The sequence below is a fragment of the Sphingorhabdus sp. Alg239-R122 genome (genome assembly GCF_900537065.1).
Taxonomy (GTDB): domain Bacteria; phylum Pseudomonadota; class Alphaproteobacteria; order Sphingomonadales; family Sphingomonadaceae; genus Alg239-R122.
Genome location: NZ_UNRC01000008.1, coordinates 1 through 55160 on the forward strand (window position 1 = coordinate 1; position 55160 = coordinate 55160).

The following is a 55160-nucleotide window of genomic DNA, read 5'->3' on the forward strand; positions in this document are numbered from 1 at the left end:
ACATGCTTCGGCACAATAGGCGTTCACTGTGGTAGCGCACAAACCGATCAGAACGGAATAATTATGTGTGTCGTGACATTCGGCTGAACGAACATTCACCGATGCAAAGGCGCGTAGTCCTGTACGGACCAGGTGCGTATGTACCGCGGCCGTTGCCAGGATCATCGCCATGCCGATCCGGTCATCGCTTATGTTTTCGTCCGTCAGGAATATTTCGGTTTTACCTTCGCGCACGGCAGTTTCCGCTTCACTGCGCACGCGGGCAATGGCTTCACGTAGCTGTTCAGGGCCGCCGTCGGCAGGGAAAGTGCAATCAATTTCGGCCTCTATGCCTTTGAATGCGGTTTTCAGGCGGAACCAGTCATTGGATGTGGTGACGGGGGTATCAAGCACCAGCACATTCTCATTCTGACCATCCTTGTCGAGGATATTGGCCAGATTTGAAAATCGTGTCTTCAGGCTCATGACGTGGCGTTCGCGCAAGGAGTCAATTGGCGGATTGGTCACCTGGCTGAAATTCTGGCGGAAAAACTGGCTCACCGTGCGCGGCTTGCCGCTTATGACAGCGAGCGGTGTGTCGTCCCCCATGGAACCGATGGCTTCCTTTGCATCTTCCACCATAGGCGCAAGGATCATTTCCATGTCTTCAATAGTAAAGCCGGCGGCGACCTGCCTGCGGCTAAGTTCGGCCTTGTTCCAGATCGGTGTCTTGCTACCCCTAACCTTGGGCAGGTCATCTATGCCGCGAAAGCCGCTGACCAGTTCTTCATAGGGCTGCTCGGCAGCAATCCGGTCTTTGACCGCACGGTCGTGGAACAGCTTGCCATCTTCCAGATCGACAGCGATCATTTGTCCCGGACCCAATCTGCCTTTCTCGGTGATGCTGCTTTCAGGCACAACCACCATGCCGCTTTCCGATCCGATAACCATCAGATTATCGGACGTGACCGTATAGCGCAGCGGACGCAGCGCATTGCGGTCCACCCCGGCCACGGCCCAGCGGCCATCGGTCATCGCGAGCGCGGCGGGACCATCCCATGGTTCCATGACGCTGGCCATATATTGATACATGGCAGAATGTGATTTGGGGATATCGTCTACATGCTGCCATGCCTCGGGGATCAGCATGATTTTTGCGGTTGGTGCTTCGCGGCCCGAACGGCAGATTGTTTCGAACACAGCGTCCAGTGCCGCAGTATCAGAAGCGCCAGCCGGGATAACCGGCTTGATGTCCTCACTATGTTCGCCAAAAGCGAGGCTGGCCATTTTTATCTCATGGCTTTTCATCCAGTTCTTATTGCCGCGGATAGTATTGATCTCGCCATTATGGGCGAGCGTGCGGAAGGGTTGGGCCAGCCACCATTGGGGGAAGGTATTGGTAGAATAACGCTGGTGAAAAATTGCCATGCGGCTTTCAAAGCGTGGATCCACCAGATCGGGATAAAAGACCGACAGGCTTTCGGCAAGGAACAAGCCTTTGTAGACTATCGATTTGCACGACAGGCTGCAGATATAAAAATCATTCACTTGCGCTGCGATAATGCGTTTTTCAATGCGTTTGCGGACCAAATAGAGCTTCTTTTCAAACTCCTGTGCACTCTGTTGTTCAGGCACAGGTCCGGCAATCATGATCTGTTCAATCTCAGGACGCGTGCGCTGTGCCTTGTCGCCAATCACTGTGACATCAACCGGAACCTGCCGCCAGCCATAGATGGTATAGCCTGCGTGAATCAGCTCGGCCTCGACAATGGTACGGCAGCTTTCCTGTGCATTCAGGTCCGTACGCGGCAGGAAAACCATGCCCACAGCAAGTTGCCCTGGCAGTACCTTGTGTCCGCTATCGGCAATTGCATCGTCAAAAAAGCGCGCCGGAAGGTCAACATGGATGCCAGCGCCGTCACCCGTCTTGCCATCGGCATCGACTGCGCCGCGGTGCCATACGGCTTTCAGCGCATCAATGGCGGCCTCAACCACACGGCGGGAGGCAATGCCGTCGGTTGCGGCAATCATGCCGACGCCGCAGGCATCACCTTCATATTCGGGGCGATACATGCCGTCTTTGGCCAGACGCGCATGTTCGGATGTGGGATGGTAAAACTCTGTCATAATATCTCAGTATAATCTGATGGTTTCGCTCGGTTCAGGCCGTGTCACGCTGCGTCATCCACCCTTTCATCATCATCCTGTTCCGGCTCGGGCGGCGGTGGCAGGTGGGCCGTTGCCTCCTCCACTTTCTGCATGATCTGCGGCATGGCGGACATCATTTCGGGAACAAATGCCTGCATGCTTTCCATGAATTTGGGGTCGGTGTAGATCAGCATGGATTGTGCGGCATAGGATTTGCCGGTGGGCGTTGTAAAAAACGCATTCAGGTCATTGAGTTCCGCCAGACTGAACCGCTCCGCATAGATAGCCGTCATGTTTGCGCGGACAGTTGGTTCGACTTTTTCCATGAGAGGTATCATCTCCCGGGTCATCACTTCGGACGTGACCTTCATGCGTTCACGAAAATGCGGGTCCGCCTGCTCGATTACCTCACCAAGCGTTTCGTCGCTTTCTTCCACTTCCTTGCCACTTCCCTTGACAATATCAGAGGCGCGCATGTCAAACATGCTTTCAAACATGGCGTCCATCATCTGGTTCATCGTGCCTTCCATCATCTTGCGATAGGTGCCAAGTGGCCAGATGCTGTCAACAACCCGTTGTGCAGCGGCGAGGTGAACTGAGTCGGCTTCGCTATGTGTACGCCTAGTGCCATCATTTTGTGCCATAGCTGGTACGGGAACACCGCAAAGCGCCACTGCCGTTGCTGTGATAAATAGGGTCTTCCTGATCATGCTGCTTTCCTTTCCGATTTTGCCTTTGCGCGCATAAATGCGTGCATATGTTGTGCAACGTCGCGGCCATCGCGTATCGCCCATACGACAAGCGATGCGCCGCGTACGATATCACCGGCGGCGAATACGCCATCCAGATTGGTCATCATCGATTTATGATCCACACGCAATGTCCCCCAGCGGGTGACGCTGAGGTCAGGCGTGTCAAACAATGTGGGTAACTCTTCCGGATCAAAGCCCAGTGCCTTGATAACCATGTCCGCCTTAATTGAATATTCGCTGCCCGGTTCGATTTCAGGGGCGCGGCGGCCACTTGTATCGGGCCCCCCCAACCGCATCTTGCTGACCTTGACGCCGGTGACTCCTTCCGTTCCTTCAATGGCGACAGGTGCGGACAGCCAGGCAAATTCAACGCCTTCTTCTTCGGCGTTGCTAACTTCGCGCTGTGATCCAGGCATATTTTCGCGGTCGCGGCGGTACAGGCATTTGACCGACTTTGCACCTTGGCGCACTGCCGTGCGAACACAGTCCATCGCCGTGTCGCCGCCGCCTATCACCACTACGTCCTTGTCTTTTGCGTCAAGCGTACCGCTGTCAAATTCGGGGACATCATCGCCAAAGCCCTTGCGATTTGATGCCGTAAGATAATCAAGTGCGGCAAGCACGCCTTCTGCGCCGATACCCGGCACCCTGATATCGCGGGCCTTATACACGCCTGTCGCAATCAGGATGCTGTCATGTTTGGCGCGCAAATCATCCATGCTGGATGTGCCGCCCACCTCAAAGCAGGTGTGGAAATGGATGCCTGCATCAATAAGGCGCTGTACACGCCGCTCGACAACATGTTTTTCCAGCTTGAAACCGGGAATGCCATAGGTGAGCAGCCCGCCTGCCCGGTCATGCCTATCGTAAACATGCACTTCATATCCTGCGACACGGAGATATTCCGCAGTCGTAAGTCCAGCCGGACCAGCCCCGATAATGCCTACGGATTGTCCGCGATCTGCGCTCACTTCGATGGGTTCAACCCAGCCGTTTTCCCATGCCGTGTCGGTGATATATTTTTCGACCGAGCCGATTGTGACTGCACCATGACCGGAAAATTCGATCACGCAATTGCCTTCGCAGAGCCGATCCTGCGGACATATACGCCCGCAGATTTCAGGCATGGTTGATGTTGCATTCGACATTTCATAAGCGTCACGAAGTCGCCCTTCTGCTGTCAGGCGGAGCCAGTCCGGGATATGGTTATGCAAAGGGCAATGTGTAGAGCAATAAGGTACACCGCACTGTGAGCAGCGCGCAGACTGGTCAGCAGCAGTTTCGGCGGCGTAACGGTCGGCAATTTCCTGAAAATCCTCAGCGCGTTTTTCGGCAGCACGCTTATCCGGATAACTTTGCTGCTGCCGCACGAATTGCAGCATATCCTTTTTTGCAGGCTGTTTTTGCGCAGAAGCGGGGGGTGTATTTTTTTTCTGTGGCATATTCTGCGGCATATGACAGCGCATGGAATGAGTCACGCAGAAAATAGATAATATGGCAGTATTACTTACCTAAAAATTGTAGATTTTTGTGAAATGTAGTAAAATAATATTTTTTTGTTATTAAATTATATCCGATTCGGACTTATTTATTTCGAGCTGCTTTTAATTATACGCACCATAACTCCAATCTGGACATTTGCACGAACACACGGCATTGCGAGAGTTTGGAACATTGATCCATTCCATCAGTTCTTATGTGCGAGAAAGCGGACGCAATGACATTTATCCATATGCTGCTGATTGCCATAGTGCAGGGGATTACCGAGTTCCTGCCTATATCTTCTTCCGGACATCTTATCCTGCTGCCTATATTCATGGATATGGAAGATCAGGGGCCAATGATTGATGTGGCCGTGCATGTGGGTTCACTACTCGCTATCATGGCTTATTTTTTCAAAGACGTCTGGGGCTTGGCTAGAGGCGGGTTTGCGAGTGTGGGTATCGGAAAGGCACCTGCAGAGCGCAGGCTTTTCTGGTGGATTGTGCTGGGCACAATTCCTGCTGCCCTGTTCGGCCTGGCTATTAAATTGGGTTATCTGAATGGTGTTGCAAGCGATGTGTTTGGCCTGTCTTTGCCAGATGGCAATCTGATGGAAGGGCTGCGCTTTACCGACCTGATTGCCGTCAACCTGATAGCTTATGGTATTTTGCTGGGTATTGCGGACCGGTTCGGGCGGTCGGACCGCAGCTATGAGGATATGCAGCTTAAAGATGGTATCATTGTCGGTATGGCTCAGGCACTGGCGCTCATTCCGGGAACCAGCCGCTCAGGCGTAACCATGACCGCTGCACGCTTTCTGGGTTTTGGCCGTGTCGAGGCGGCGCGCTTTTCGTTCCTGCTGTCAATTCCTGCAGTTGCGGGTGCAGGAGTACTGATCGTTCCTGACCTGCTGGATGCAGGCGGAGAGTTGCTGAAAGAAGCGATTATAACCGGCACGCTCACATTTGTGGCGGCATTTGCGACGATGGCGTTCCTGATGCGTTTCCTGCAGAAAGCATCGATGACAGTGTTCGTGGTCTACCGGATATTGATGGGTGCGGCGCTGCTGTATTTCTTTTGATATTCGTGAAAGCGCAGGCAGATATTCGACTGTCAGGTAGTTATCCGTCCTTCAGGCCGACACCGATATTAGCGCGCGGCTGTTCCATTTCCGCTGATGCCACCGGATATGCGCAATAGTCCGCTGCATAATAGGCGCTTGGACGGTGATTGCCGGACAGGCCGACACCACCAAATGGCGCGGCGGAAGATGCGCCGTTTGTCGGTTTGTTCCAATTGACAATGCCCGCACGGATATTGGCCCAGAACTGATTATATTCCTGCGGCGTGCCGCCAACCAGCGAGGCTGAAAGACCAAAGCGTGTGTTATTTGCTTCGGCAATGGCCTCTTCGAGAGATGTGACGCGAATGACCTGTAGCAGGGGGCCGAACAATTCGATATCGGGCCGCTCCTTGATATCCGTCACATCAATAATACCAGGTGACAGGAAGGGCAGGCTGTCATCACGGCGCACCATGTGCTTGATGGCCTTGCCGCCATTGCTGAGCAGGTAGAGAAAGCTGTCGGTCAAGCCATCGGCGGCTTCATTATCTATCACCGGTCCCATAAATGGCGCGGGATCAGCAAAAGGTTCATCGACAATCAGGCGGTCAGCAAGTTTTTTGGTCTCAGCAATGACTGCATCATACATGTCCTCATGAACAATCAGACGTCCGGCGGCCGAGCAGCGCTGCCCGGCAGTAGTGAATGCGGATTGGATAACCAGCGTCGCCGCGTCCTGTACCTTGGGCGTGTTCATCACGACCATCGGATTATTACCACCCATTTCAAGCGCAATCAGCTTGTCTGGCCGTGATGCGAGTGCGCGGTTAATGGCAATGCCCGTGGTAGCGGAACCGGTGAATAGTATGCCGTCTACATCTTCATGTGCGACCAACCCTTTGCCTTCATCCGCTGCGCCTATCAGAAGCCGTACCACATCTTCAGGCACACCTGCTTTGTGCAGGCATTGTACCATGATTTCTGCTGTGGCGGGTGTTTTTTCCGATGGTTTGAAAACGACTGTATTGCCCGCAATCAGGGCGGGGACGATGTGGCCATTGGGCAGGTGCGCAGGGAAGTTATAGGGGCCAAGCACTGCCATCACGCCATGTGGTTTGTGCCTCAGCGCCATCGAACCGCCCAGCGCGGCATCAAGTTTCCGGTTGGGTGTGCGCTCACCATAGGCATTGATGGATATTTCTACCTTATTGATCACGGCCTCAACTTCCGTGCGGGCTTCCCATAGGGGTTTACCCGTTTCACGCGCTATGGTCGTCGCAAGTTCATCGCTTGCTGTGCGTATTTCGTTGGCATAGCGGCGGACCAGTTCGCAGCGGTTGGCGAGGGGGCGTGCTGCCCATGCTGTCCATGCCGAGCGGGCACGGGCCACCTCTTCGTCAACATTGCCGACTTCGTGTCGCCAGAATTCCTTGCCGGTAGCGGGTTCAGTTGAGATAAGTTCGGACAAATGCAGGTCCTTATATATGCAATATGATTTGAATTGCGGCGCAAATTAGAGCGGACGGCGCGCGATAACAAGGGTTTGTTATCCACTATCCGGTTTGGCATGCAAATGTTACAAATTGAGAGGTTTTTAATTGCTGCGTAAAGCTGCACCCATTGTGCGAACATCGCGAATTTTTTGCTGCAAAAGGTTCCAGTCATTGTCATCTGCAATGGCATCCCAAATGGTTTCCACCTCATCGATCAGCATGGATTGTGGTTCACTGCCCTGCCAATAGCCATGGCCGCGTGAACGCGACGACGTATATGTTTTCATGTGCTGCGCAAAGTCTGTTCCAGCTTTGCTGGTGGATATCTGTTCGGATGTATCTCCGCCCATCCAGTCAAAGAAAAAACGGTCAATGCCAATATCATCCTGCCGCATCATTGCTTCCGCGGCGGCAATCATGCTCCGGTCGGGTTCCAGCCCTTTTGACTGGACGCCCAGCCGCCAGCAGAAATGCTCTGCAAGCGCTTCCTGATAGAGCGGTGCAAACTGCTCAAGCGCTTCGATCAGCGGTTCTGCCGGGCATATCAGGCGCAGTGCGACGGCTAGTTGGCCAAGGTTCCAGTGGATGGCTTCAGGCTGACGGCCAAAGCTATATAGCCCCTGCTGGTCAAAATAGGCTGCGGTAAAACCGGCATCCCATTTGGGGGTGAAACGCCATGGCCCGTAATCGAAACTTTCACCCGTAATGTTCATATTGTCAGTATTGAGTACACCATGCACGAATCCTGCGACCATATAGCTGGCAGCAAGCTTTGCCATCTGCTCAGCCGCGCGGTGCAATAGCAAAGCTGCGTCATGCTCTGCGCTTTCGCCGCCATAGAAATTGTTGAGGCTATAACGAACAAGCTGCCGCATCAATTGTTCGTTTTCCTCAAACGCAATGCGCTGAAATGTCCCGAAGCGGATATGACTGTGGCTGAGCCGAACCATGACTGCTGAACGCGTGGGAGAAGGTTCATCATTGCGCTCCAGGCTTTCTCCCGTTTCGATCAACGAGAACGTCTTGCTGGTTTCCACGCCCAGCGCTTCCAGCATTTCGGTCGCAAGTATTTCGCGCACACCGCCTTTTAGCGTTAGCCGTCCGTCACCCATGCGGCTCCATGGCGTTGTGCCAGAGCCTTTGGTGCCAAGATCCATCAACCTGTCTTTATGGTCGCGCATCTGTGCAAACAGGAAGCCGCGTCCATCACCTATTTCCGGATTATAGTGCCGGAATTGATGGCCATGATAGCGCAGCGCCAATGGTTGCTGCAAATTACCCGGCAATGGCGCAAACCGGCCAAAATGATCCAGCCATCCGCTGCCATCCAGATGTTCCAGCCCGACAGCACGCGCCCAGCGGTCGTTACGATACCGCAATATTGTCTTCGGAAAGTCAGCAGGTTTGACCGGATCGCCTATGTCAGGCCTCAATTCCAGTATGCTGCGTACCGGACGGTAGGAAGAATCTTGCGGTTGGAGGTTCATACGGGCATTAGTGGCGATGAAGCGATACCAATGCAATGATGAAGACATGATATGACAGCATATACAGATGGTTTCTGGTGGTCGAATGACGGGTTGCGGTTGCATTACCGGGACTATGCCGTCGCACCTGAAAATCAGGATAGGCCGCCCATCATCTGCATCCCCGGTTTAACGCGTAACGCGAGGGATTTTGAAGCATTGGCAGAGCGGTTTGCGGGGGCATGGCGTGTGATATGTGTTGACCTGCGCGGGCGCGGTGAGAGCGCGTATGCCAAGGACCCGATGAGTTATGTCCCGCTTACGTATGTACAGGATATGGAAGCGTTGCTGCGCGATCTGAAACTACGGCAGTTTGTGGGTTTCGGAACGTCACTCGGCGGTATCATAACCATGCTTTTGGCTTCCACCCGGCCTGGCCGTGTCATCGGTGCACTGCTGAATGATGTGGGGCCGGAGCTTGATCCTGAAGGATTGTCACGCATTCGCGAATATGTAGGGCAGGGGCGCAGTTATCCGACATGGATGCATGCCGCGCGTGAACTGGCTGATACGCAGCAGGGTATTTATCCTGATTTCACGGTTACAGACTGGCTGGATTTTGCAAAAAGACTCATGAAGCTGACACCGGGTGGGCGCATAATTTTCGACTATGACATGAAAATTGCCGAACCTTTCCTGATTCCCGGCGGCGAAGCTGGTGTTGACCTATGGCCAGCCTTTGGCGCGCTCAAAAAAGTACCGGCGCTTGTGGTGCGTGGTGGCGAATCGGATATATTAAGCGCGTACGCGGCGGAGAAGATGGTGGGAAGCCTGGATCGCGGAAAATTTGCCGAGGTGCCTGCCATTGGTCATGCCCCGAACCTTGATGAACCAATTGTTTTATCAGCCATAGATGAATTGCTGGAAGATATTCGGCAAAACCTTTAACGAACCGCTTTCATATTGCATTCAGTTTGGAAACAGCAGATTGCGAGGCTATGAAACCGGTAACGGAAATTTAGCAATGGAAAAGCCCGCGCTGGCGCGTTAAAGAGCGCATAAGCATATACGCAAATCAATATTTTACATAGTAAGGGAGGCAGGCTTTGGCCCTTGGACCTCAGAATCCGGCAAGCCCCGGAGACGATAAGAATAAAGAAAAAAAAGATACCGAAAATGATGTCTTCATGCGCGAAGTCGATGATGCGCTGCGTGAAGACCAATTGGCAAATTTCTGGGAAAAATATGGCCGCTGGCTGATAGGGCTGGTGGTATTGGGCCTTGCTGCCTTTGCCGGGTGGCTGATTTACCAGAATCAGCAGGAAGAAGCGGCCGGAACTACTGGCGAAGAATATATGACTGCCATTGATGCCATTACCAAGCGGCAGAATTTGGACGGAGCCAGCGAGGTGCTGAAACCACTCGAAGAGTCCAATAGTGAGGGATATCGCGCGGCATCGAAAATGCTGCAAGCCGGAATCATGCTGGAAAAGGATCAGGTCAAGGAAGCCACGAGAGCCTATGGCAATATCGCGTCTGATGAAAATCTGCCTCAGATATATCGTGATGCGGCCCTTATCCGTCAAACAGCAGCCGAGTTTGATGCATTGAAGCCGGAGACAGTGGTTGCGCGGCTCAAACCTCTGGCCGTCCCGGGCAATGCCTGGTTTGGCAGTGCCGGTGAAATGACTGCGATTGCATATATCAAGATGGAAAAACCGGATATGGCTGGTCCACTTTTTGAACAGCTGGCAAAAGATAAGAATGTACCCGAATCCATACGTGATCGTGCGAAGCAGATGGCCGGGCAATTCGGAATTGACGTTATTGATGATGAAGAAGCTGAGGCTGTAGCGAAAGCTGCAGGCGTATCGGTTACAAGAGGCGCTGATGCGCCCGCAGCCGCTCCGGCAAGCGAAGGAACAAGTGAATGAATATTCTGCCTGAACGTATAAAGGGTCGCTATCTGGCCAAATCTGCGCTTATTGTTGCGGCAACAGCCATGCTAGCATCATGCGGCATTATTGGCGGTGATGATGGCCCGAAGACAACTCCCACAGTGGGTAAGCGCATTCCGGTTCTGTCGCGTGTTGAAAGTGGCGCAGAGGTTGATCCCAGCCTTGCCGGTACAAATGTTATTTATCCTGCCCCTGTCGCAAATTCCGGCTGGACACAGCCGGGCGGCAATGCAGCCAAAGCCATGGGACATGTGTCACTAGGTGCCAATCTGAGTCAGGCTTGGAGTGCCAGCGTGGCCGGTAGTACAAAACGTGTCCGCTTGGCCGCAGCACCTGTTGCAGAAGCGGGCCGGGTATATCTTATCGACACATCGGCAGTTGTCCACGCATATGATGCGGGCAACGGCGGCAAGGTTTGGTCAACAGGGCTCCGGGTAGAAGGTGATGGTCAGGAATCCGTTTTTGGCGGCGGTGTCAGTATTGATGGTGCACGCGTATTTGCGACCAACGGTGTAGGCGAAGTTGCTGCGCTCAACAGCACTGATGGTTCTATAATCTGGAAAGTAAAGCCAGCTGGCCCACTGCGCGGTGCGCCAACATTGGCGTTCAACAGCGTTCTGGTGATGACGCAGGACAATCAACTCTATTCGCTTAATGCTGCAGATGGTTCTGTGCAGTGGAACAAAGCGGGTAGCCTAGGCCAGGCGGGTGTGTTTGGCGTGGCTGCTCCAGCCGCGGGGCAGGGAACTATTCTTGCTGGCTATTCATCGGGCGAACTGAACGCCTATCGTTATGAAAACGGACGCGACGTCTGGGGCGATGCCCTGTCGCGCACCAGTATTTCCACATCGGTTGCAACGCTATCCGATATTGATGCCGACCCTATTATTAACCAAGGGCGTGTTTATGCCCTGGGGCAGGGTGGGCGCATGGCCGCTTATGAACTGATAACCGGCCAGCGTATCTGGGAACTTAACATTGCAGGCATCTCTACGCCGGCGATTTCGGGTGAATGGATTTTTACGCTGACCGATGATGGTCGCATGCTATGCATTGCGCGCTCGACCGGCAAAGTGCGTTGGATCGCGAAACTGCCGAAGTTCCGTAATGAGGAGAAAAAGAAAGACCCCATTCTCTGGACTGGTCCTGTGCTGGCTGGCGGCCGCCTGATTGTCGCGAGTACGCAAGGCGGTGTAGTGTCGATATCAACGGGTGAGGGTTCTATCTCCACGCTTTTCAATTTGGGCGAGTCTGTTTCGCTTCCCCCGATGGTAGCGGATAACACGCTTTACATACTTGATGATAGCGGACGCCTTACCGCCTTTCGCTAAATAGATTTCCATATTTGGTTGCCGCGCGTCAGCATCGCTGCTGGCGCGCGGTCTGTTTTTAGGATATTGCCCCGCACATGTTACCTGAAATCGTCATTATCGGACGTCCCAATGTGGGCAAATCCACTCTGTTCAACCGGTTGGTGGGTAAGAAAATCGCGCTGGTTGATGATCAACCAGGCGTAACGCGTGATCGCCGTATAGGTGATGCCGATTTGCTCGACCTCAAGTTTCAGATTGTCGATACGGCGGGTTATGAGGATGAAGATGCCCAGTCCCTGCCCGGACGGATGCGGATGCAGACAGAAGAAGCCATCAAAGGAGCAAGAGCGGCGCTTTTCCTGATTGACGCCCGTGCCGGTATTACACCGCTTGATAGTGAGATTGCACGCTGGCTGCGTAGCAGTGATACGCCAGTCATTCTGGTCGCGAACAAGGCGGAGGGCCGTGCTGCAGAAGCAGGGTTGTTGGAAAGTTACCAGCTTGGCTTGGGGGACCCTGTGGGTTTGAGCGCCGAACATGGCGAAGGTCTATCGGACCTGTTCCAGGCGCTGCGCCCGCATATTGAGGATGAGGACGGAAATGCGCATGATCAGGCGGAAGAGCTATTACTTGATGAATTTGGTGATCCGATAGGGCCACTCAAACTGGCAATTGTCGGACGGCCCAATGCTGGTAAATCAACCCTGATCAACAAGATATTGGGCGAAAATCGTCTAATCACAGGGCCTGAAGCGGGGATTACCCGTGACAGCATTTCGATCGATTGGCAGTGGCAGGACCAGGATGGCACACTTCATGACGTGCGCCTGATTGATACTGCGGGCATGCGCAAGAAAGCGCGTGTGCAGGAAAAGCTGGAAAAACTGTCCGTTGCCGATGCCCGGCGGGCCATTGATTTTGCCGAAGTCGTCGTCCTGCTGCTCGATGCCACCAAAGGCCTGGAATTGCAGGACCTTAAAATCGCTGACCAGGTTCTGCAGGAAGGCCGCGCACTTATCATCGCAGTCAATAAATGGGATGTCGCCGAAGACGCGAGCTATCTGTTCAACGGTATACGTGCGGCGCTTGATGAAGGCCTGGCACAGGTAAAAGGCGTGCCATTGCTTACTGTATCGGCGATGACCGGCAAGGGTGTCGACACCATGATCGCAAGTGCGCTTGATGTGCGCAAAGCATGGTCACGCCGCGTACCAACGGGTATTTTGAACCGTTGGTTTGAACGCGCGGTTGAGGATAATCCGCCTCCTGCTCCGGGCGGCAGGCGCATAAAGCTACGCTATATTACCCAGGCCAAGACGCGTCCGCCGGGCTTTGCAATTTTCGGCACACGGCTTGATAAACTACCCGAAAGCTATCGCCGTTACCTGATTAACGGGATTCGGCGAGACCTGGGCTTCGGTGCGGTTCCGGTGCGACTCAACCTGCGCACTTCGCGCAATCCTTTCGACGACAAAGGCACATAAATCATTGTCATATCTGGGCAATAATGCCGGTGAATGCGATCCTGCGCGCATTTGCACATTATCCAACCTATCAACCTTGTTTTTACTAATAGGCCCTATCGTGCATCATGTCGGGCATTATGATAGTGGAGAATTCAAGGTGAACGAGACTATGACGCCTATTGTGAACTGGACGACTTTTTCGGAAGTGCGCACTGCTCTGGGTGCGGATTTTGTACGTATACTGGGCTATTTCCGCGAGGACGGGACCAAATCGGTTGCGGCGATTGAAGAGGCAATGCGAGCCAAGGCGGCCGCGCAACTTGTCCTGCCCGCGCATACATTGAAAGGCGAATCTGCACAGTTCGGCGCTGAAAGACTGTCCGAACTTGCGGAAAAAATTGAAGTTGTCGCGCGTAAATGTGTCGAACTCCGTCAGGAACCCGACGAGCTTTTGCAGCAGGTGGTCGGACTACGTGATCTTTTCGAGGATTCACTGGGTCAGCTCGAAAAAGAGACCAATCCACTGGTTGAACGCCGCGCTACGGACAGGAATCCAGCTATGGTCGCCAATCACGGTTTTGGTAGAATATAGACCCGGCCGTTAGCCTTCTGCCGGAGCAGATTGCAACTGAACATAATTTTCCAGTCCCATGCGCTCGATCATCTCAAACTGCTGTTCCAGCGTATCGACATGATCTTCTTCGCTGGCCAGAATTTCTGCAAACAGATCGCGGCTGACATAGTCGCGCACACTTTCCGCATATTCGACAGCGTCTTTGAGGAGGGGAACCGCCTCATTCTCAAGCGCGAGGTCGGCCTTTAGTATCTCCTCAACCGTTTCGCCGACTTTCAGTCGCCCGACCAGCTGAAAATTTGGCAGGCCTTCCAGAAACAAGATGCGGTCCGCCAGTTTGTCGGCATGCTTCATCTCGTCGATGGATTCTTCATATTCAAACTTGGCCAGTTTGGAGATGCCCCAGTTATCGAGCATTTTATAATGCAGGAAATACTGGTTAATCGCGGTCAACTCGTTCTTGAGCGCCTCGTTAAGGAATTCGATGACTTTTGGATCACCCTTCATGGCTATATTCTCCCGCTGGCAAAATAATCACCACGGATATAGCCGGAAGATGAAGGTTAGGATAGCGCAAAGTGCAAAAAAATTCAGCTTTTCTGCGGGTTTGCGAGACTGCTATTGCTACGCGGTCGCAGCTTCGGAATTGATAATGGTTTGCGCAAACGACAGGCACTGGCCACATTTGGGCTTGCGGCCGAGCTTGGCATAGATATCGCTGGGCTTGCCACTGCCATCACGTGCTGCATCACGCAGTTCTTTTTCCCGGATAGCGTTGCAGACACATACAACCATTGCGAATCATTCTCCTTAAAAGAATAGATAGCGCTAATGAGAATATCTCGCAATAGCAAAGTGTAAATTATTCTCGCGTGGATTGTTTGTGACGAGTTAGGCCTTCGCTTCTATCCGCATTGGTTGAAAACTGCCCCGCGCTAGCGAGCGCCAGAGCCATTCCAGCGGCCCATAGCGAAAGTTTTCCAACCAGGGCTTCGACCAGAGCAGCATTAGCGCCCACATGCCAACGACGAACAGGTAGAGTTCCCAACGCCCTACTGAGCCATATAGCCCCAGGCCCCATCCGTAGAAGATAAAGGTCATGACAATGCTGGTGCCCAGATAATTTGTGAAGGCTGCGCGCCCTGCTGCTGCTACGCGGCGCATTAATGCGCTACGGGCATATTTCTTAACCAGTAACATGAAAAATGCGGCATATCCGATAGTCATCAGTAGCCGGGGAGGCATCGACCATGCGATACTTGCATTCAGGGCAATAACTGAATCAAAACCGTTAATGTAAATAAAATACCCGAGCGCCGCATAAATCAGCCCGCCCAGAACCAGACTCCATAATGCCCATTTGCGGTAAAGCGCCTGTTCCGCCTGACCTAGCAGAAAACCGTTTTTCAGACAGGCCATTCCGATCATCATCAAGGGCAGGGTTTCGAAAATGAGCATTAGCGGATTAACCAATGGCACATACCAATCTTCGGCAAATTTCTTTGATACTATATCCATGTAACTGCCGGTATGGAGAGCCACTTCTTTTGCTGTAGCGGCAGGAGACCATTCTGCAATCATATTATTATATTCTGTCACTACAGCCTGCGGGGCATCTGGAGCAGAGGCTGCCATCTGCAGGAATATCATTGTGCCGATGCCGAGTGACAAGAGTACAAACCCCACCATATAAATGCCGATAGCCCATTTGATGAGCTTTCCAGATTGCATATTGCGGAACAGGAAAGCGATGGAGCCGATCAACGCGTATAGGAAGAGAATGTCACCCCACCATATAAAGAAGAAATGGAAGAGGCCAAATAAAGCGAGCCAGAACATACGGCCGTAATGCGTTTTTGCCGGACTGCGGCCTTTTGCCTCTGCGCTGGCGATGATGAGCATCATACTGGCACCGAATAACAAAGAGAACAGCCCACGCATTTTGCCATCCACCAGTATGAAACTTGTAATCCATGCGATCAGATCCGGTGCATCTGTGCCGCCGTATATGGCGGGGCTCATATAGGCCATTTCTGGCATGGCAAATGCTACGATGTTCATCGCCAATATACCCATCACGGCAAAGCCGCGCAGGGCATCAAGCTCCAGAAATCTCTGATTTGCAGGTGCAGTTGTGGCCATTAATCCCTCCCCTGTATTAGGCGGATATTACAGCCATGAACTGATCTGGTCCAGAGGTTTCTTGACTGTCGCATGCACCGGGACGGTGGCCGTTTTCGACGGCTTGCCGACCACCAGGATCATGGCGGCTTTTTCATTGGCCGGACGCTCACATACTTCATTCAGGAATTTCATTGGATTGGGTGTGTGAGTCAGCGTGGCAAGGCCCGCATCATGCAGCGCGGTAATCAACATGCCAGTGGCAATACCGACGCTTTCATTCACATAATAATTCTGTTTCATTTCACCCGGATACATACCGCCCTTGCGTTGCCCGAAAATGACGATCAGATATGGCGCGGTTTCCAGGTAGGGTTTGTCATCATCGGTGCCAAGGGGCGCGAGCGCTTCCAGCCATTCCTTACCCGCTTTGCCTTCATAAAAGGCCTTTTCTTCGGATTCGGCTGCGTCGCGGATCGCCTTTTTCTTTTCCGCACTTTCGACAATCGCAAAATGCCATGGCTGATGGTTGGCGCCATTGGGCGCGGTACCCGCGGCCAGCAATGCCGTTTCAATCACTTCGCGTGGGACAGGTGTGTCGGCAAAATCACGGCATGTGCGGCGTTTTTTGATAGCATCATAAAATGCATGTGCGCGGGCAATACGCTCTTCGTCCGAATAATCGGGAAGCTCAGTATAGGGGATTGTATCATGCGGTTTCATATCAAGTTGTCCATTTCATACTTCCAGCACGCAGAAATTCCTTAGCTTCGCATAGCTTCGCATAGCTTCGCACCAAGGAGGCCGTGTTTTGTGCGGATTTGACATCTTTCCTGTTGGAAAAGCGTAGTTTGTTAAAATCCAGCGAGAATGCATAGCGACAGACATCGCCGTAGGACAGTATTTTTTGACTTGAAATATCTGCATAACCTTCTTATTAACACTATTGTAAGTAATGATGCTTCAACCAAGAATTGCATCAATCGCCCCGAATTTATTCCTGCATATAAGGCCAAGAGTAACATGACCGACCTTCCCCTGATCCACCCCGACCGTCCCGGCGCACGGCTACGCCCTGTCAAGGCGTTCCAGCATTTCCGCAAGCTGGTGGCGGACAAGGAAGATACGGAGCAGGTGTTCCATGTCACCAATTACTTGCGCGGCAAACGTTATGTGAAGGAAGCGGGGGCGTTCCTGAAAACACCGCTGGCCAAGCGCCTGCGCGAAAGCGGGGAGTATTTGCCCAACCTGCTGGATGACCATGATGTGCTGCGCAAAATGCCGGCGGGTTCGCTGGCGCATGCCTATGCCGACTTCATGGAGCGTGAGGGACTGAGCGCAGCTGGCCTCGTCGCTGAACAGAAAAGTTTTGCGGCGAAGGTGACGCAATATGATGACCAGCTTGAATGGTATAACAACCGCATGCGCGACACGCATGACATGTTCCATATCATCACCGGCTATGGCCGTGACCCACTGGGTGAACTGGCGCTGCTCGCCTTTTCCTATGCGCAGAACAAGAGCCTGGGTTTCCTGTTCATCGCATGGCTGGGCGCGTTTGAGGAGCGCAGGGTAGCGCCGAAAGATACGCCGATTTTCAGGGCGATCCGCGAAGGGCAGCGCCATGGCAAGCTGGCTCAGAAAATCGGGCATCAGGATATTGTGGAGCTGTTGCCTCTGCCGCTGGAAGACGTGCGGGCAAAGCTTGGCATCAACAGTCCGGATACCTATCAGGCAATTCTCAAGAGCTATGACGAGGCAGGCCTGGATGCCAATCATCTGTTGGGTGAGGCACTTGCGGCCTAGCTTCCTGCACTAGCGCAGCTCTTTGCGGATCACGAGTTTCAGGCCGGACCAGATCGCGTCCACCGCGCATACCTTGATATCGACAAAGCCCATGGGCAGGCAGATTGCACGGATTGTGTCTTCAGTAATGTCGGTTGGGACTTTTGATGCCTTTTTCGGCCAGCTGACCCAGACCTGCCCGGCGGGATCGATAAGGGTGCGCAGGGCCGTAAGGTGCGCTTCCAGAATGCTACGTTCTTTTACGAAAATATGCGCGGCATTCATGCCTTGTGTCGGCGCGTTCTCTTCCAGCAGCGTTAGGCCATAACCGTCAATTTCGGCCCGCACGCTCTGCGGCATATCCGCAAACCACACCCGCATGCCTTCTTTCAAGGTCAGCTTCTTCGCAAGCGGCGTGGCGGAATATCCGGTAGGCATTACCAATCCTCCCTGCGGCGTAGCCGTGGGGAGGGGGACCATCCGCAGGATGGTGGAGGGGCTTTATAACTTCGTTTCAGCATACCGCACAATTCTATCTGCCACTTCCTCAGGATTATCCAGAACATCTTTTGCTGCAATACGGATTGTCTCGATATTCTGTTCTGTAAGAAATGCATCCCGGCTTGCATCATATTCCGGCTGCCTGCCCATATCGTGCACAATACCGTCAATCTCGATAGCAAGCTTGGCAGAAGGACAATAGAAATCGAGAATATATGGGCCGACAGGGTGTTGCCGACGGAATTTTATGCCCATGGGTTTTGTGCGCAGGATTTGCCATAGCAGCACCTCAGGCAACGTCATTTCGCGGCGGAGCCTGCGGGCTTTGCGCACAGTTCTGCCTGTTGTCGATTTTGCCATTTGCCCCTCCACCATTTTGCTGTCGCAAAACGGTTCCCCTCCCCACGGCCTTGCCGCAGGGAGGATTTGGTATTTGATCCTCCCTGTTGCAAAGCAATGGGGAGGTGGCCCGCGCAGCGGGTCGGAGGGGTCTCTTAGTCCCCCATCCAGTCCTTAAAGAAACTCTTATGTGCAGCGCGGAGGTCGGTGAGTGATACATCTGCTACGCTGCTGCCGCCAACCGTACCGAGTAGCACCGCATTCTCGATGCTTTCATCCTTATCCGTTACAATCGCGTAACGCCCCTGATCTTCACCAAAGGCAGCGGCTGTCGAAAGTGCCACATCCAGCTTGCATCCCATATTGCCTGCCAGCGCCATTTCAGTGAGCGCAACAAGCAGCCCGCCGTCGCTGACATCATGCACTGCCTTGACCTTGTCTGATGCTATAAGCGCGCGGACTGCATTCCCATTTTTCAGCTCGGTTGCCAGGTCAATGGCGGGGGCAGCGCCGTCCTTGCGGTCATGGCATTCACGTAGCCAGACCGTCTGATCCAGACAGGAATCTTCACCACCTAGCAGCCAGATTTTGTCGCCTTCATCCTTAAACCCGATCGTCATCATTTTATCGATGTCTTCAATCAACCCAATCCCGCCAATTGCGGGTGTCGGCAGGATTGCTTTGCTTGATCCGTCATCGGCCTTGGTCTCATTGTACAGGCTCACATTGCCGCTGACGATCGGCATGTCGAGCGCTTTGCACGCCTCTGCCATGCCCTCAATCGAGTGTACAAATTGGCCCATGATATGCGGTTTTTGCGGGTTGCCGAAATTCATGCAGTCAGTGGTGGCCAATGGTTTTGCGCCCACTGCGGTCAGGTTGCGGTAACATTCGGCAATGGCCTGTTTGCCGCCTTCATACGGATCGGCATAGACATAGCGCGGGGTGCAGTCGGTGGAGATGGCAAGACCCTTGTTTGTGCCGTGCACGCGCACAACCGCCGCGTCGCCGCCTGATTTCTGTGCAGTGTCGCCCATCACCTGGCTGTCATATTGTTCCCAGATCCATTTGCGGCTGGCTAGCGCGGGGCTGGCCATCAGCTTGAGCAGGTCTGCACCGATATCGGTGCTTTCGGGAATGTCGCCCAGCGGCTTGATATCTACATGCGCCTTATACTCCTCGCGCGATAGATGCGGACGGTCATAAAGCGGTGCGTCGCTGGCAAGTGGGCCGAGCGGGATATCGCACACCGTCTCACCGCCAAAAGTGAGCACCATACGCTTGGTGTCGGTGACTTTGCCAATGACCGCGAAATCGAGTTCCCATTTTGTGAAAATCGCTTCGGCCATTTCCTCACGCCCGGGTTTGAGCACCATCAGCATGCGTTCCTGGCTCTCGCTCAGCATCATTTCGTACGGCGTCATACCTTCTTCGCGGCACGGCACCTTGTCCATGTCGAGCACGATGCCGACTTCACCATTGGTTGCCATTTCGACGCTGGAGCTGGTCAGGCCGGCCGCACCCATGTCCTGGATCGCGACAATTGCGTCTGACGCCATTAGTTCCAGGCACGCCTCAATCAGCAGTTTTTCTGTAAATGGATCGCCGACCTGCACGGTCGGGCGCTTTTCCTCAATCTCGTCGTCAAAATCGGCGCTGGCCATGGTAGCGCCGTGGATACCATCGCGGCCGGTTTTGCTGCCGACATAGACAATCGGGTTGCCGACGCCGCTGGCTGCGGAATAGAAAATCTTGCCCTGATCTGCGATGCCGACGGTCATCGCATTGACGATGATATTGCCATCATAGGCCTCGTCAAAATTGGTTTCGCCGCCCACAGTTGGCACGCCGACACAATTGCCATAGCCGCCAATACCCGCGACCACGCCCTTGACCAAATGCTTCATCTTGGGGTGCTCAGGCCGCCCGAAACGCAGCGCGTTCATATTCGCCACAGGCCGCGCGCCCATGGTGAATACATCGCGGAGGATACCGCCCACGCCGGTCGCCGCGCCCTGATAGGGTTCGATATAGCTAGGGTGGTTGTGGCTTTCCATCTTGAAGATCGCCGCCAGCTTTGTTCCATCCGGTCCGTCACCAATATCGACGACGCCCGCATTTTCGCCGGGCCCGCAAATCACCTGCGGTCCTGTTGTGGGTAGTTTTTTCAGGTGCAGGCGCGAAGATTTGTAACTGCAATGCTCCGACCACATGACCGAAAATATGCCGAGTTCGACCAGATTGGGCGTACGGCCCATCGCAGCCAGTATCCGTTCATATTCCTCTGGCGACAGGCCGTGCTGTTCGACGACTTCGGGGGTTATCTGATCGGGTGATTCTAAGGTCTGGGCTGTCATGCCCGATGCTTTAGCGAAGCCGCCACAATTGGGCTAGAGGGCAATTGCCACAAAGCGCTGAATCTATCTCGAACTTGACAGAAGCTGCAAATATAGTTTTAATATGCAACTTAATTTGCATGGAGGTTGGACATGGCGGCAGGTGACAATAGCGCGCGTGACAGGGGTGCGCGTGACAGGGCGATCCTGGTAATGGGCGCGGGCGATGCGATCGGCAGCGCGATCATGCGGGCCTTTGCCGCCAAGGGTTATATTGTGTGCGGCGCAAGGCGGGACGGTGAAAAACTGGCCCCCATTCTGGAACAGATCCAGGGTGCAGGCGGAAATGCCCATGGGTTCGGCTGTGACGCGCGCGATGAAGAGCAGGTTGCTGACCTGTTTGCAAAGATTGAGCTTGATATCGCGCCGCTGGACGCCGTCATATTCAACGTGGGGGCCAATGTGCCGATGAAAGTGGCCGACACCGATGCCCGCAAATTTCGCAAGATATGGGAAATGGCCTGTTATGCCGGTTTCCTGACCGGCCGCGAGGCGGCGAAATACATGGTGCCGCGCGGGGCGGGGTCGATCCTGTTCACTGGAGCCACGGCAAGCGTTCGGGGCAGTGCGGGCTTTGGCGCCTTTGCCAGCGCCAAGCACGGCCTGCGCGCCTGGGCACAGAGCATGGCGCGCGAGCTGGGACCGCAAAACATCCATGTCGCTCATGTGGTGATTGATGCAGCGGTCGATACGGCATGGATATCCGAAATGCTGCCCGACTATGAAGCGCGCAAGGCAGAGGATGCAGTAGTAGGCCCTGATGCGCTGGCGGCAAACTATGTCATGCTGCATGAACAACCACGCAGCGCATGGACGCATGAAATTGACGTGCGTCCATGGAAGGAGACATGGTGAGGCAGGAGTTTTCCATATGACAAAGACTATCGAGTTCCTGTTCGATTTTGGCAGCCCGACTTCCTACCTGGCCTATAAGCGGTTGCTGCAACTCGCTGATACATATGACGCGCGGATCAGCTATGTGCCGATCCTGCTAGGCGGGGTGTTCAAGGCGACAGGCAATAGCAGCCCGGTCATGGTGCCCGCCAAGGGCGCCTATATGCTGAAACATGACATGCCGCGCTTTGCGAGGCGTTACGGTGTGGAAATGAACGGCAACCCGTTCTTCCCGATCAATACGTTGGCATTGATGCGCGGTGCCGTTGCGGCCCAGGACATGGGGTGCTTTGATGCGTATGCCGCCGCCGTGTTTGATGCGATCTGGGCAGGCCAGAAAAACATGGGCGATCCCGTCGTGGCTGGCGAAATCATTGCCGCGGCGGGGATAGATGCGCAGCGATTGCTGGATCTGGCGCAAAGCACGGATATGAAGTCAAAATTGATTGAGAATACCGAAGTCGCCGTGAAACGCGGCGTATTTGGTGCACCCACAATGTCTATCGGCGACGAATTTTTCTTTGGCCAGGACCGGCTGGACTTTGTCGAGGAAATCCTGGCCGCAGGCTAGGCCGCTGCCGCAGATACTTTCATTGTAACCCATGTGCCAATCGCCGCCGCCGTTCCGGTGGCAAAAGTGCCCCAGATAATGTCAAGCACGGTGATTTTTGTGCTCCATGTCTTCAGCGTCGCATAATTGGTAAGATCATAGGTCGCGTAACAGAAAAAGCCCAGCAGTCCGCCATAGATCAGCGCTGTCACCCATTCACCCGATCGAAAAGCAGGATGCACAGCAAAAATCACGATGCCCGCGATATAAAGGACATAGAATATTGCGGCGGGAATAATACGAAACTGGTCGGCAAGCAGGTCGCCGAGTATCGGCCGGTAAAGATTGGGACCCATTTTGCTGAGCCAGATTGAATCAAGAATGCCAAATGCGATGGCAACGGCGAAATAGGCAATGAGATATTTGGTCACATTATTCCCCTGTTTCTGTGTACCCTGCTTTTGCCCGTCCATGCCGCCAAAAGGGCAAGAACCGCAAATGCAGCCAGCGCAGTGACTGCCATGTCTGCGCCAAACTGGACAGGCGGCTCTGCAAACCAGTTGAACAGCTGCACAGCCAGCAAGGCGGTAATGAGCAAACGTAGCCGCCACCGGCCTGTTCCACGTTTTTGTCCGGTCAGTTTGATATAATAGAAAATGGCACCACCAATCAACGCCAGTTCAAGCGGAATTGCAATCCGTGGACAGTCCCAAAGGCCCAGACCAATTTTGTCACCGCCGCCTGCGAGAGTCAGGTCGGGAATATGCACCAGCAGATCGATAAACCAGTGGCTGAGTACGATAAGCCCGGCCCATATTGATGCTGTTTTATGCCGGGTTGCCAGATAGACAAGCACCGCAAAAACTGCGCCCCAAAGCAAAGTGCCAAGCAGACTGTGCGTATAAGGCATATGATACAGGTCCATGGAGTTCATGGCGCTGATACCAGGGGTAATGCGCATTTTCTCTATGCCAAGCAGGGTGAAGGCGAAAAAACCGAAATCGACCAGCTGGGCTGCCACGAAAAATGTGCCTAGACCCGGCGCATTGGTCTTCGAAGTATTCCTGACATGTGCAGCAGCGATAAATGCAGGTGCGAAATGACCAATAAACATGGGGCGACTCCTTCCCGAACTCTGCTAGTTTAGTGGCAGTTACAGAAATAGCGAGAGGTCATGAGACCATCTGTTTCAGCCATAATTTCATGTCTTGCGCCTTGACCATGGGCCTGCGTGTCGCCATTGCTAATGTCATGAGCGACACACCAGAACAACAGACACCCGGGAACCTTGCATCGCTGAGTTTTGAGGATGCGCTGAAGCAGCTTGAAGATATCGTCCGCAAACTTGAAAGCGGAGATGTTCCGCTGGATAGCTCCATCGACCTGTATGCGCGAGGCGATGCGCTGCGTGCGCATTGCCAAAAACGGTTGGAGGCAGCACAGGCACGGATTGAAAAAATAGCTGCTGGTAGCGATGGGAAAGCTACCGGAACGCAACCTTTCGATACTGAATAATCATGCGCATCGCTGAAACGGATATGACCCTTTTGCAATCGGCCTTTGCTGATGTTGCCAAAGAGGTCGACCTATGTTTTGCGAGTGCACTTGCTACGCCTGATGACCCACGCAAGCGGCTGTTCGAAGCGATGCGACATGCCGCCATTGGTGGCGGAAAGCGGGTCCGGCCATTATTGCTGACAGGGGTTGCGGACATGCACGGGGTTGATCGCGCGGTTTCAGTACGTGTGGCAACAGCGATTGAGGCTATTCATGTCTATTCTTTGATCCATGATGATTTGCCATGCATGGATGATGATGATCTGCGCCGCGGCAAACCGACGGTACACATTGCCTATAGCGAGGCCATTGCCGTGCTGGCAGGGGACTCGCTGCATGCGCTTGCTTTTGAAATATTGGCTGATCCGAAAACACATGGTGACGCCTATGTTCGCTCCGAACTGATCGCGGCGCTGGCACAGGCAAGCGGTCCACACGGGATGGCTGGCGGGCAGATGATGGACCTGGAAGCGGAACACAGCAGGTTTGACCTGCCTACCGTGACGCGGTTGCAGCAGCTTAAGACCGGGGCGTTGATTGCCTCTGCTGTTGAAATGGGTGCAATATTGGCGCGAATTGCTCCAGAAGGACGCATGGCGCTGCGTGGTTATGCCCGCGATATTGGCCTGGCTTTTCAGATTGCCGACGATCTTCTTGATGTTGAAGGCGATGAGGAATTGGCCGGTAAACAGCTGCACAAAGATGCTGATGCGGGCAAAGAAACGTTCCTGTCGCTAATGGGCGTTGAAAAGGCACGGCAGCAGGCACACATGCTGGTGGAGCAATCGATTGGCCATCTTTCTGGCTATGGTGAAGAAGCTGATTTGCTGCGCGCGCTTGCCCGTTACATTGTGGAACGCGACCGTTGAAGAGTGCTGTGCCGATGGCTGTTTTGACATTGGCATTCAGCCTTGCCGCGTGCGGCGAAGATCCCACTGAAGCGCATATGTTCGAAGTCACCGGTATTGACCGGACTGAAAAAATTTGCGCAACTAGCAAAGTTGAATTCACATCGCGCGATTCCGGCGGCGGAATATTTGCAGGTTACATCCATTTCCGGCTAAAAGCCCCTGATGAATGCCTGATACGTGCATTTTCTGCCATTGCTACGCGTGATGGGCTTGATTGTGATGGGGGCTGGCCAAAAATGAATTGTAACCATGAAAACGGTATAGAGGGTGTGTTTATCGAGAGGATATCCCCCGGACATGCCAAATTATCGAAATGGACGACACGATGAGAATAGGCGTTTATCCCGGAACCTTTGACCCCATAACCCTGGGGCATATGGATATCATTCGGCGCGGTGCAAAGCTGGTGGATCAGTTGATTATTGGTGTCACCACCAATCCCAGCAAATCGCCCATGTTCAGCGATGATGAACGTATCGACATGGTGAAACGTGAAGTCGCGGGCCTTGCAGGTGATATCAAGGTCGTGGGGTTCAATTCGTTGCTCATGGATTTTGCCGAGCGTGAGGGCGCGAACATGATCGTGCGCGGGCTGCGCGCGGTTGCCGATTTTGAATATGAGTATCAAATGGCGGGTATGAACCAGCAGCTCAATGACCGGATTGAAACAGTGTTTTTGATGGCGGATGTCTGTCTGCAACCGATTGCCTCCCGGCTTGTAAAGGAAATCGCACTCTATGGCGGAGATATACACAAATTCGTGACCGATGATGTACGCGCAGAGGTTAATGATCGCGTAAATAAACTGGGCATGAAGGGCGATTAGCAAGAGTTATGCCCGCTATGTGGCTGTTATGCCGGTTCATGTCCGCGACAGGATGGCGGCATTAGATATGCAGGTATGATTTTCCCGAGCTTGGCTTTGCAGGTTTGGAATATTGAAATGCCTGTTGCATTTTGATCGCACCGCGCAGATAAGCGCGGCACAATATTTGGAGTTGAGATACATGTTTTTTCGGTCGATTTTCAAATCACTGGCAGTTTTTGCGATGCTACCCTTCGCGCTGTCCGCGGCCCATGCACAGGATACCGATGCACCTGCAGCGCCTGCAACCGCAGCTGAAGTCGATCCGCTTGAAAACATGCTTTATCTTGACCTTTCCACCGGTGGCCGTGTCACAATAAAGCTGGTGCCGGAATGGGCCCCCACGCATGTTGAACGCATCAAGACACTTGTGCGGCAGGGTTTTTACGATGGTATTGTTTTCCACCGCGTGATCGAAGGTTTCATGGCGCAGACAGGTGATCCGACGGGCACCGGGCAGGGTGGGTCAAACCTGCCCGACCTGGAAGCGGAGTTTAATAGAGTCCCGCACCTGCGCGGCAGTGTTTCCATGGCACGTACTAATGAACCAAACAGTGCCAATAGCCAGTTTTTCATTGTTTTCTATCCGCGTTTTTCATTAGACAATAATTACACCAATTTTGGCCGTGTAACGTCTGGCATGCAATATGTGGATACGATTGTGCGTGGCGAACCGCCCGCAAACCCGACCCGCATTCTTCAGGCATCGATTGCCGTTGATAATAAACCATTGCCCAATTTCAATGCGCCTGTCCCACAGCCTGAGGATAATGTCAGCATTGATGAACTGAATGCACCGCTGCAGACACAGTAACTATTATCCGGCGATAATCTTACATTCCGTCTTTCGCCGGCGTCAGTGCCGCGCTAAGCCGCTTGCGTCATGAGAACAGACCTTTTCGATTTTGACCTGCCGCAGGAAAATATAGCTCTGCGCCCTGTTAGTCCGCGTGATGCGGCAAAAATGCTGTGCGTTCACGGCAGCGGGGGAATGACTGACAGAACAGTACTCGATCTGCCTGATATACTCGAACCTGGCGATGTACTGGTGTTCAACGATACACGCGTTATTCCTGCGCAACTTACCGGCAGGCGCGGCAACGCCACCATAGGCGCGACCCTGCACAAGCGCATAGATCTACGCCGTTGGCAGGCATTTGTGCGGAATGCAAAACGCCTGAAAATTGGCGACACTGTCGACTTTGGCGAAAGCGTAGAGGCCATAGCTGAAGAACGACTGGCCGATGGCAGTTTTATTTTCGCCTTTGCCGGTGAGGAGCCCGTGGAACTATTATTGGAGCGCGCAGGTACGATGCCGCTCCCGCCCTATATTGCCAGCAAGCGTGATGTCGATGAAAAGGATGCAGACGATTACCAGACGCGGTTCGCGCGTGAGAAAGGCGCCGTAGCAGCCCCAACTGCCGCGCTCCATTTCACCGATCACCTCATGGCGCGGCTTGATGCGCAGGGCATAGGCCATGAAATGCTGACGTTGCATGTGGGCGCAGGAACGTTCATGCCAATCAAAGCCGATGATACAGACGCGCATCAGATGCACAGCGAATGGGGCAGGATTGAAGCGGATGTCGCACAGCGGCTCAATGCGGTGCGTACCAACGGCAAGCGAGTGATTGCGGTTGGTACGACCGTGTTGCGCCTGCTGGAAAGCGCTACGTCAGCTGATGGCATTATCCAGGCTTATGAAGGTGATACCGATATCTTTATCACACCTGGTTATAGTTTTCGCGCCGTGGATGGCCTGATGACCAACTTTCATCTGCCCAAGTCGACATTATTCATGCTGGTTAGTGCGCTTATGACGCGCGAAGTGATGCTGGATGCTTATGCCCATGCGATCGAGGGCGGGTATCGCTTTTACAGTTACGGAGATAGTAGTTTGCTGCTCCCCGCAACCGCCAAGTTTTGAATATAGGCTGGCAATCATTCGCTGTATATTTATTTATATTGCAAATAGATTATGTAATTAAATTTCAATTTCTTAAAATATAATAAAATATTTGATTCGACTCAACATGTAAATCGGCGTATTAGCGTGTATATCAGGGTCGTCATTATTAAAAGCGGAGGGCTGGTTGCCGGCAATATCCGCCACTGTTTTTTACAAACTAAGGGGCAGATTATGACTAGATATTTTAAATCAATACTGTGTGCCATGGCGTTATTTACACTGGCACTGCCGCATGGGGCCTATGCGCAGGCCGGGCAGATGTTCATGATAACTGAAGTGGAGCTTGAGCCAGCGAAAAGTGCCGAAACAGTCGAACACTGGAAAGGCATGATGAAAATAGCGAAAGAACAGGGTTACGCCTATCCGATATGGGCTTCAAGTTCGGCCAATCGTATTACTCAGGTTAGCCCGCTGGAGAATTTTTCTGACCTGGATAAAATGTTTGCAGCACGCGGCGAGGTATATAATGGCGGCGGCGATGCATTTAAAAACCACCTGCGCGGCTACATGTCGGGCATTGCCAACCTACGCTCATTCATGGTGCGACATAATGCAGATGCATCACACATGATTGATGGCATGACAGAAAATTTTGGCGCTATGGCGATTTCCGAGTTCAAGGTTGCCGTAGGCAAAGTCGATGAAATGGAAAACGTGCTAAAGGACTATAAAGCCTTGTTTGCGAAATCCGGCTTTAGCCATGGTTACAATGTGTATCAAGGCGCGCTGGGTGTCGATGGCGGTACTTTCTACATTATCAATTATGGGAAAGACCGCCTAGAACTTGCACAGCAGGAAGCGGCAGAGAACAAGCTATTTGAGGGAAACGCAGCCATGGGCGAACTATTCGGAAAATATCTTGCTATTGCCACTCCTGAATATTTTGCCACTGAATATACAAGATCACGTCCGGACCTGACCTATAGTCCTGAATGAAATTGTTTTCATTGCTCAAACCCCGCCCATGGCGGCGGGGTTTCTGCTATGCGGTGACGGCAGGAAGGTGCTCACATATCATCATCCGGGAGGTTTTCGCCTGTCATTTCAAGTGTGCCTCCCAATGGATCGCAAGCGCCTGTATCCACTGCTTTCCAGGCATTACTCTGATAATCAATGCGCGACGTCCCGGCACAATTAACTGTGCCGGGACCATTGGCACAGTCATTTTGGCCTGCCAGGGCAATACCATAGCATTTTTCACGCGCGGGCATTTCGACCATAGCCTCTTCTCCACTGTTCTCGCCGCAGGCGGCTAGAGCGGCACCCGTCAAAAGTGCGGCGGCAAGTGAAGGACGGGAGATGGAAGGATGCATGCTCAACCCATTCTCATAATTTAAGGGCTGTGGCCATAAAAAAGGCGGCCGTGCAAGGCCGCCTTTTATACGATTATCTATTAATGACTTAGGCTGGTAGACCTTGGTCATTATTGTCCTGTTCGGTAAGCGTACCGCCCATTTCGCCACATGACTCTTCACCGCCATCAACATATTTCCAGGCATTGCCCTGATAGTCGACTGTCGATGTGCCTGCGCATGTTGTGCCAGGACCAGCTGCACAGTCATTTTTACCGGCCAGGGACACGCCATAGCATTTTACCTTGTCACCGGCGTCTGCAGATGCGGTTTCCACGCCTTCCGTTGCGCCTGTTTCTGCTGTTTCTGCTGGTGCTTCGGCACCCGAACATGCAGCCAGCGAAGCTGCAGCAATCATAGAAGCAGCGATACCGCCCATTTTTGAAGTTTTCATATCTTAATCTCCGTCACATTTGACCTATATGGCCCGGTTGGTGGTTCCCTGCCGCCGTGTGCATTGTGTGACATATCGCAGGAGCGCGGTCAACACGAGGTTCCTCACACTCCCCGCGCTTATACGATTGTATCGGCCATATAATGCCGCTAAAGCGCGTGACCATATGACCGACACAACTCCGCGATTCCAGTTCGACATCCACGCGCGCGATGGCAAGGCACGCACGGGTGTGCTGCGTATGCAGCGCGGCGACATCCGTACACCAGCCTTCATGCCGGTCGGGACTGCGGCCACGGTCAAGGCCATGAAGACACCCGATGTGCGTGCTAGCGGTGCGGATATCATATTAGGCAACACCTATCACCTGATGCTGCGCCCGGGTGCGGAACGTATGGCACGTCTAGGCGGGTTGCATGATTTTATGAATTGGGGCCGGCCGATACTGACCGACAGCGGCGGTTATCAGGTGATGAGCCTGTCAGGCCTTACCAAAATGTCAGAAGATGGCGTTGAATTTAAAAGTCACCTGGATGGTTCGCGCCATATGCTGACACCCGAACGCTCTATGGAGATACAAAGACTGCTCGGCAGCGATATTGTGATGGCGTTTGATGAATGCACACCCAACGGGGCCAGTCATGACGAGGCGGCGGCATCCATGGAACGGTCAATGCGCTGGGCGCAGCGTTCGCGTGACGGGTTTGACCGCGGTGAAGAACATGCACCACGTGCGGCGTTGTTCGGTATCCAGCAGGGGTCACTTGATGAAAGACTGAGACAGGTATCGGCGGATGCGCTGGCCGATATCGGGTTTGACGGATATGCGATTGGGGGTCTCGCTGTCGGGGAAGGGCAGGAAGCCATGTTCGGCGTGCTTGATTACGCACCAAGTCAGCTTCCCGATGATCGGCCCCGCTACCTGATGGGTGTCGGTAAGCCAGATGATCTGGTGGGTGCGGTAGAGCGCGGTGTGGACATGTTTGATTGCGTGCTGCCATCGCGCTCGGGACGCAATGGGCAGGCATTTACGTGGGGCGGGCCACTGAATATCCGCAACGCGAAATTCGCCGAGGATCAGGAGCCTTTGGATAGCAAATGCGCCTGTCCGGTGTGTTGCACCTATTCTCGCGCCTATCTGCACCATCTGGTCCGTTCGAAAGAAATGCTGGGGGCTATGCTGATGACCGAGCATAATATCTGGTTCTACCAACAACTGATGGCAACCATGCGCGAGGCTATACGCAAAAGTGATTTTGCAGGGTTCGCCCGTGATTTCCGTAGTGGTTACGGCTGCTAAAGGCTATCTTGTGTGATCCATGGGCGCTGTTTTGCCTACATGACGGGAATATCAATCTCCATGGTACCGGCTTCTTCATCGCGGACCAGTTCAGATCGTAGTTGACGCGACAGGCCCATGATAACGCGGTCGATTCCGTCTGCCATCAGGGCGTCAAATTCGGGATTTTGCTTGAGAGCCCGCGATGTAATAGTCAAAGTCGCCTTGCCGTTATCATCCGCAGCGCCAAGGCCGATATGGATTTCCTGACAACTGCGCGAAATTTGCAGCAATTCCAGTATTTCGGTGAGAAGGAACGCTACAGGCATGGCGGTGTCCTGCGATACACTGGCATTTTCAACCGACACCTGAGCATTACGGGTAAAATCACAGCTATCATCGGCAGTCCGAAAGCTGTTCAGTATCTCGTTGATAAGCGAGCGCAGGTCTATGCCTCTATTCTGTTCCCCATCCGCATGATGGTTGCGGTGCACGACTGACAGGGCTTCTACGCGGCGCTGGATCGAAGCATAGGCGTGCGCGGCGGTGGGTGTTTCGGCCGTGCGGGCATGCAGGCTTATCAGGCTGGCAACGATCTGCAGGTTATTCTTGACGCGGTGATGAACCTCCCGGGTAAGGGCGACCTGCTGTTTCAGACTGCGATCAATTTCCTGTTTGTCGTCGGCAACGCTTCGGGTCAGGTTTAGGAAAACATTGTCGAGGTCCTGTATTTCGGCGGCATCGAGCGGCTGTCGCTGCAGCGGTTTCAGTTCATCGCCGATTGAATAACGTGTCATTTTTCGCCGGAGCTGCGACATGGGGCGCATGACCATACGGTTCACCACCCACCAACCGATCAAGGCGGCGGCAATCATCATAACAAAGGGAATGGCGAGATTCAGGAACTCCGGCGGAGTGGCTTTTGGCCGCGCAATATTCAAGCCTAGGTTCAACCCTGCAACACCATTTTCGGCAGAGATTGCTCCATCAAGATTGCGTTTCAGTTTCTCAGGCAAGGTGGTGAGATGCAGCTGTTCTTTTTCATCTGACAGAATGAGTTCCGACATGGGAAGCTGGTCTACTGGGTCAGCGATTTTCAGGAGATTTTCCGGAGGATAATAGGCAATAATACGGGTAAATGTATTACGCCCCGGCTGCTGCACCAACAGGCCATTATTGTCGGGAAGCAGCATGGTATCCACCGAAAACGCAGTTGTCATGATCTGCCGAAAGCCAGGCGTGATTGATCCAAGCTCACATATCGGTCCGCTATCATTGCCTATACCTGCATAGATAAGAGCGCCGGTCGGGCCGCTTAGTCCCGTAAAACGGCGCTGGGCAAGAGGACATATCAGCGTAGCGTCTTCACCAAGGGCAATACGGTCTGCATAAGACATGATGACCGACATGTCATTGGATATGGAACTGTTCAGCCGATCTGCACTTTCCTCAATCGTATCCGCAATCAGGCGTGTGCGATCATCAGCTGCATTTTCAGATACCTGTTGCGCTGCGTAGGTGGCCAGCAATGCAAGTGGTAACAGCGCCACGATCAAGATCGCTAGCAGACGATAGCTGGTGGAATGTGCAAGGCGCCGTAAAAGACCATATTCTAGCTGGGTATTATCATGCGGATCAGCCATGCGGATTTGCAGATCCTTTCCAACTTGGACGTTCTGTTCAGTTCAACTTGTCGAGAAGGTCCTGAAAATCATCAGGAACCGCTTCGTCGAGTGTATTTTGGTAAAATGTTTTGAGTGCGTCACCAATGACTTCAGATTTGTCACAGTCACCAGACGGCTTCGCGCAGGTGCTTTCGTCGCCGCTAACCTGGCGCGGTGCTTTCTTCGACTGGCCATTTTTATTGTCGAATTTATGGCTCAAAACAAATCTCTCAAAACTTCGTACCGATCCCTGCTGCTATAATCCTTTGTGGGAACTAGGCAGACTAGATAGCATTGAAGTTGTTAAAAACAACATATGTTAACAAACGGTCCATATTTGGGAATGTTCCCTGCTATCTTTATTTTATGGTGTATCACTCAGGTCATTGACATTTAGCCGGGTGATGCCAATCCTTTATAAAATCAATATGGCAGAGGAAAACGCTATGTCGCTTGGACAATCACTTGCACCACATCTACCCTATCTGCGGCGCTACAGCCGCGCTTTGGCAGGAGATCAAGGGACTGGAGACGCTTATGTACGCTCCGCATTGGAAGCTATTATTGCTGCGCCTGAGGAGTTTCCCGAGGATGTTGATGCAAAGCTCGGCCTGTACCGGACTTTCCAGGCGATCTGGCAATCCACACATGATGTACAGGAAAATGGCAGCGAGGCTGATGGCGACGAGATTGCCGATCAGCGCCTGAGCAAAATCCCGTCACTGTCCCGTCAGGCATTGTTGCTGACATCAATGGAAGGGTTTTCAAATACGGACACTGCATATCTCATGGATATGAGCGAGAATGATGTGGCGATGCATATCGACAATGCCATTGCGGAAATTGACAACCAGATTCGCGCGCGCGTCCTGATTATCGAGGATGAGCCGATCATCGCCATGGATATCGAGACTATTGTGCGCGATCTGGGACATGATGTAACGGGCATTGCCGTTACCCGCGATGAAGCCGTGGAGCAGGCAAAGGCTGATAAGCCTGGACTGATCCTGGCCGATATTCAGCTTGCTGATGACAGTAGCGGTATTGATGCGGTTTCTGATATCCTTGCGGGTTATGACGTGCCGGTTATCTTTATCACGGCTTTTCCGGAAAGGCTGCTTACCGGGGAGCGCCCTGAACCTGCATTTCTGATTACCAAACCGTTCCATCGTAACACGGTGCGTGCGGCGATCTCACAGGCACTGTTCTTCCACGAAGCAGAATAACATACTGTGCCTGAGTTGGCGTTCAGTGCACTGGTAGCGGGTAAGTAGAATCAAAAAAGGCGGCTCCGATCGGGCCGCCTTTTTCGTATCTGCATGTTTTGAAACCTGTTAGCGTGAATAGAATTCGACGACCAGATTGGGTTCCATTTTCACCGGATAAGGAACTTCGTCCAGCGTAGGTACGCGGGTGAAAGTCACTTTGTCGGTACCATCGGGAGCAACATATTCAGGGATGTCGCGCTCTGCGAGGCTTTGCGCTTCGATAACCAAAGCCATTTCCTGTGCTTTTTCGCCTAGTGACACGACGTCACCTGGTTTGATGCGGCGTGATGCAATGTTACATTTCACACCGTTCACACGGATGTGGCCGTGGCTGACAATCTGACGTGCAGCAAAAATTGTCGGTGCAAATTTAGCACGGTACACAACCATGTCCAGACGCTGTTCCAGAATGCCGATCAGGTTCATACCTGTATCGCCTTTCATTTTCGCAGCTTCTGCATAAGCACGACGGAACTGTTTTTCCGTCACATCGCCATAATAGCCTTTAAGCTTCTGTTTGGCACGCAGCTGGATACCAAAGTCGCTAAGCTTGCTCTTGCGGCGCTGGCCATGCTGACCGGGACCATATTCGCGGCGGTTCACAGGTGACTTTGGACGGCCCCAGATGTTTTCGCCCATACGGCGGTCGAGTTTATATTTGGATGACTTACGTTTTGACACGTTACATGTCCTTTCAATTTGCTGTTCTTTATAATCCCGGATTCGCACCGCTGAACCTTAGTTATCCAGCGCGGCTACCACTTCACCGGGATGTGGAGCCAATTTACGAAGTGCGGCCTATGACGTTTACTAAGGCCAGAGTCAACCATATTTGTGAGAATATTGCCATTTTCCAGGATATTTCGGAAATGCTCGACTTGCATGGTTTTGCTGATTAATAGGCGCAATATGAGCAAGACACCGAAATCACCCGAAACCTGTCAAACAATGTCTGAAGTCCGCACAGGTGTAGATAGCGTTGACCGCGACCTTATCACCCTTCTCGGCACACGTTTCGGTTATATGGAGGCCGCAGCGCGTATCAAGCAGGACCGTGATACGGTTCGCGATGAAAAGCGTAAGGCCGCAGTTATTGAAAATGCAAAAAAAACTGCATGGGCCGCGGGTGTACCGATTGGTTTTATCGATGAGTTCTGGGACAAACTTGTCGAGACATCCATAGCCTATGAGCTTGAGAAATGGGATGCACTGCGCAAATAGGCAGCCTATTTCCTGAAATCTTCGCGTTTTTCGAAGGCCGCTAATACGCCGCGCAATGTTTTGACTTGGCCGCTATTCCAGCCCGGTTGTGTAAGCAATGTCCGCAGGTTGCGTTTAGTGGCTGGAACCCGGTCTTCAGGGAAAAAATATCCTCGTGCTTCCAGCAACGCGTATAAATGCGCAATCATTGCATCAAGCTCTGCTTGCGGTGCGGGCAATCCGGCATCAGATTCGGTTGGACTGGCAAGTCCGTCAGCCTGTTTCGACCATTCATAGGCGCATAAAATTACGGCCTGCGCCAAGTTGAGCGATCCGAATTCGGGATTGATAGGCACGGTGATAATTTTGCGTGCCAAGGCCACATCATCGGTTTCCAGTCCCGAACGTTCCGGCCCGAACAATATGGCGGTCCGGCCTTGCACTGCAACTGTTTCCTGTGCGGCGATAGCAGGGGTCACTACAGGTTTGGTTACACCGCGTTTGCGCACGGTTGTGGCATAGACATGGGCGCAATCTGCAACGGCATCTGCGGTGGTTTCAAAAACCTTCGCTTTTTCCAGAACGATATCTGCACCGGATGCGGAGGGGCCGGCATCCGGGTTGGGCCAGCCATCACGCGGGCTGACCAACCGCATTTCTGTGAGGCCAAAATTGAGCATTGCGCGTGCTGCTTTACCAATATTTTCGCCCAGCTGCGGACGCACCAGCACGATGATTGGCGCACGTGTATCTGTCACTTGCCGCCCATGTCTTTCACGTTGCTGGCAAATTCCTCAAAATCACGCGCTTCGTTGAAGTCGCGGTAAACAGATGCAAAACGGATATAAGCAACACTGTCGAGTTGGCGCAGCCCTTCCATCACCATTTCACCCAGTTTTTGCGCCTGTATCTCGCTTTCGCCGCTGGTTTCTATCTGGCGCTGGATACCAGAGACAAGACGGTCGATACGTTCCTGTTCAATATCGCGTTTCTGACAGGCGATCTGCACTGATTTTTCAAGCTTTGCACGGTCGAACGGTTCGCGGCGATTTTCGCTTTTGACAACGGTCAGGTCACGCAGCTGAATACGCTCAAAGGTGGTAAAGCGTGCGCCACAACCCTCGCACTGGCGACGACGGCGTATGGCGGTGCTGTCTTCGGTTGGACGGCTGTCTTTTACCTGACTGTTATCATCGGCGCAAAAAGGACAACGCATCTATCAGGCACCTTCTGAATATATTGGAAAACGGTCACACAAAACTTCTACACGCTTTCTAACATCCGCTTCAACTGCCGGATCGCCATTTTCGCCTTTATCGCGCAAACCTTCCAGTACATCGGCAATCATGTCACCGATCTGTTGGAATTCTGCGGGACCGAAACCACGCGTAGTGCCGGCGGGTGAACCGATCCGGATGCCGCTGGTTTTCATGGGCGGTAGCGGATCGAACGGGATCCCGTTCTTGTTGCAGGTGATACCCGCGCGTTCGAGCGCTTCATCCGCATCCTTGCCGGTCACACCCAGCGGGCGGAGGTCGACCAGTGCGAGGTGCGTATCAGTACCTCCTGCCACCAGGTCCGCGCCGCGTTCTTTCAGGCGGGCAGCGAGCACTTTGGCATTCTCAACGACAGCGGCGCTATAGGCCTTGAACTCGGGCTGTAGGGCCTCACCAAAGGCCACAGCCTTGGCAGCGATAACATGCATAAGCGGACCGCCCTGCAAACCCGGAAAAACAGCAGAGTTGAATTTCTTGCCGAGTGCATCGTCCTGCGTCAGGATCATGCCGCCGCGCGGCCCGCGCAATGTCTTGTGCGTAGTGGTGGTTACAACGTGCGCATGCGGGAAGGGTGAGGGATGATGGCCACTCGCCACCAGTCCGGCGAAATGCGCCATATCAACCTGAAAATACGCGCCGACCTTATCGGCAATTTCACGGAAACGCTTGAAATCAATAACACGCGGATAGGCTGAGCCGCCTGCGATAATCAGCGCTGGTTTATGTTCGAGCGCTAGTCGTTCGACTTCTTCATAATCGATCAGGTGATCTTCTTCACGCACGCCATATTGTACTGCGTTGAACCATTTGCCCGAAAGCGCGGGCTTTGCGCCGTGTGTAAGGTGACCGCCTGCGTCAAGCGACATGCCAAGGATCGTGTCACCCGGTTTAATGAGAGCAAGCAGCACTGCCCCGTTGGCCTGCGCGCCAGAATGCGGCTGCACATTGGCATAGGAGCAGTCAAATAATTGTTTTGCGCGCGCTATGGCCAGGCTTTCGACATCGTCCGAGGGCGCGCAACCCTGATAATAGCGGCGTCCAGGATAACCTTCAGCATATTTGTTCGTGAAGACGCTGCCTTGTGCTTCAAGCACGGCTTTAGAGACGATATTTTCCGATGCGATGAGTTCGATTTGTTTCTGCTCACGCTTCAGTTCTTTGCTGATGGCAGCTGCAATGGCAGGGTCAGTTTTGGCGACGCCTTCGTTAAAAAAGCCGGAAGAGCGGATATTGTCATGTGATGAGACTGTACTGGTCATGGCGGGGTTCCTTACAGGCAAGGCTTGGAGAGTTTGTCGACACGCCGCTGGTGGCGGTCGCCTGCGAATTGGGTAGTAAGAAAGGCGTTGATGCAATCTTTGGCCGTTTCGATGCCAACAAGCCGTGCACCCATGGCGATGACATTGGCATCATTATGTTCGCGCGACAGGCGGGCGGAAAGATTGTCCGAGACAAGCGCTGCGCGGCAGGCGGGATTGCGGTTTACTGCAATGGAGATACCGATGCCAGAGCCGCATAAGGCGACACCTTTTGCGGCACTGCCATTCGCAATCGCCTCGGCCAGTTTATAGCCATAATCGGGATAGTCGACACTTGTGGTATCACCGGGACCAAGGTCGGTGACCTCATGCCCCTGTTCGCGCAGCCATGCGGCAAGTTCCGCTTTCATCGTGGTGGCGGCATGGTCGGAGGCGATGGCGATGCGCATGATATGGCTCCTTTACGCTTTGCAATGGTCAGAATCGGGCAGCCTGGCAAGTTGCAATTGGGATATCTAGGGGAGGGCGGCGGGATGCGCTACCATAGATTGCGCTTTTTTGTGGAAAATGGAGGCAGACATTAATGGTTTGTTGGTAAATGGGGGCTAGCACGTGAAGAATGGAGAAAGCTGTCATCATATTGCGCGCAGACCGCCTCAACGCGATTGCGGCCATTCGCCTGTCACTGTGCATGCTGTGCGCGGGCGCTTTGATATTTGCACCGTCGCTCTAAGTACCGGTTGTTAGTGCTTTAGCCTGCCAGCTTTTTTTCAATTCCATTCCATAGACTGCGATAGGCAAGACTGGCCGGGTCACTTTCTTCAAATTCCATGACAGGTTTTTTGTAAAAGCTCATTTTTTGCAGTGCGCTGGACATAGGGATCACTGGCCATTTCGGGCTCCGTTCCAGAGCGCCGCGGTGTTGATCACGCGAGGTATCGGCGATGGAATGCACAGGCAGCAAAGGAGGATGACGTCCCGTTTGCGCGCCCAGGTAGTCCTGCACCTCAGATAATATCTGCTCGGAGCGCGGTGAAGGAATAATCGGTACAATAATGACTTGTGCGCTACGCAATATTTGTGTGCCCATTTCCGTCAGAGCTGGCGGGCAATCGAGAATGATATGCGCATAGGATTCTTCCAGCGCATCCACCAGTTTATGAAGCCGTTTTTTCCGGTTCATGTCGAACTTGATCTGGTCCAGATTATCGAGCGATGCGTCCGTTGCCAGCAGGTCAAGCCCCCTGACCGTTGATGTGCGCACAAGTTTGGCGGGATCAATGCGCTTGGCACTGAATGAAGCGCTGGCTTCTTCTTTTACAGTCAGGCCCGCACCAATTATTTCGTTGGCTGCTTCCTGTGGGTCCAGATCCCATAAAAGCGTTCTGCGTTCGGAAATCTGCGCGCTGCACCAGCCAAGGTTAACGGCCATTGCCGTTTTGCCGGTACCGCTTTTCACATTATATACTGCAATTATTGCCATATGCGTCTTTAAGCAGCGTTACATTTGATTTGCAACTGGGCTTTGAGAGAGCTCAATTCGCGCTCTGCATATTATTGCCTGCAGTCACAGCAAGACCATTATCCGAGAGCCATTTACCTACATCAACCGCTGTGCGCGCGCCATCTTCTTCCATAGGGATATGCCCCAGATCATCATAGATAATCGCAGTGCTGTCTTGAATATGCGTATCAAACCATTTTGCGGCCGGTACAGGGATAAGCGTGTCCTTTGCACCCCACATGACAAGGGCCGGCACCTTGATGTCAGCCATTTGCTCGGGCTTTGCCGCTATCCTCGCCACATCACTGCGATCACCTATGGCTTCGCGGTTACCCGGATATTTGATCAGGTTCCAGTAACGGTCGATCTGTGCATTGGTGATTCTGGACGGGTCACCCACAGATGTTTCCAGGCTGGCCTTAATGATTGAGCGGGGGGTGAAGACTTTCATTAGCGGGCGCATGGCCCGGCTATTGGCTAGCCTGAACCCGATTGGCAGTTTTTTGGGTTGTGCATCCGGCGCGCCAGATGCATCGACCAGAATCAGTCCACGTACATTATCTGGATAGGCCAGCGTATGGTTCCACGCGACCCAGCCGCCCATGCTGTTGCCCGCAATAACGTATGTATCAATATCCAGATATTGCATGACGGCCGCTGCTGTATCGCTATATCCTTTTGCAGTATAATCCTTGCTGACATGCGGTCCGGTCAGGCCATGGCCGGGCTGGTCATAACGAATGATACGATAATCGCGTGACAGGTTTTCAGTCCATTCCTGCCAAGTATGCAGGGAAGAGCTTGACCCGTGGAGCAATAATATGGCGGGCGCGTTTTTGGGCCCTTCATCGCGCAGGTGGATATTCTGCCCGCTGGGCAGTTTGACATATTGCGATGGCTGCTGCCCATATTCGGCGCGCAACTCCTCAGGGTCGCGGTCTGGCGCATAGCCCCAGATCGCAAGGCTGATAACAGCCACGGCAAGGGCTATGAGTAGCCATTTGATGAATGTGCGCATGGGGTTAAGCCTTTATCATCAACATCAAAGCAGCGTGTGAACTGTTTCCTGCGGGCGGCAAAGCGCGACGCCCTTTTCGGTTTCCACCAGCGGGCGGTTGATCAGGATGGGCTCTTTTGCCATGGCATCCAGTATCTGGTCATCAGTTGCATTGTCCGCTGTCAGGCCCAGTTCTTCGGCAGGAGAGCCACGCACACGCAATCCTTCTTTCGGTGAAATACCTGCATCGCTGTACAGCTGTGCCAGTTTATCGCGCGTCGGCGGGTTTTTGAGATATTCGATCACCTCAACTTCGACGCCGTCGGTTTCTTTCAATATCGCCAGTGTTTTGCGGGAAGTGCCGCATTTCGGGTTGTGCCATATGGTTGCTTTCATGTCGGTCTGATCCTTTGTGTGTAGGCCTTTGATGAGACAAGGTCGGTAAGATGCATCATCATAATATTGTGTGGCAAAAATGCACTTAAAAAAGTTTTTGCAAATAATTCGCAGTTAGGGTGTTGCTTATAAGAATGATTATCATTAGTGCGGGCTATAGAAAGTGAGAATCGTTCTCAACAGCTCATTATTATTCGTAGCATAAAGGCCCACTGGGTATCTTGAAAATAGATCTGGAGCATCAATGTCACCCCGTCTCAAATTAACTGCAACCGTCCTTTTCTCAAGCGTTTCCGCTGTTATCGCCTGTTCGCCTGCCATGGCGGCTGATGCCGCATCGGCAAACGCTGCCTATGCTGCAGCATATGAGCCGCACGAACCGATTATCGTGACCGGGCGCAATGAAGATTATGTGACTGTCGAATCGACTAGCGGAACCAAGACAAACACGCCGCTGGTCGACGTGCCGCAAAGCATTTCTGTTGTTTCGCGCGAGCAGCTTGATGATCAGGTGCTGCGCGACATTGGCGATGTACTGCGTTACACGCCGGGTGCATCGATCGGTCAGGGTGAAGGACACCGTGACCAGTTTACCATTCGCGGTCAGAATACGACGGCTGATTTCTATATCGATGGCCTGCGCGATGACGTGCAATATTTCCGTCCGCTCTATAACCTTGAACGTATCGAGATTCTCAAAGGTTCGAATGCCCTGATCTTTGGACGCGGCGGCGGCGGCGGTGTTATCAACCGTGTGACCAAAGCACCATCATCTGAAGCTACATTTGGCAGTGCTGAAGTTGGTATCGATACGTTCGGGTCCTATTCCCTCACGGGTGACGTGAACCTGGCTATTGGCGATGCGGCGGGCTTCCGTCTCAACGGCTTTTACGAGGACATCAGCAACCACCGCGATTTCTTTGGCGGTGAACGCTTCGCAGTTAATCCGAGCGTTGCCGCAAATCTGGGCGAGAGCACCCGCGTGCAACTGTCCTATGAATATGTCGATGATGACCGAGTGGTGGATCGCGGCGTTCCGGCAAATGGCGGCGTTCCGCTGACCGGCGCACGCGACACTTTCTTTGGCGCGCCCGGCACCAACGTCACCACGCTACAGGCGCATATCCTGCGCGGCAAGTTCGAACATGATTTTTCAGACAATCTCAGCTTTAACTCCACTGTCCAATATGCAGACTATGACAAGCTGTATCAGAATATCTATCCCGCTGGATTTGACGCCAGTGCCAATACGGTAAAGCTGGATGGTTATCGTGACACAACGCAGCGTGAAAATTTTGTCATGCAAGGCAACCTGATCTGGGACGCGGCTACCGGTCCGCTGACGCATAAATTGCTGCTTGGCTATGAATATGGCCAGCAGGACAGCGCGAATGCGCGGCGTGACGTGTTTTTTACCGATTCGCAGGATGATCAGATTACGATCGGATTTACGGATCCGCTCAATATTCCTGAATTCGGCTTCCCTGCCATTACGCGCGACCGTGCGTCCGATGTCGAGTTCCTGTCATTTTATCTGCAGGACCAGGTTGATATTGGGGACCACTTCAAAATTGTTGGCGGTGTGCGTTATGACCGTTTTGAAATTGATGTTGTTGATGCAAAGGCGATCAGTGATGGAAAAGAAGGCAATTTCTCCCGCACGGACAGCAAATGGTCACCGCGTATCGGCCTGATCTACAAGCCGCAGGACAATGTGTCGCTTTACGCAAGCTACAGCCAGTCTTTCCTGCCACGTTCGGGCGACCAGTTCCTTTCGCTCAGCCCAAGCTCTGTGGCACTGGCGCCTGAGAAATTCGAAAATTACGAAGTCGGTGCGAAATGGGATATCCGTCCGGATCTCGCCTTTACCGCTGCCATCTTCCAGCTTGACCGCGACAGTGATGTTGTGGTTGATCCCAGCAATCCCGAAGACAGCATTATTATCGGCACGCGCACAAAGGGTTTTGAAGCGCAGCTTGCCGGTACGCTATTGCCAAACTGGCATGTGAGTGCGGGATACAGCTATCTAGATGCAAATCAGCGCGGTAATTTCGACAATGCCGGACAGCCGGACAATGCGCGGCTCAGTCAGGTGCCGGAGCATATGTTCTCGCTGTGGAATCGCTATGATGTAACGGAGCGCTTGGGCCTGGGCCTGGGTGTTACGCATCAGTCCTCGCAGTTTGCTTCGCTGAGCAACAATGTAAAGCTGCCAAGCTATACCCGCGTCGATGTGGCGGCCTATTTTGATGTTAGTGAAAACCTGCAACTACAGGTGAATGTCGAAAACCTGCTGGATGAAAGCTACTTCCCGGCTGCGCACAACGACAATAACATCTCGACAGGCGAGCCGATCAATGCACGCTTTACCGTTCGTGCCAAATTCTGAGGTTTGGAAAATATGACTTGATGCGCCGTTCCTGTGTGAGCTGGGACGGTGTCTTTAGTCAGGCGCGTCGTCGGTAACGGCTTCAGGTGCAACCAATGCTGGTACAGCCTTGGCCGCATCCTCAGGGGTGATCCCTGGCGGCGGGGCGGCAGAGATCCGGTCACGCCCGCGCATGGAACGGCCTGCGCGCTTGATGGCTTCGTGCACACGCGGATAAGTGCCGCAGCGGCATATATTTTTTATCGCGGCATCAATATCGGCATCGCTGGGGTTGCTATTTTTGCGCAGCAGTACCGCTGATGCCATGATCAGGCCGGAAGTGCAGTACCCGCACTGTACCGCTTGTTCGGCGACGAAAGCCTGTTGCACCGGGTGGCTGCGGTCACGCGACAACGCTTCAATTGTTGTTACGAACCGGCCTTCGACCTCCGCCAATGTGACAAGGCATGACCGGATTGCTTCACCGTCAATGTCGACAATGCACGCGCCGCAGTCACCATTACCGCAACCGAATTTTGTACCTGTCAGGTTGGAAGCATCACGCAGCGCCCAAAGCAGCGGTGTACCCGCATCCATCCGGTATTCGACCGGGCGTTCATTGACAGTGAGTTTCGGCATGTGTTTTCTTAGTTTAGCTCACTCTCGTTTGCGGGTTGGTACCGACTGATCGTCGTGAGGTGATCAAGCGAAATCTATTTCTCAATCCCGCCAGCTGGTATCGATTTTATCTATTTTGCGAACCATGGCGGCAAAATCAGGCGCGCCCGGGCCGCCGGGCAGCTCGGTCTGGTTGATATCGCGCTGGTGCACGTCAATCACATCCTGCGGGACGATGATGGGTTTGCCCATGGACAAAGTGGCGAGCTGAATTTCGCAGGCTCGCTGCAGCGCCCAATAGGTAATGAAAGCTTCCGGCAGGGTCCGGCCCATGACGACAGGACCATGGTTTTTAAGCATCAGGACGCGCTTGTCGCCGATATTCCGGATAAGCCGCTCACCTTCTTCGCTACGCACCGTGACGCCTTCAAAATCGTGATAGGCGACCTGGCCGATAAAGTTGCAGGCATAGAAATTAGTCGGCAGCAGACCCTCCTCCGTACTGCATACCGCCATGGTTTCAGTGGTATGGGTGTGGATGATGCAATGCATGTCGGGGAGCTGTTTGTGGAACACGCTGTGCTGGGTGAAGCCGGCTTTGTTGACCGGATACATCGAACCGTCGAGTTTTTCGCCCTCGCTGTTTATTTTGACGAGATTGGAAGCGCAGACTTCGGAGAAGTGCAGGCCATACGGATTAATCAAAAACGCATCTTCCTCACCGGGAATTTTGAGCGTGATGTGGTTATAGATCATTTCAGTCCACCCCATCATATCGAACACACGGTAGCATGATGCGAGCAGCTTGCGCGCTTCACGTTCTTCGGTGGTCATCTCATTATGGGTTTTGATTGCAGTGGCCATTGTGCGACTCTCCATGATCTAGGCTCTAATTTACAATGCATATCGCATAAACTAACGGGACATGGCAATCATGCAATCCGAACCATGGTATCTGCCCAGACGGTGTCTGGAGAACGTCATTTTCCAGAGGAAAAAGCTTGATTATGCAGCGACTCACTGCTAATCGCGCCACAGATTGTCCGTAGATATGTCTGCGGCAAACCCTTGTTTATTGTAGTTATACGGTCCGTTTGCAGCCATATGCAGTCAGCGGATAGACGGTATTTTGACTGGAGTTTTAAGTAGTTATGCAAATCATGGTTCGCGATAATAATGTTGATCAGGCGCTTCGTGCGCTGAAGAAAAAATTGCAGCGCGAAGGCGTTTACCGCGAGATGAAACTGCGTCGTCACTACGAAAAGCCGTCTGAAAAACGCGCACGTGAAAAAGCCGCCGCTGTACGGCGCGCCCGCAAGATGGACCGCAAGCGCGAAGAGCGCGACGGCAGATAAAAATTAGAACCAAAATGCCCGGCAGCGGATTCGCTTGCCGGGTTTTTTGTGTCTGGCATTTGCGTGGGTGTGGCTTTATGCATGACCCATATATAAAGATACCTGCTTACCAGATAAGGGAATATCCATGTCCGTAACCCGCGTCCCAATCCAACCCATCAAAAAAGGCTCCATGCTGAAACTATGGCTGGGCATATTCATTGCGGTGGTTGCAGCTGCGGCACTTGCATGGGCTAGTCTGCGTACATTACCCGCCGTTGAAACCACGGCAAGCGGATTGCAAATTACAACATTGGAGGCAGGCGAAGGGCCTTCACCAGTAGATGGTGACGTGACGCTGGTAAGCTATGAAGGCCGCTTGTCAGATAACACGGTTTTTGATGCCGCCGAACAGCAGGCCATGCCGGTCAGCGGTGTGGTTCCGGGGTTTTCCGAAGGCCTGAAAAAAATGCAAAAAGGCGGTAAATACCGCCTGAAAATTCCGTCTGAGCTCGGCTATGGCGCAACTTCACCTCCGGGGTCTCCCATTCCTGCGAATGCGGACCTGACATTTGATGTCGAATTGCTCGATTTCAAATCTGAAGCTGAAATTCGGGCGATGCAGGAGCAAATGCAGCAATTGCAACAGCAGCAAGGCGGACCGCCGCAAGGTGCACCGCCGCGTCCTGGCAACTAAGTTAAATCGCGGCTTTTCATAAAAGCGAGACCGGTTGAGAGCAGTTGAGGTTATTCAGCCGCTTCCATCTCCAATGATCCAGTCGGAATTTTCTCCGTGCGAAGGCTTTGCCACGCCCGCTCACCGCGCAACGCGTTCCACCATGTCAAAGGATTGAAGGTTGCGGTTCCATCCAATGAGAATGTCGTAAACTCGGCGCGGCCGCCTATATTTTCCAGAGGTATGGGGCCATCCAGCCCGCCGCGTTCGCTTACCTCGCGACTGTCCGCGCTATTGTCGCGATTATCTCCCATGACAAAAACATGGCCTTCGGGAATTTCTATCTCAGCAAAATTGTCGAGTGGCTGTTCTTCCACATCGGTAATGTCATAACTTGCGCCATTTGGCAGTGTTTCGCGAAGGATTGGTAGAACACAGATTTCACGGCCATTGGAATTTTGGGTTTTCAGGCGCGGGAAGCTCAGGTCGTCACATGGCGAATTCAGATCGACATTGACTTCCATTTCCGGCTGCACTTCCTGAGGTACAGTTTCTCCGTTCAGGATGATCTGGCCATTTTGGACTGCAATCGTGTCACCGGGCAGGCCGACGACGCGTTTGATATAGTCAATCTTGCTATCCTTGGGTGTGATGATGACGATATCGCCATATTCGGGGGTGCTGCCAAATAGCCGCCCGGCAAAGGGTGGCAGTACATGGAAAGAAGCCGATGACCAGTTATAACCATATGGATATTTACTGACAATCAACCGGTCGCCAACATGCAGGTTCGGCATCATCGACATGGAAGGTATGTAAAATGGCTTGGCGATCAGGCTATGGAAAGCGACCACGCCCAGCAGCAGGAAAAATAGCCCGCGCAGCTCGGCCCACCAATTAACAGGCTCTTTTTTCTTTCCGGCTTTGGCGGCGATATCTGTCATATTTATGTGATCTTTTCCGGGATTGCTTCGATAATGACGAGTGCCTGTGCCCATGGATGATCGTCGGTGAGCGTAAGGTGAATATGCACCTCATGGCCATCTGGCACCAGGGAGTCCAGCCGCTTTTTTGCGCCGCCTGTCAATTTGAGTGTGGGCGCACCAGAGGGGGCATTGATCACGCCAATGTCGCGCATGAAGACACCGGCTCTGAAGCCAGTTCCAACAGCCTTTGAAAATGCTTCCTTGGCGGCAAAGCGCTTCGCATAGGTTCCCGCCTTGGTATAAGGCCGCCGCGCAGCTTTCGCGCGTTCGGTGTCTGTGAAAACGCGGTTTTCAAACCGTTCACCGAAACGGTCGAGCGAGTTTTGTATGCGTTCAATATTGCACAGATCAGATCCAAGGCCGATTATCATCGCGCTTCATCCATCAGTTCACGCATACGCATGATACTGCCTTCCAGACCGCAGAATATCGCTTCGCCGATTAGGAAATGGCCGATATTGAGTTCTGCCAGCTGCGGTATCGCGGCAACGGGCACAACATTATCGAATGTCAGGCCATGGCCTGCATGTGGTTCAATACCGTTTTTGACCGCCAGTGCAGCCGCATCGGCAATGCGCTTCAGTTCCGTTGTGCGCTCTTCGCCTTCGGCATGAGCATAATGGCCGGTGTGGAACTCGACCACAGGTGCGCCTAAGTGAATCGCTGCTTCGACCTGCCGCGCGTCGGGTTCAATGAACAGGCTGACGCGGATGTTTGCGTTTTTAAGCTGTCCAACAAAATCGCTCAGGCGGTTATGCTGTCCTGCTGCATCAAGCCCGCCTTCGGTAGTGCGTTCTTCACGCTTTTCCGGCACAATACAGGCTGCATGCGGCTTGTGCCGTAGCGCGATGCCGAGCATTTCATCTGTCGCTGCCATTTCGAGATTGAGCGGGATGTGCAACTGTTCCATCAGCGCGGCAATATCCTCGTCGCGAATATGCCGCCTGTCTTCGCGCAAATGTGCGGTGATACCGTCTGCACCTGCGTCAGCGGCAATCAACGCCGCCTTGACGGGGTCGGGATGCTCACCGCCACGTGCATTGCGGATGGTGGCCACGTGGTCAATATTAACGCCCAGGCGAAGATGGCCCGTCATACGACTTTCCGGCTGCCGGGTTTTTCGGCGGAAATGGCGGCAAGTTCTGCAGGCAACTCGCCTTCTTGGTAACTGGGTACATTTAGTGTGATGAGTGGAAAGAATGGTATGTCAAAAGCGGCTGTTCCCGAAGAGCGATCCACCAGCGCGCCGGCGGCAATGACTTCTCCGCCTGCCTCACCAATTGCCGTGATGGCTTCGCGCGATGAAAGCCCGGTTGTAACGACATCTTCCATCATCAGCACTTTTTGCCCCCGTTTGAGGGCAAAGCCGCGGCGCAGCTCGAAAGTGCCCTCGGGCCGCTCCAGAAAAACAGCTTCGGTGCCCAGCGCACGGCCCATTTCATGGCCGATAATCACACCGCCCATGGCGGGGGAAACAACAATGTCAATCTGGTCACGAATTTCGGTCGGTATTTTTTCGACAAGCGCATTGGCCAGCCTTGCGGCACGTGCGGGATCCATCAATACCCGTGCGCACTGAAGATATTTGGCGCTATGTAGCCCTGATGACAAAATGAAATGCCCCTCAAGTAGCGCGTGGCAATTTCTAAACTCGGCCAATACATCTTCATCCTGCATCAAAACTGTCCTTTACGTAGCGTCAACTGCGGAAATTGCATGTATCACAACTCCGGTGGTGAAAAATATCACTAGATAAGCTTGAGACCTGCGGCAACCCCGCGTATAAGCCGCCCATTAATTTATGGATTCAAGCATAGTGTCCGCATGGGGAACCTCTGGGCGGGCTGGGGAAAGTAGAACACACATGACTTTCATGAATATGGTGAAATCACTGTCTGTTGCGGCTTTGCTGGCGATGACGCCGCATGCTGCAATAGCACAGGAGGCTGCAACAACAGACGTTCAGGCAGAAGCGCAGGCCACAACCGCTGATAATGCTGCGGCAGCAACTGAAGCTGCCACCGAAACTTCAGAATCTGGGGCTGTCGGCAGCTACGTTCCAATGAAACCGACCGAAGGCAAAGGCATGCCTGTTGATGGCGGCATTGATTTCCAAGATCAGTATTCGAAAATTGGGCAGCAGGCATATGCGATGCACAATTATATATTGATGCCGATTATTGTAGTGATTTCGTTATTTGTGCTGGGGCTCCTGCTCTGGGTCATGGCGCGTTACCGCGCGAAAGCGAATCCGGAAGCGTCCAAGACGACGCATAACACTTTTATCGAAGTGGTCTGGACGCTGGTTCCGGTGCTGATCCTGATAGGTATCGCTATCCCGTCGATCAGCCTGCTCGCAAAACAGTTCGAGCCTGCACCGGAAGATGCGCTCACTATCAAAGTGACCGGATATCAGTGGTATTGGGGCTATACCTATCCCGACAATGGCGGGTTTGAGGTTATCTCCAACATGCTGCCTGCAGAAGAGGCCAGGGCGCGGGGGGAAACGCCGCAGCTTGCTGTCGATAATCGTATGGTTGTGCCTGCGGGTGTGCCGATCAAGGTTATCGTGACCGCAGCCGATGTGATCCACAGCTTTGCAGTGCCATCACTTTGGTACAAAATGGATGCGATCCCCGGAAGGCTGAACGAAAAAGTGATGCAGATTGATGAGCCTGGTGTCTACTATGGTCAGTGTTCAGAACTCTGCGGCGCACGGCACGGCTTTATGCCAATAGCGGTCGAGGCGCTGCCGATGGATGAGTATAATGCATGGGTTCAGGCGCAGGGTGGCAACATCAAAGGCGAGGGCGAAGATGAAGCAGAAGCATCTGAAGCTATTGAAGATGAGACTGCTGATGCTGAAACAGCAAATGCATCAGGCGAAGAAAATACAGAAAATGCGGAAGCGGGCAGCGAAGCTGCTGCGGCTCCGGCGAATTAAGGGCGTTAGATCATGACAACAATTGCAGCGACTCCGGATGAAGTTCATGCAGATGCGGAAGAGCATCACGATCACGTGCCACCGTTTTTCCAGCGCTGGTTCATGTCAACCAACCATAAGGATATCGGTACACTTTACCTGATATTTGCTGTTGTGGCGGGTATCATCGGTGGTGCCATTTCCGGCCTGATGCGGATGGAGCTGGCAGAGCCCGGCATCCAGTATCTTCAAGGCTGGGCATCGATGATGCAGGGCAGCGCAGCGACTGAGGATCAAGGACTTCACCTGTGGAACGTGCTGATTACAGCGCACGGCCTTATCATGGTTTTCTTCATGGTGATGCCGGCGATGATTGGCGGCTTTGGTAACTGGTTCGTGCCGATTATGATTGGCGCGCCGGATATGGCCTTCCCGCGTATGAACAATATCAGCTTCTGGTTGCTTATCCCTGCTTTCATTCTGTTATTGGGTTCGACATTTGTGCCCGGCGGCACAGGGTTGGGTGCAGGCACAGGTTGGACCGTATATGCACCGTTATCGACCACCGGCTCGCAAGGGCCTGCGGTGGATATGGCGATTCTCTCGCTTCACTTGGCGGGTGCTTCGTCTATTCTTGGCGCGATCAACTTTATCACTACGATTTTCAACATGCGCGCACCTGGCATGACCATCAATAAAATGCCATTGTTCGTATGGTCGGTGCTGGTGACGGCATTCCTGCTGCTTCTGGCGCTGCCGGTACTGGCGGCGGCTATCACGATGTTGCTGACTGACCGTAATTTCCAGACAGCTTTCTTTGATGCTGCTGGCGGCGGTGACCCTGTGTTGTATCAACACCTGTTCTGGTTCTTCGGTCACCCTGAAGTGTACATCATGATTCTGCCCGGCTTCGGTATGGTCAGTCATATTATCGCGACATTCAGTAAAAAGCCGGTCTTCGGCTATCTGGGCATGGCTTATGCCATGGTTGCGATTGGCGTTGTCGGTTTTATCGTTTGGGCGCACCATATGTTCACTGTGGGCCTTTCGGTTAACCTGAAAATGTATTTCACGGCGGCCACTATGGTCATTGCGGTCCCGACGGGCATCAAGATTTTTAGCTGGATTGCCACCATGTGGGGCGGCTCATTGAGCTTTAAGACACCTATGATGTGGGCCATCGGCTTTATCTTCATGTTTACAGTTGGCGGCGTAACGGGCGTTGTGCTTGCCAATGGCGGCATTGATGATGCGATGCACGATACATATTATGTGGTTGCGCACTTCCACTATGTGCTGTCATTGGGCGCGGTCTTCTCAATGTTTGCGGGCTTCTATTACTGGTTCCCGAAAATGAGCGGGCGGATGTATAATGAACTGCTCGGCCATGTGCATTTTTGGATATTCTTTATCGGCGTGAACGTTCTGTTCTTCCCCATGCATTTCCTGGGTGTGCAGGGCATGCCGCGCCGTTACGCGGATTATCCGGAGCAGTTTGCTTACTGGAACGAAATTGCATCCTATGGCTATGCCATCATGGGCATCGGCATGTTGGTATTCTTTGCCAACATTGGCTACTCGCTGTTTGCGGGTCGCCGCGCAGAAGGCAATTACTGGGGTGAGGGTGCAACTACGCTGGAATGGACATTGTCCAGCCCGCCACCTTTCCACCAGTTCGAAACCCTGCCGCAAATTAAATAATTTAGGGCAGGATATCAGGGAAATGGACACTGTACCGGCTTTTTCGGTGCAGTGTTTTCCCAAAGGGACAGGATAAACCTGTCAGTTAGATTATGGACGTAAAAACCATCACGCAGGCCGCGCAACATACAGGTCAATTGGCATCGCCCGATTATGTCGCGGCGGACTGGCGCGATTTTTATGCGCTGACCAAGCCGCGTGTCATGTCTCTGGTGATTTTTACCGCCCTGTGCGGCCTTTTGGCTGCGCCGGGTGATATCCATCCGGTGATCGGATTTACAGCGATATTGTGCATTGCCCTTGGTGCGGGTGGTTCTGCCGCACTGAACCAGTGGTATGAAGCGGATATTGACGCGGGTATGAAGCGTACGTCGCAGCGGCCATTGCCAGCGGGCCGTATGCAGCGACAGTCAGCTTTGCATTTCGGCATTGGCCTATCGGCGCTTTCGGTGTTCATCATGGGTGTGGCGGTCAACTGGCTAAGCGCCGCGATCCTTGCATTCTCGATCTTCTTTTATGCGGTGGTCTATACCATGTGGCTCAAGCCCAATACGCCGCAGAATATTGTGATTGGCGGTGCTGCGGGTGCTTTCCCACCCGTTATCGGCTGGGCGGCGGTCATGAATGAGGTGACATTGTTGCCGATATTGCTGTTTGCATTGATCTTTATCTGGACGCCGCCACATTTCTGGGCACTCGCGCTGTTTATGAAATCCGATTATGCGAAGGTCGGTATTCCGATGATGCCGGTTGTTGCGGGTGAAAGGGCGACGCGCCGCCAGATATTCTGGTATTCGCTGGTTTTGCTAGCTGTAGCAGCTGCTCCGTTCTTTCTGGGCCTTACAGGTTGGGTTTACGGATTGCCCGCCATCGCCCTGTCGCTGGTTTTCCTGATGCTTGCTGCGAAAGTCGGTTTACGGCAGGAAAGTGACCCGGCTCAGATGAAACCGGAAAAACAGCTTTTCGCTTTCTCGATTTTATACCTGTTCGTAATTTTCACCGTACTAGTCGCGGATCGGCTAGTGGCCGCAGGAGTATTGGCATGACCGACGAACCGCAGCAGCCCGATTATAATGACCCTGAAACGCTTAAAAAGTTGCGTGCACGGCAGAGTTCGCGTGCGAAAGTCATGGGCCTGGGCCTTGTTGCGCTGGTTATCCTGTTTTACCTTATCACTGTTGTGAAAATCGGGATGACATAATGACTGAGGCGACCGGCACATCTCAGATACAGTCACGCAATACCCGCGTAGGCCTAATCGCTGCTGCAATTGGCCTGGCGATGTTGGCGCTCGGCTATGCGGCCGTGCCGCTTTATGAGATTTTCTGCCGCGTGACCGGTTATGGGGGCACCACACAAGTGGCGAATGCCGCACAGGCAGAAACAGTGCAGGTGGCATCCTCTACCATGTCAGTACGTTTCGATTCCAATGTATCCAGCGCGCTGCCCTGGGATTTTGAGCCCGAAACGGTGACTGATAAAGTCAGCATAGGCGCGCGCGATATGGCGATCTTTATTGCCAAAAACCGCAGCGATAAACCAATTACTGGTACGGCGACATTCAATGTAACGCCGGTCTCGGCAGGCAAGTATTTCAACAAGGTTCAGTGCTTTTGCTTTACTGAGCAGACATTGCAGCCGGGGCAGATGGCCCGCATGCCGGTGCTCTATTATGTGGATCCTGCGATATTGGAAGATCCCGATACGCAGGATATCAAGGAAATTACACTCAGCTATACCTTTTATCCGGTGGACCCGGACAAAAAGGGAAGCTAAAGACAGACAATAATCTGAAGGACTGTGGGGAATAAAACATGGCCGGAACCAAAAATCACGATTATCATATTTTGCCGCCAAGCATCTGGCCGTTTATCGGTTCGTTTTCCGTGCTGGTCATGGCGATGGGCGGTATCCGCTGGATGCATGAAATGGCATTTGGCGGCTGGATTTTCTTTGCCGGTCTCGCAGGGGTTCTGTTCACGTTCTATAGCTGGTGGTCTGATGTGATCAACGAAGCGCATTCTGGCGATCATACACCTGTCGTACAATTGCACCTGCGCTATGGCATGATCCTGTTTATTGCCTCTGAAGTCATGTTTTTTGTAGGCTGGTTCTGGGCCTATTTCGACTTTTCGCTTTTCCCTGTTCCGCTGGAACTGGCGGGCGAAGGCAAGGAACTAATCGCTACGAACATGACTGGGCAGGAAGGCGCGTCGTCGCTCCTGCAATGGCCGCCCAAGGGCTTGGAAGTGCTCAACGCATTTGAACTTCCGCTTCTTAATACTCTGATCCTGCTGTGTTCGGGCACGACGGTGACATGGGCGCATCACTCGCTCATCAATGGCAATCGCGATGGCCTGATAAAGGGACTGTGGCTGACCATCATCCTCGGTATCATCTTCTCCGCCGTACAGGCTTATGAATACAGCGTTGCGCCATTCCCGTTTGCCGGCATCAATTACAGCTCGGCATTCTACATGGCGACCGGCTTTCACGGCTTCCACGTTCTGGTCGGCACGATCTTCCTGATTGTCTGCCTAGTCCGCGCCTATAAGGGGCACTTCACCCCGAAACAGCATTTCGGTTTTGAAGCGGCGGCATGGTATTGGCATTTCGTTGATGTCGTGTGGCTGTTCCTCTTCGCTGCCATCTATGTATGGGGCGGCTGGGGCGCGCCGGTACATTAACTTGCCGGACGATATACCACCATCACCAAGGGGGCAGCCGGATACTCTCCAGGCTGCCCTTTTTGGTCTCTGCCCTGAATGCGGGCAGAAAACACTGTTTCGCAGCTTTACCGGCTTTGCTGATACATGCCGTGCCTGCGGCCTTGACTATCACGGTTACAACGTGGGTGATGGACCTGCAGCGTTTCTGACACTGATTATCGGCGCGGTGATATGCGCGTTGGCGCTCACGCTGGAAGTAACTGCCAATCCGCCATTTTGGGTGCATGCCCTACTATGGACACCGCTAACAGCTGCGGCTGTATTCGGCGCGTTGCGCGTTTCAAAAGGCGCATTGCTGGTGCTGGAGCATAAGAATCAGGCACATGAGGGGCAGCTTGCTGATAATGGCGAGGATGAACCCGAATGAAACGCATTCCGGTATTCGCGACTCTTGTCGTTATGGCAGCGGTGGCGATAATGATCTATTTGGGTATCTGGCAATTACAGCGAGCACAGTGGAAAAATGATCTGCTCGTCGAATATGCCGCCGCCGAAGGCAAATCAGTGGTGAAATGGCCCGTGCGCCCGGACCCTGAAAATCTACCGCTTTTCAGGCGGTCCAGTCTTGACTGCGGACAGGTTACTGGGTGGCGTAGCAGCAGCGGACGCAGCCGCAACAACACCGCTGGCTATGCGCATATTGCGACGTGCAATCTTGCAGGCGACGAAAACGCGACGGCGCAGGTTGTGATCGGTTGGTCCAAATCGCCCAAAAGTCCGGACTGGAACGGCGGCAGGGTAGAGGGCATTATCGGCCCCGACAGCAAGCATATGCTGCGGCTGGTTTCCGGCACGCCTGCTGATGGTTTCCGTTCCAATGCGTCACCTTCGCTGGAAAATATACCCAATAACCATATGGCTTATGCCTGGCAGTGGTTTTTCTTCGCCTTCATTGCTGCTTTGATCTACGTGCTGGCGCTTGTCAAAAGGGCAAAAGAAGACAGTGGATAAGCTAGGTCTTGCGCGCCGCTTTACCCCACTCTAGGAAAACACAATGGAATATATCAGCACCCGTGGGCAGGCAGATCCGCTTGATTTTGAAAATGTGACATTGGCAGGGCTCGCTGGCGATGGCGGCCTGTTTGTACCGCGCGTTTGGCCAAAATTCAGTGAAACCGAAATTTCTGATATGGCGGGACTGTCCTATGTTGAGGTCGCGGTGCGCGTGATGACGCCATTTGTCGGTAATAGTCTGGATGAGGGTGAACTGCGTGAACTATGCACACAGGCTTATGGCCGTTTCGCACATGCCGCAGTCACGCCACTTGTACAGCTTGACCAGCAGTACTGGCTGATGGAGCTGTTCCATGGGCCGACGCTGGCGTTCAAGGATGTGGCGTTGCAACTGCTCGGCCTGATGTTTGAAAAGTTTCTGGGTCGGCGCGACACGCACCTGACGGTTGTTGGGGCGACGTCGGGCGATACCGGTTCGGCGGCAATTGACGCGCTCGCGGGCCGGGAAAAGGTTGATATTTTCATGCTGCACCCCGATGGCCGCATATCCGATGTACAACGGCGCCAGATGACGACAGTGCTGTCGCCCAATGTTTATAATATCGCGATAGACGGTAGTTTTGACGATGCACAGACGATGGTGAAGCGCATGTTCAGTGATCCAAATTTTTCGGGCAAGTTCAATGTTTCTGCCGTCAA

Annotated in this window: 63 protein-coding genes (1 of these 63 running past the window's edge); 31 read left to right on the forward strand and 32 right to left on the reverse strand. The window is 53.1% G+C overall.

What is annotated here, in order from left to right:
* From G6Q15_RS09080 to G6Q15_RS09090, 3 genes are all read right to left on the reverse strand, one after another.
* Positions 1–2106 (reverse strand): glutamate synthase central domain-containing protein (locus tag G6Q15_RS09080; RefSeq protein ID WP_275897597.1); only part of this gene is annotated, 2106 nt, incomplete at its 3' end.
* A gap of 44 nt (positions 2107–2150) precedes the next feature.
* Positions 2151–2837 carry a DUF2059 domain-containing protein gene (locus tag G6Q15_RS09085; protein WP_164117987.1) on the reverse strand — a complete coding sequence of 229 codons (687 nt, stop codon included), beginning with the start codon at positions 2835–2837 and terminating at the stop codon, positions 2151–2153.
* The gene (locus tag G6Q15_RS09090; RefSeq protein WP_240330830.1) at positions 2834–4321 is read right to left on the reverse strand and encodes an NAD(P)-dependent oxidoreductase; all 1488 of its coding nucleotides are present in this window, start codon (positions 4319–4321) and stop codon (positions 2834–2836) included. Before G6Q15_RS09090 ends, G6Q15_RS09085 begins: the two co-directional genes overlap by 4 nt.
* A gap of 275 nt (positions 4322–4596) precedes the next feature.
* Between G6Q15_RS09090 and G6Q15_RS09095 the strand changes: the two genes are divergently transcribed.
* Complete coding sequence (locus tag G6Q15_RS09095) at positions 4597–5442, forward strand: undecaprenyl-diphosphate phosphatase (RefSeq protein WP_164117989.1); 846 nt, start codon at positions 4597–4599, stop codon at positions 5440–5442.
* Positions 5443–5482: 40 nt separating this feature from the next.
* Here G6Q15_RS09095 and astD read toward each other — a convergent pair whose 3' ends face one another.
* Together astD and G6Q15_RS09105 are read right to left on the reverse strand one after the other, a co-directional pair.
* Positions 5483–6892, reverse strand: coding sequence for a succinylglutamate-semialdehyde dehydrogenase (gene astD / locus G6Q15_RS09100; protein WP_240330831.1), 1410 nt, complete (start codon positions 6890–6892; stop codon positions 5483–5485).
* A 126-nt stretch (positions 6893–7018) separates the two neighbouring features.
* The gene (locus G6Q15_RS09105; protein WP_164117991.1) at positions 7019–8404 is read right to left on the reverse strand and encodes a protein adenylyltransferase SelO family protein; all 1386 of its coding nucleotides are present in this window, start codon (positions 8402–8404) and stop codon (positions 7019–7021) included.
* Positions 8405–8455: 51 nt separating this feature from the next.
* On the opposite strand from G6Q15_RS09105, the gene G6Q15_RS09110 reads away from it, so the two are divergent.
* From G6Q15_RS09110 to G6Q15_RS09130, 5 genes are all read left to right on the forward strand, one after another.
* Complete coding sequence (locus G6Q15_RS09110) at positions 8456–9331, forward strand: alpha/beta hydrolase (RefSeq protein WP_164117993.1); 876 nt, start codon at positions 8456–8458, stop codon at positions 9329–9331.
* A gap of 158 nt (positions 9332–9489) precedes the next feature.
* Positions 9490–10317: a tetratricopeptide repeat protein gene (locus G6Q15_RS09115; RefSeq protein ID WP_240330832.1), complete on the forward strand. Its 828-nt coding sequence runs from the start codon at positions 9490–9492 to the stop codon at positions 10315–10317.
* A complete protein-coding gene (locus G6Q15_RS09120; RefSeq protein ID WP_164117995.1) occupies positions 10314–11672 on the forward strand; it encodes a PQQ-binding-like beta-propeller repeat protein in 1359 nt (452 codons plus the stop codon). Before G6Q15_RS09115 ends, G6Q15_RS09120 begins: the two co-directional genes overlap by 4 nt.
* Positions 11673–11749: 77 nt before the next feature.
* Positions 11750–13138, forward strand: coding sequence for a ribosome biogenesis GTPase Der (der, locus tag G6Q15_RS09125; RefSeq protein ID WP_164117997.1), 1389 nt, complete (start codon positions 11750–11752; stop codon positions 13136–13138).
* 151 nt (positions 13139–13289) lie between these two features.
* Entirely contained in the window at positions 13290–13712 is a 423-nt protein-coding gene (locus tag G6Q15_RS09130) for an Hpt domain-containing protein (RefSeq protein WP_164118178.1), read from the forward strand.
* A gap of 9 nt (positions 13713–13721) precedes the next feature.
* On the opposite strand, the gene bfr is transcribed toward G6Q15_RS09130, so the two are convergent.
* The 4 genes from bfr to G6Q15_RS09150 form a co-directional block, all read right to left on the reverse strand.
* Positions 13722–14201, reverse strand: coding sequence for a bacterioferritin (gene bfr, locus G6Q15_RS09135; protein ID WP_164117999.1), 480 nt, complete (start codon positions 14199–14201; stop codon positions 13722–13724).
* Between the two features lie 117 nt (positions 14202–14318).
* Positions 14319–14489 carry a (2Fe-2S)-binding protein gene (locus G6Q15_RS09140; protein ID WP_164118001.1) on the reverse strand — a complete coding sequence of 57 codons (171 nt, stop codon included), beginning with the start codon at positions 14487–14489 and terminating at the stop codon, positions 14319–14321.
* Positions 14490–14585: 96 nt separating this feature from the next.
* Positions 14586–15836, reverse strand: coding sequence for a DUF418 domain-containing protein (locus tag G6Q15_RS09145; RefSeq protein ID WP_164118002.1), 1251 nt, complete (start codon positions 15834–15836; stop codon positions 14586–14588).
* A gap of 27 nt (positions 15837–15863) precedes the next feature.
* Positions 15864–16538 carry a nitroreductase family protein gene (locus G6Q15_RS09150; protein ID WP_164118004.1) on the reverse strand — a complete coding sequence of 225 codons (675 nt, stop codon included), beginning with the start codon at positions 16536–16538 and terminating at the stop codon, positions 15864–15866.
* A 300-nt stretch (positions 16539–16838) separates the two neighbouring features.
* Between G6Q15_RS09150 and G6Q15_RS09155 the strand changes: the two genes are divergently transcribed.
* Complete coding sequence (locus G6Q15_RS09155; protein WP_164118006.1) at positions 16839–17621, forward strand: Coq4 family protein; 783 nt, start codon at positions 16839–16841, stop codon at positions 17619–17621.
* A gap of 9 nt (positions 17622–17630) precedes the next feature.
* Here the strand turns inward: G6Q15_RS09155 and G6Q15_RS09160 are convergent, their stop codons facing one another.
* The 3 genes from G6Q15_RS09160 to purL all read right to left on the reverse strand — a co-directional run bounded on the left by G6Q15_RS09160 (position 17631) and on the right by purL (position 20797).
* Positions 17631–18038 carry a hypothetical protein gene (locus G6Q15_RS09160; protein ID WP_164118008.1) on the reverse strand — a complete coding sequence of 136 codons (408 nt, stop codon included), beginning with the start codon at positions 18036–18038 and terminating at the stop codon, positions 17631–17633.
* A 63-nt stretch (positions 18039–18101) separates the two neighbouring features.
* Positions 18102–18461: an endonuclease domain-containing protein gene (locus tag G6Q15_RS09165; protein ID WP_164118010.1), complete on the reverse strand. Its 360-nt coding sequence runs from the start codon at positions 18459–18461 to the stop codon at positions 18102–18104.
* 134 nt (positions 18462–18595) lie between these two features.
* Positions 18596–20797: a phosphoribosylformylglycinamidine synthase subunit PurL gene (gene purL / locus G6Q15_RS09170; RefSeq protein WP_164118012.1), complete on the reverse strand. Its 2202-nt coding sequence runs from the start codon at positions 20795–20797 to the stop codon at positions 18596–18598.
* A gap of 132 nt (positions 20798–20929) precedes the next feature.
* Here purL and G6Q15_RS09175 point away from each other — a divergent pair, with 132 nt between their 5' ends.
* Positions 20930–21691, forward strand: a complete 762-nt coding sequence (locus G6Q15_RS09175) for an SDR family NAD(P)-dependent oxidoreductase (RefSeq protein WP_164118014.1) — start codon at positions 20930–20932, stop codon at positions 21689–21691.
* Between the two features lie 16 nt (positions 21692–21707).
* The gene (locus G6Q15_RS09180) at positions 21708–22301 is read left to right on the forward strand and encodes a 2-hydroxychromene-2-carboxylate isomerase (RefSeq protein ID WP_164118017.1); all 594 of its coding nucleotides are present in this window, start codon (positions 21708–21710) and stop codon (positions 22299–22301) included.
* Here G6Q15_RS09180 and G6Q15_RS09185 read toward each other — a convergent pair.
* Both G6Q15_RS09185 and G6Q15_RS09190 read right to left on the reverse strand, forming a co-directional pair.
* Entirely contained in the window at positions 22298–22711 is a 414-nt protein-coding gene (locus G6Q15_RS09185) for a DUF2177 family protein (RefSeq protein ID WP_164118019.1), read from the reverse strand. The two genes, G6Q15_RS09180 and G6Q15_RS09185, sit on opposite strands and share 4 nt — an antisense overlap.
* A complete protein-coding gene (locus G6Q15_RS09190; RefSeq protein ID WP_164118021.1) occupies positions 22708–23394 on the reverse strand; it encodes a hypothetical protein in 687 nt (228 codons plus the stop codon). The genes G6Q15_RS09185 and G6Q15_RS09190 overlap by 4 nt, the downstream gene beginning before the upstream one ends.
* Positions 23395–23531: 137 nt before the next feature.
* Between G6Q15_RS09190 and G6Q15_RS09195 the strand changes: the two genes are divergently transcribed.
* The 7 genes from G6Q15_RS09195 to G6Q15_RS09225 all read left to right on the forward strand — a co-directional run bounded on the left by G6Q15_RS09195 (position 23532) and on the right by G6Q15_RS09225 (position 28518).
* Positions 23532–23795 (forward strand): exodeoxyribonuclease VII small subunit, encoded by a 264-nt coding sequence (locus tag G6Q15_RS09195; protein WP_164118022.1) that lies wholly within the window; start codon positions 23532–23534, stop codon positions 23793–23795.
* Between the two features lie 23 nt (positions 23796–23818).
* Positions 23819–24706, forward strand: coding sequence for a farnesyl diphosphate synthase (locus tag G6Q15_RS09200; protein ID WP_240330833.1), 888 nt, complete (start codon positions 23819–23821; stop codon positions 24704–24706).
* Between the two features lie 14 nt (positions 24707–24720).
* Positions 24721–25077: a hypothetical protein gene (locus tag G6Q15_RS09205; protein WP_164118028.1), complete on the forward strand. Its 357-nt coding sequence runs from the start codon at positions 24721–24723 to the stop codon at positions 25075–25077.
* Complete coding sequence (gene coaD / locus G6Q15_RS09210; RefSeq protein ID WP_164118030.1) at positions 25074–25574, forward strand: pantetheine-phosphate adenylyltransferase; 501 nt, start codon at positions 25074–25076, stop codon at positions 25572–25574. Before G6Q15_RS09205 ends, coaD begins: the two co-directional genes overlap by 4 nt.
* Positions 25575–25755: 181 nt before the next feature.
* Positions 25756–26427, forward strand: a complete 672-nt coding sequence (locus tag G6Q15_RS09215) for a peptidylprolyl isomerase (protein WP_240330834.1) — start codon at positions 25756–25758, stop codon at positions 26425–26427.
* Between the two features lie 69 nt (positions 26428–26496).
* A complete protein-coding gene (queA, locus tag G6Q15_RS09220; protein ID WP_164118032.1) occupies positions 26497–27540 on the forward strand; it encodes a tRNA preQ1(34) S-adenosylmethionine ribosyltransferase-isomerase QueA in 1044 nt (347 codons plus the stop codon).
* Between the two features lie 213 nt (positions 27541–27753).
* Complete coding sequence (locus G6Q15_RS09225; protein ID WP_164118034.1) at positions 27754–28518, forward strand: hypothetical protein; 765 nt, start codon at positions 27754–27756, stop codon at positions 28516–28518.
* 71 nt (positions 28519–28589) lie between these two features.
* On the opposite strand, the gene G6Q15_RS09230 is transcribed toward G6Q15_RS09225, so the two are convergent.
* Together G6Q15_RS09230 and G6Q15_RS09235 are read right to left on the reverse strand one after the other, a co-directional pair.
* On the reverse strand, positions 28590–28895 hold the full coding sequence (locus tag G6Q15_RS09230) for a DUF2282 domain-containing protein (RefSeq protein ID WP_164118036.1): 306 nt from the start codon (positions 28893–28895) through the stop codon (positions 28590–28592).
* A gap of 88 nt (positions 28896–28983) precedes the next feature.
* Positions 28984–29328 (reverse strand): DUF2282 domain-containing protein, encoded by a 345-nt coding sequence (locus G6Q15_RS09235; protein ID WP_205518143.1) that lies wholly within the window; start codon positions 29326–29328, stop codon positions 28984–28986.
* Between the two features lie 166 nt (positions 29329–29494).
* Here G6Q15_RS09235 and tgt point away from each other — a divergent pair, with 166 nt between their 5' ends.
* On the forward strand, positions 29495–30628 hold the full coding sequence (gene tgt, locus G6Q15_RS09240) for a tRNA guanosine(34) transglycosylase Tgt (protein ID WP_164118038.1): 1134 nt from the start codon (positions 29495–29497) through the stop codon (positions 30626–30628).
* 35 nt (positions 30629–30663) lie between these two features.
* Here the strand turns inward: tgt and G6Q15_RS09245 are convergent, their stop codons facing one another.
* Both G6Q15_RS09245 and G6Q15_RS09250 read right to left on the reverse strand, forming a co-directional pair.
* On the reverse strand, positions 30664–32250 hold the full coding sequence (locus tag G6Q15_RS09245) for a sensor histidine kinase (protein ID WP_164118040.1): 1587 nt from the start codon (positions 32248–32250) through the stop codon (positions 30664–30666).
* 37 nt (positions 32251–32287) lie between these two features.
* Positions 32288–32491, reverse strand: coding sequence for a NepR family anti-sigma factor (locus G6Q15_RS09250; RefSeq protein ID WP_164118043.1), 204 nt, complete (start codon positions 32489–32491; stop codon positions 32288–32290).
* Between the two features lie 226 nt (positions 32492–32717).
* On the opposite strand from G6Q15_RS09250, the gene G6Q15_RS09255 reads away from it, so the two are divergent.
* Positions 32718–33497 carry a response regulator gene (locus tag G6Q15_RS09255; protein ID WP_164118184.1) on the forward strand — a complete coding sequence of 260 codons (780 nt, stop codon included), beginning with the start codon at positions 32718–32720 and terminating at the stop codon, positions 33495–33497.
* A 108-nt stretch (positions 33498–33605) separates the two neighbouring features.
* Here the strand turns inward: G6Q15_RS09255 and rpsD are convergent, their stop codons facing one another.
* Complete coding sequence (gene rpsD, locus G6Q15_RS09260) at positions 33606–34220, reverse strand: 30S ribosomal protein S4 (RefSeq protein ID WP_164118045.1); 615 nt, start codon at positions 34218–34220, stop codon at positions 33606–33608.
* A 228-nt stretch (positions 34221–34448) separates the two neighbouring features.
* On the opposite strand from rpsD, the gene G6Q15_RS09265 reads away from it, so the two are divergent.
* The gene (locus G6Q15_RS09265) at positions 34449–34760 is read left to right on the forward strand and encodes a chorismate mutase (RefSeq protein ID WP_164118047.1); all 312 of its coding nucleotides are present in this window, start codon (positions 34449–34451) and stop codon (positions 34758–34760) included.
* 5 nt (positions 34761–34765) lie between these two features.
* Here the strand turns inward: G6Q15_RS09265 and G6Q15_RS09270 are convergent, their stop codons facing one another.
* The 7 genes from G6Q15_RS09270 to arsC form a co-directional block, all read right to left on the reverse strand.
* A complete protein-coding gene (locus G6Q15_RS09270) occupies positions 34766–35497 on the reverse strand; it encodes an RNA methyltransferase (RefSeq protein ID WP_164118049.1) in 732 nt (243 codons plus the stop codon).
* Positions 35494–35955 (reverse strand): transcriptional regulator NrdR, encoded by a 462-nt coding sequence (gene nrdR / locus G6Q15_RS09275; RefSeq protein WP_164118051.1) that lies wholly within the window; start codon positions 35953–35955, stop codon positions 35494–35496. The genes G6Q15_RS09270 and nrdR overlap by 4 nt, the downstream gene beginning before the upstream one ends.
* Positions 35956–35958: 3 nt before the next feature.
* Positions 35959–37275, reverse strand: a complete 1317-nt coding sequence (gene glyA, locus G6Q15_RS09280; RefSeq protein ID WP_164118053.1) for a serine hydroxymethyltransferase — start codon at positions 37273–37275, stop codon at positions 35959–35961.
* Between the two features lie 11 nt (positions 37276–37286).
* Positions 37287–37724, reverse strand: coding sequence for a ribose 5-phosphate isomerase B (gene rpiB / locus G6Q15_RS09285; RefSeq protein ID WP_164118056.1), 438 nt, complete (start codon positions 37722–37724; stop codon positions 37287–37289).
* Between the two features lie 302 nt (positions 37725–38026).
* Positions 38027–38758, reverse strand: a complete 732-nt coding sequence (locus G6Q15_RS09290) for a ParA family protein (protein WP_164118058.1) — start codon at positions 38756–38758, stop codon at positions 38027–38029.
* Between the two features lie 52 nt (positions 38759–38810).
* On the reverse strand, positions 38811–39797 hold the full coding sequence (locus tag G6Q15_RS09295) for an alpha/beta hydrolase (protein ID WP_164118059.1): 987 nt from the start codon (positions 39795–39797) through the stop codon (positions 38811–38813).
* Between the two features lie 24 nt (positions 39798–39821).
* Entirely contained in the window at positions 39822–40172 is a 351-nt protein-coding gene (gene arsC / locus G6Q15_RS09300; protein ID WP_164118061.1) for an arsenate reductase (glutaredoxin), read from the reverse strand.
* Between the two features lie 244 nt (positions 40173–40416).
* Between arsC and G6Q15_RS09305 the strand changes: the two genes are divergently transcribed.
* On the forward strand, positions 40417–42561 hold the full coding sequence (locus G6Q15_RS09305; RefSeq protein WP_164118063.1) for a TonB-dependent siderophore receptor: 2145 nt from the start codon (positions 40417–40419) through the stop codon (positions 42559–42561).
* Between the two features lie 54 nt (positions 42562–42615).
* Here the strand turns inward: G6Q15_RS09305 and G6Q15_RS09310 are convergent, their stop codons facing one another.
* Complete coding sequence (locus G6Q15_RS09310; RefSeq protein WP_164118065.1) at positions 42616–43179, reverse strand: (2Fe-2S)-binding protein; 564 nt, start codon at positions 43177–43179, stop codon at positions 42616–42618.
* A gap of 81 nt (positions 43180–43260) precedes the next feature.
* On the reverse strand, positions 43261–44022 hold the full coding sequence (locus tag G6Q15_RS09315) for a class II aldolase/adducin family protein (RefSeq protein WP_164118067.1): 762 nt from the start codon (positions 44020–44022) through the stop codon (positions 43261–43263).
* Between the two features lie 287 nt (positions 44023–44309).
* Between G6Q15_RS09315 and rpsU the strand changes: the two genes are divergently transcribed.
* Both rpsU and G6Q15_RS09325 read left to right on the forward strand, forming a co-directional pair.
* Positions 44310–44513, forward strand: coding sequence for a 30S ribosomal protein S21 (gene rpsU / locus G6Q15_RS09320; protein ID WP_164118069.1), 204 nt, complete (start codon positions 44310–44312; stop codon positions 44511–44513).
* A 127-nt stretch (positions 44514–44640) separates the two neighbouring features.
* A complete protein-coding gene (locus tag G6Q15_RS09325; protein WP_164118072.1) occupies positions 44641–45189 on the forward strand; it encodes an FKBP-type peptidyl-prolyl cis-trans isomerase in 549 nt (182 codons plus the stop codon).
* 50 nt (positions 45190–45239) lie between these two features.
* On the opposite strand, the gene lepB is transcribed toward G6Q15_RS09325, so the two are convergent.
* Genes lepB through pyrE form a run of 4 tightly spaced genes read right to left on the reverse strand, consistent with a single transcriptional unit; the run spans position 45240 to position 47831 of the window.
* Positions 45240–46112: a signal peptidase I gene (lepB, locus tag G6Q15_RS09330; RefSeq protein WP_164118074.1), complete on the reverse strand. Its 873-nt coding sequence runs from the start codon at positions 46110–46112 to the stop codon at positions 45240–45242.
* A gap of 2 nt (positions 46113–46114) precedes the next feature.
* Entirely contained in the window at positions 46115–46525 is a 411-nt protein-coding gene (acpS, locus tag G6Q15_RS09335; RefSeq protein ID WP_164118076.1) for a holo-ACP synthase, read from the reverse strand.
* Complete coding sequence (locus tag G6Q15_RS09340) at positions 46522–47250, reverse strand: pyridoxine 5'-phosphate synthase (protein ID WP_164118078.1); 729 nt, start codon at positions 47248–47250, stop codon at positions 46522–46524. Before G6Q15_RS09340 ends, acpS begins: the two co-directional genes overlap by 4 nt.
* Positions 47247–47831 (reverse strand): orotate phosphoribosyltransferase, encoded by a 585-nt coding sequence (gene pyrE / locus G6Q15_RS09345; protein WP_164118080.1) that lies wholly within the window; start codon positions 47829–47831, stop codon positions 47247–47249. The genes G6Q15_RS09340 and pyrE overlap by 4 nt, the downstream gene beginning before the upstream one ends.
* A 196-nt stretch (positions 47832–48027) precedes the next feature.
* Between pyrE and coxB the strand changes: the two genes are divergently transcribed.
* The 9 genes from coxB to thrC all read left to right on the forward strand — a co-directional run.
* Complete coding sequence (coxB, locus tag G6Q15_RS09350; RefSeq protein WP_164118186.1) at positions 48028–49098, forward strand: cytochrome c oxidase subunit II; 1071 nt, start codon at positions 48028–48030, stop codon at positions 49096–49098.
* A gap of 12 nt (positions 49099–49110) precedes the next feature.
* Complete coding sequence (gene ctaD / locus G6Q15_RS09355; RefSeq protein WP_164118082.1) at positions 49111–50778, forward strand: cytochrome c oxidase subunit I; 1668 nt, start codon at positions 49111–49113, stop codon at positions 50776–50778.
* A 92-nt stretch (positions 50779–50870) separates the two neighbouring features.
* Positions 50871–51824, forward strand: coding sequence for a heme o synthase (locus tag G6Q15_RS09360; RefSeq protein ID WP_164118084.1), 954 nt, complete (start codon positions 50871–50873; stop codon positions 51822–51824).
* Positions 51821–51979, forward strand: a complete 159-nt coding sequence (locus G6Q15_RS09365; RefSeq protein WP_164118086.1) for a hypothetical protein — start codon at positions 51821–51823, stop codon at positions 51977–51979. The genes G6Q15_RS09360 and G6Q15_RS09365 overlap by 4 nt, the downstream gene beginning before the upstream one ends.
* Positions 51979–52554 (forward strand): cytochrome c oxidase assembly protein, encoded by a 576-nt coding sequence (locus G6Q15_RS09370; RefSeq protein WP_164118088.1) that lies wholly within the window; start codon positions 51979–51981, stop codon positions 52552–52554. Before G6Q15_RS09365 ends, G6Q15_RS09370 begins: the two co-directional genes overlap by 1 nt.
* A 38-nt stretch (positions 52555–52592) precedes the next feature.
* The gene (locus G6Q15_RS09375; RefSeq protein ID WP_164118091.1) at positions 52593–53465 is read left to right on the forward strand and encodes a cytochrome c oxidase subunit 3; all 873 of its coding nucleotides are present in this window, start codon (positions 52593–52595) and stop codon (positions 53463–53465) included.
* Positions 53461–53874: a DUF983 domain-containing protein gene (locus tag G6Q15_RS09380; protein WP_240330835.1), complete on the forward strand. Its 414-nt coding sequence runs from the start codon at positions 53461–53463 to the stop codon at positions 53872–53874. Before G6Q15_RS09375 ends, G6Q15_RS09380 begins: the two co-directional genes overlap by 5 nt.
* A complete protein-coding gene (locus G6Q15_RS09385) occupies positions 53871–54458 on the forward strand; it encodes an SURF1 family cytochrome oxidase biogenesis protein (RefSeq protein ID WP_164118095.1) in 588 nt (195 codons plus the stop codon). The genes G6Q15_RS09380 and G6Q15_RS09385 overlap by 4 nt, the downstream gene beginning before the upstream one ends.
* 43 nt (positions 54459–54501) lie before the next feature.
* Positions 54502–55160: the start of a threonine synthase gene (thrC, locus tag G6Q15_RS09390; RefSeq protein WP_164118098.1), read on the forward strand. The gene runs 745 nt beyond the window's last position; the window shows 659 of its 1404 coding nt (coding positions 1–659); the start codon lies at positions 54502–54504; the stop codon falls past the right edge of the window.

What these genes read in the sequence shown, in the direction of transcription:
- G6Q15_RS09085 (WP_164117987.1), bottom strand. Translation starts at nt 2,837, where the DNA reads ATGATCAGGAAGACCCTATTTATCACAGCAACGGCAGTGGCGCTTTGC.
- G6Q15_RS09090 (WP_240330830.1), bottom strand. Translation starts at nt 4,321, where the DNA reads ATGCCACAGAAAAAAAATACACCCCCCGCTTCTGCGCAAAAACAGCCT.
- G6Q15_RS09095 (WP_164117989.1), top strand. Translation starts at nt 4,597, where the DNA reads ATGACATTTATCCATATGCTGCTGATTGCCATAGTGCAGGGGATTACC.
- G6Q15_RS09105 (WP_164117991.1), bottom strand. Translation starts at nt 8,404, where the DNA reads ATGAACCTCCAACCGCAAGATTCTTCCTACCGTCCGGTACGCAGCATA.
- G6Q15_RS09110 (WP_164117993.1), top strand. Translation starts at nt 8,456, where the DNA reads ATGACAGCATATACAGATGGTTTCTGGTGGTCGAATGACGGGTTGCGG.
- G6Q15_RS09120 (WP_164117995.1), top strand. Translation starts at nt 10,314, where the DNA reads ATGAATATTCTGCCTGAACGTATAAAGGGTCGCTATCTGGCCAAATCT.
- der (WP_164117997.1), top strand. Translation starts at nt 11,750, where the DNA reads ATGTTACCTGAAATCGTCATTATCGGACGTCCCAATGTGGGCAAATCC.
- G6Q15_RS09130 (WP_164118178.1), top strand. Translation starts at nt 13,290, where the DNA reads ATGACGCCTATTGTGAACTGGACGACTTTTTCGGAAGTGCGCACTGCT.
- bfr (WP_164117999.1), bottom strand. Translation starts at nt 14,201, where the DNA reads ATGAAGGGTGATCCAAAAGTCATCGAATTCCTTAACGAGGCGCTCAAG.
- G6Q15_RS09140 (WP_164118001.1), bottom strand. Translation starts at nt 14,489, where the DNA reads ATGGTTGTATGTGTCTGCAACGCTATCCGGGAAAAAGAACTGCGTGAT.
- G6Q15_RS09145 (WP_164118002.1), bottom strand. Translation starts at nt 15,836, where the DNA reads ATGGCCACAACTGCACCTGCAAATCAGAGATTTCTGGAGCTTGATGCC.
- G6Q15_RS09150 (WP_164118004.1), bottom strand. Translation starts at nt 16,538, where the DNA reads ATGAAACCGCATGATACAATCCCCTATACTGAGCTTCCCGATTATTCG.
- G6Q15_RS09155 (WP_164118006.1), top strand. Translation starts at nt 16,839, where the DNA reads ATGACCGACCTTCCCCTGATCCACCCCGACCGTCCCGGCGCACGGCTA.
- G6Q15_RS09160 (WP_164118008.1), bottom strand. Translation starts at nt 18,038, where the DNA reads ATGCCTACCGGATATTCCGCCACGCCGCTTGCGAAGAAGCTGACCTTG.
- G6Q15_RS09165 (WP_164118010.1), bottom strand. Translation starts at nt 18,461, where the DNA reads ATGGCAAAATCGACAACAGGCAGAACTGTGCGCAAAGCCCGCAGGCTC.
- purL (WP_164118012.1), bottom strand. Translation starts at nt 20,797, where the DNA reads ATGACAGCCCAGACCTTAGAATCACCCGATCAGATAACCCCCGAAGTC.
- G6Q15_RS09175 (WP_164118014.1), top strand. Translation starts at nt 20,930, where the DNA reads ATGGCGGCAGGTGACAATAGCGCGCGTGACAGGGGTGCGCGTGACAGG.
- G6Q15_RS09180 (WP_164118017.1), top strand. Translation starts at nt 21,708, where the DNA reads ATGACAAAGACTATCGAGTTCCTGTTCGATTTTGGCAGCCCGACTTCC.
- G6Q15_RS09190 (WP_164118021.1), bottom strand. Translation starts at nt 23,394, where the DNA reads ATGTTTATTGGTCATTTCGCACCTGCATTTATCGCTGCTGCACATGTC.
- G6Q15_RS09195 (WP_164118022.1), top strand. Translation starts at nt 23,532, where the DNA reads ATGAGCGACACACCAGAACAACAGACACCCGGGAACCTTGCATCGCTG.
- G6Q15_RS09200 (WP_240330833.1), top strand. Translation starts at nt 23,819, where the DNA reads ATGACCCTTTTGCAATCGGCCTTTGCTGATGTTGCCAAAGAGGTCGAC.
- G6Q15_RS09205 (WP_164118028.1), top strand. Translation starts at nt 24,721, where the DNA reads ATGGCTGTTTTGACATTGGCATTCAGCCTTGCCGCGTGCGGCGAAGAT.
- coaD (WP_164118030.1), top strand. Translation starts at nt 25,074, where the DNA reads ATGAGAATAGGCGTTTATCCCGGAACCTTTGACCCCATAACCCTGGGG.
- G6Q15_RS09215 (WP_240330834.1), top strand. Translation starts at nt 25,756, where the DNA reads ATGTTTTTTCGGTCGATTTTCAAATCACTGGCAGTTTTTGCGATGCTA.
- queA (WP_164118032.1), top strand. Translation starts at nt 26,497, where the DNA reads ATGAGAACAGACCTTTTCGATTTTGACCTGCCGCAGGAAAATATAGCT.
- G6Q15_RS09225 (WP_164118034.1), top strand. Translation starts at nt 27,754, where the DNA reads ATGACTAGATATTTTAAATCAATACTGTGTGCCATGGCGTTATTTACA.
- G6Q15_RS09230 (WP_164118036.1), bottom strand. Translation starts at nt 28,895, where the DNA reads ATGCATCCTTCCATCTCCCGTCCTTCACTTGCCGCCGCACTTTTGACG.
- G6Q15_RS09235 (WP_205518143.1), bottom strand. Translation starts at nt 29,328, where the DNA reads ATGAAAACTTCAAAAATGGGCGGTATCGCTGCTTCTATGATTGCTGCA.
- tgt (WP_164118038.1), top strand. Translation starts at nt 29,495, where the DNA reads ATGACCGACACAACTCCGCGATTCCAGTTCGACATCCACGCGCGCGAT.
- G6Q15_RS09245 (WP_164118040.1), bottom strand. Translation starts at nt 32,250, where the DNA reads ATGGCTGATCCGCATGATAATACCCAGCTAGAATATGGTCTTTTACGG.
- G6Q15_RS09255 (WP_164118184.1), top strand. Translation starts at nt 32,718, where the DNA reads ATGTCGCTTGGACAATCACTTGCACCACATCTACCCTATCTGCGGCGC.
- G6Q15_RS09265 (WP_164118047.1), top strand. Translation starts at nt 34,449, where the DNA reads ATGAGCAAGACACCGAAATCACCCGAAACCTGTCAAACAATGTCTGAA.
- nrdR (WP_164118051.1), bottom strand. Translation starts at nt 35,955, where the DNA reads ATGCGTTGTCCTTTTTGCGCCGATGATAACAGTCAGGTAAAAGACAGC.
- glyA (WP_164118053.1), bottom strand. Translation starts at nt 37,275, where the DNA reads ATGACCAGTACAGTCTCATCACATGACAATATCCGCTCTTCCGGCTTT.
- rpiB (WP_164118056.1), bottom strand. Translation starts at nt 37,724, where the DNA reads ATGCGCATCGCCATCGCCTCCGACCATGCCGCCACCACGATGAAAGCG.
- G6Q15_RS09290 (WP_164118058.1), bottom strand. Translation starts at nt 38,758, where the DNA reads ATGGCAATAATTGCAGTATATAATGTGAAAAGCGGTACCGGCAAAACG.
- G6Q15_RS09295 (WP_164118059.1), bottom strand. Translation starts at nt 39,797, where the DNA reads ATGCGCACATTCATCAAATGGCTACTCATAGCCCTTGCCGTGGCTGTT.
- arsC (WP_164118061.1), bottom strand. Translation starts at nt 40,172, where the DNA reads ATGAAAGCAACCATATGGCACAACCCGAAATGCGGCACTTCCCGCAAA.
- G6Q15_RS09305 (WP_164118063.1), top strand. Translation starts at nt 40,417, where the DNA reads ATGTCACCCCGTCTCAAATTAACTGCAACCGTCCTTTTCTCAAGCGTT.
- G6Q15_RS09310 (WP_164118065.1), bottom strand. Translation starts at nt 43,179, where the DNA reads ATGCCGAAACTCACTGTCAATGAACGCCCGGTCGAATACCGGATGGAT.
- G6Q15_RS09315 (WP_164118067.1), bottom strand. Translation starts at nt 44,022, where the DNA reads ATGGCCACTGCAATCAAAACCCATAATGAGATGACCACCGAAGAACGT.
- rpsU (WP_164118069.1), top strand. Translation starts at nt 44,310, where the DNA reads ATGCAAATCATGGTTCGCGATAATAATGTTGATCAGGCGCTTCGTGCG.
- G6Q15_RS09325 (WP_164118072.1), top strand. Translation starts at nt 44,641, where the DNA reads ATGTCCGTAACCCGCGTCCCAATCCAACCCATCAAAAAAGGCTCCATG.
- lepB (WP_164118074.1), bottom strand. Translation starts at nt 46,112, where the DNA reads ATGACAGATATCGCCGCCAAAGCCGGAAAGAAAAAAGAGCCTGTTAAT.
- acpS (WP_164118076.1), bottom strand. Translation starts at nt 46,525, where the DNA reads ATGATAATCGGCCTTGGATCTGATCTGTGCAATATTGAACGCATACAA.
- G6Q15_RS09340 (WP_164118078.1), bottom strand. Translation starts at nt 47,250, where the DNA reads ATGACGGGCCATCTTCGCCTGGGCGTTAATATTGACCACGTGGCCACC.
- pyrE (WP_164118080.1), bottom strand. Translation starts at nt 47,831, where the DNA reads ATGCAGGATGAAGATGTATTGGCCGAGTTTAGAAATTGCCACGCGCTA.
- coxB (WP_164118186.1), top strand. Translation starts at nt 48,028, where the DNA reads ATGAATATGGTGAAATCACTGTCTGTTGCGGCTTTGCTGGCGATGACG.
- ctaD (WP_164118082.1), top strand. Translation starts at nt 49,111, where the DNA reads ATGACAACAATTGCAGCGACTCCGGATGAAGTTCATGCAGATGCGGAA.
- G6Q15_RS09360 (WP_164118084.1), top strand. Translation starts at nt 50,871, where the DNA reads ATGGACGTAAAAACCATCACGCAGGCCGCGCAACATACAGGTCAATTG.
- G6Q15_RS09365 (WP_164118086.1), top strand. Translation starts at nt 51,821, where the DNA reads ATGACCGACGAACCGCAGCAGCCCGATTATAATGACCCTGAAACGCTT.
- G6Q15_RS09370 (WP_164118088.1), top strand. Translation starts at nt 51,979, where the DNA reads ATGACTGAGGCGACCGGCACATCTCAGATACAGTCACGCAATACCCGC.
- G6Q15_RS09375 (WP_164118091.1), top strand. Translation starts at nt 52,593, where the DNA reads ATGGCCGGAACCAAAAATCACGATTATCATATTTTGCCGCCAAGCATC.
- G6Q15_RS09385 (WP_164118095.1), top strand. Translation starts at nt 53,871, where the DNA reads ATGAAACGCATTCCGGTATTCGCGACTCTTGTCGTTATGGCAGCGGTG.